Source organism: Cupriavidus sp. GW821-FHT02F09, assembly GCF_059421605.1.
In genome coordinates this window covers 1-57,671 of record NZ_JBWKVH010000005.1, presented here as the reverse complement: position 1 = coordinate 57,671, position 57,671 = coordinate 1, and the positions used below count along the sequence as shown (strand labels likewise).

Below are 57,671 nucleotides of genomic sequence, written 5' to 3'. Positions count from 1 at the left end.
CCGATGAAGTGCGCAAGCTGCTGCCCGCGGGCGTGCAGCTCACCGTGGTCAACGACGCCGCACGCGGCATCCGCAGCAGCGTCAAGGAAGTCCGCTCCACGCTGCTCGAAGGCGCCTTCCTGACCGTGGCCATCGTCTTCCTCTTCCTCGGCTCGTGGCGCAGCACGGTCATCACCGGGCTGACCCTGCCGATCGCGCTGATCGGCACGTTCGGCGTGATGTACATGTTTGGCTTCACGCTCAACGTGATCACGCTGATGGCGCTGTCGCTGTGCGTGGGCCTGTTGATCGACGATGCCATCGTGGTGCGCGAGAACATCGTGCGGCACAACCTGATGGGCAAGAACCATCGCACAGCAGCGCTCGACGGCACCAACGAGATCGGGCTGGCGGTGCTGGCCACCACCTTCTCCATCGTGGCGGTGTTCCTGCCGGTGGGCTTCATGGGCGGCATCATCGGCCGCTTCTTCCACCAGTTCGGCGTGACTGTCGTGGCGGCGGTGCTGATCTCCATGTTCGTCTCGTTCACGCTGGACCCGATGCTTTCCTCGGTCTGGCACGACCCCGACCTGCACGGCACCGGCAACAAGAAGAGCCTGTACGGCCGCACCGTGGGCCGCATGCTGGACTGGTTCTCGGCGCGCATGGATGCGCTCGGCCACGGCTATGGCTCGATGCTGGGCTGGGCGCTCAAGCACCGGCTGGCCACCGCCATCATCGCGGCGGTGACATTCTTGGGCAGCTTCGCGCTGGTGCCGCTGATCGGCACGGAATTCGTACCGGCCGCCGACCTGGGCGAAACCCAGGTAGGCTTCACCACGCCAGTGGGCACCTCCCTGGCCGTTACCGAAGCCAAGGTCAGGCAGGTGGAAGCCGCGCTTAAGGCCTTCCCCGAGGTGGCCTACACCTACGCCACCATCAACTCGGGCAATACCTCCGGGCGCAACAACGCGCTGGTGTCGGTGCGCCTGACCGAGCGCCGCGCGCGCAAACTCACCACCAAAGAGCTTAACCCGATGATCCGCGAGCGCATGGCCAGCATCGCCGGCATCACGCTGACCATGGTCGGCATGCCGGATGGCGCCGGCGGGCAAAAGGCGCTGCAGGTGTCGATCCAGGGCGATGACCTGGAAACGCTGCGGCGCCTGTCGCTGGAAGCCAGCCGGCGCATGGCCGCCGTGCGCGGCCTGACCGACCTCGACTCCAGCATGAAGGACGACCGCCCCACCGTGGAAGTGCGCATCCGCCGCGAGCTTGCGTCCGACCTGGGCGTGGGCATCGTGCAGATCGGCAACGCGCTGCGCCCGCTGCTGGCCGGCGACGCCATCAGCTCATGGCGCGCCCCCGACGACCAGAACTACGACGTGCGCGTGCGCCTGCCCAAGGACGCCCGCACCGGCATGGCGGATCTCAGCGCGCTGATGATCGCCGGCAACCAGACCAACACCGACGGCTCGCCGCGCATGGTGCCCCTGCGCCAGATCGCCGAACTGGTGCCGACCACCGGCGCCAACCAGATCAGCCGGCGCGACCTCTCACGCGAAGTGGAGCTGACCGCGAATACCGCCGGGCGCTCGCAAGGCGAGGTGGCACGCGAGGTCAAGGCGGCGCTGGATGGCATGAACTGGCCGGCGGGCTACAAGTACCGCTTCGGCGGCTCCACCAAGTCGATGAACGAGTCGTTCGGCTTCGCGGTGTCGGCGCTGGCGCTGGCGGTGATCTTCATCTACATGATCCTGGCCTCGCAGTTCGCCAGCTTCTTCCAGCCGATCGCCATCATGACTTCGCTGCCGCTCACGCTGGTGGGCGTGTTCGCGGCGCTGCTGCTGTTCCGCTCCACGCTCAACATGTTCTCCATCATCGGCTTCATCATGCTGATGGGGCTGGTGACCAAGAACGCGATCCTGCTGGTGGATTTTGCCAACCAGGCCCGGCGCGGCGCCGACGGCCAGCCACCGATGTCGCGCGAGGCCGCGCTGGTTGCCGCTGCCCGGGTGCGGCTACGGCCAATCCTGATGACCACGCTGGCCATGATCTTCGGCATGGTGCCGCTGGCCTTCAGCCTGGGTGAAGGCGCCGAGCAACGCGCACCAATGGGCCAGACGGTGATCGGCGGCATCATCACCTCGTCGATCCTGACCCTGGTGGTGGTCCCGGTGATCTATACGTACCTCGACGACTTCAGCGCGTGGCTGGGCCGCAAGTGGCGCGGCAAGCAAGCTCAGGCGGCTTCCGCCACCGCGCCGGCAGCCGACGACACGGCGGCGCACAAGCCAGCAAGCGCGGAATGAGGCAAGCCAGCCCGGAATGCCTCAGCCAAGGCCGGACTGCGGCATGGAGGCCACAACTTGGGCGACGCGCTTGGGCAAGTGTCTTGGCGCGGGGTTAAAATGTCAGGTTTGACGGATTTCCCCGGCCCCTCGCACCGCGCGGCCGGAACTCTGAACTGATTAGCGGTTGGCATTGGAAGGAATGGCAAGATGGACCTCGAGAAAGCCCGATTCAATATGATCGAACAGCAAATCCGCCCCTGGGATGTGCTGGATCAGGAAATCCTGGACCTGCTGGCGGTAGTCAAGCGGGAACAGTTCGTGCCGCAGGCTTATGCCGCGCTGGCCTTCGTCGACATGGAAATCCCGCTGCCGGGCGGCCAGAACATGCTGGCCCCGCGCGTGGAAGCCCGCATCCTGCAGGACCTGGCCGTGCGCAAGCATGAACAAGTGCTGGAAATCGGCGCCGGCTCTGGCTACATGGCTGCCCTGCTCGCCCACCGTGCGCGCCACGTGCTGACCGTGGACATCTTGCCGGAACTGGCCGAGCTGGCCCGCAAGAACCTGGCCGATGCCGGCGTGACCAATGTCGACGTGGCCCAAGGCAATGCCGCCACCGGCTGGGCCGCGAGCGCCCCCTACGACGTGATCTGCATTTCCGGCGCGTTGCCCTCGGTGCCCGCGTCCATCCTGTCGCAAGTCAAGGTCGGCGGGCGCATTGCCGCCTTCGTCGGCGCGCTGCCGGCCATGGAAGCGCAGATCATCACGCGCGTCAGCGAGAACGAGTACAAGACTGTCAACCTGTTCGAGACCGCCATCACGCCGCTGATGGGCGCCGAGCAGCCGTCGCGCTTCCATTTCTGAGCGGGAAACAAGACATGCAGGTAATCAACGCACCCGAACTGGTGCAATGGCTGGCGGACGCCAGCCGGCCGCAGCCGGTGCTGCTCGACGTACGCGAAGGCTGGGAGGTGCAGACCTGCGCCATGCCCGGCATCACGCATATCCCGATGGGCCAGATCCCGGCACGTGCCGGCGAGCTTGACGAAGACGCAGACATCGTCTGCATCTGCCATCACGGCGCGCGCAGCATGCAGGTGGCAAGCTTCCTCGAGCGGCAAGGCTTTGCCAAGGTCTACAACCTGACCGGCGGCGTGCACGCCTGGGCCGAGCAGGTCGACCCGGCCATGCCGAAGTACTGAGCACAGCAAGAGCACGGCAAGCATCACCCCCAGGGCGCCGGCCTCCCGCGGCGCCAACTCCCTTGAACGCTGATCGTTAGAAACGTTAGCCGCGCGCCCGATGCCCGGCAGACTGGAGATGTCATGAGGTTTGCGCTTTTCCCTGCGCGGGGCGTGCCCAAGACGCGCCTGGCACTGACGGGTTCCCTGCTTGCGCTGCTGCATCTGCCGGCCGCGCATGGCGCCGACTTGCTCCAGGTCTACCGCGATGCACAGGCCAACGACGCGCAGTTCGCCAGCGCGCGCGCGCAGCTGATGGCCAGCCAGGAAAAGCTGCCCCAGGGACGCTCCGGCTTGCTGCCGCAGGTCAGCGGCACGCTAAACGCCACGCGCACCAATGTGGATCAGACCGTGCCCTTGGTGTCGGACCGCTTTATCAACAACAATAACTGGTCGCTGCAACTGATCCAGCCGCTGTTTCGCTGGGATCGCTGGGAAACCTACAAGCAGGGCGAACTGGCCGCGCTGGCTGGCGAGGTGACCTTCAGCCAGGCGCAGCTCGACCTGATCACCCGCACCTCGCAGGCCTACTTCGACGTGCTGGCCGCGCAGGACAACCTCTACCTGGCCGGCGCGCAGAAGAAAGCCATCGGCGAGCAACTGGCGCAGGCCAAGCGCAACTTCGAGGTCGGCACCGCCACCATCACCGACGCCAATGACGCGCAGGCCCGCTACGACCTCGCCACCTCGACCGAGATCGCAGCGCAGAGCGACCTCGAAATCCGACGCGCCAACCTGCAGCAGATCACCAGCAAGCCGGTCGACGAACTGCTCGGATTGCGCACCGCCGCGACGCTGCCCGGTCCGCAGCCGCCCGATGTAAACACCTGGGCCAGCCAGGCCGAGAACACCAACCCCCAGGTGGGCCTGGCACGCTACAACCTCGACTCAGCCCAGCGCGAGTACAACAAGGCACGTTCCGGCCACTTGCCCTCGGTCGACCTGGTCGCGTCGTACGGCTTTGTCAACTCCACCGGCAACGCCGCGCAACAGGTCAATATCTCCAGCCGCTACAACAGCGCCCAGATCGGCGTGCAGCTGAGTGTGCCGATCTACACCGGTGGCCAGATCCAGTCGCGCGTGCGTGAAACCGCCGCGCTGGCCGACAAGGCCGCCAGTGACCTCGAGTTTGCCCGCCGCACCGCCGCCCAGAGCGCGCGCCAAACCTACTCGGGCGTGTCCAACGGACTCGCCCAGGTCAAGGCCCTGGAAGCCGCCGAGCATTCCGCGCAGAGCGCCGTGGAATCCAACCAGCTCGGCTACGAAGTCGGCGTGCGCATCAACATCGACGTGCTGAACGCCGAAGCGCAGTTGTTCTCCACCCGCCGCGACCTGGCCAAGGCGCGCTACGACACCATCATGAACGGGCTGCGCCTGAAGGCCGCCACCGGAGCGCTGACCGAGGACGACGTGGTGCAGATCAACACCCTGCTGACCTCAACCCCGGGCTCGATGTACAAGCTGCCGGAGAAGGTCAAGCTTGGCACGGCATTGCCGGCAGGCACGCCACCGGCAAAGCGCCCTGCCACGCGCAAGGAGGCGATTGCCGGAGCGCCCGCGCCACGCAGCTGAGTGTGAATGCCGCAAGCCTGGCAGCAATCGGCATCCGCTCAAAACAAAAACGCCGCGGCTGTGCACCGCGGCGTTTTGCTTGCTGGCGCAGCGTTGCTCAGTTCGCCCGGGTGCGAGACTCCACGTTCAACAACTGCCAGCGAATCGCGGACGCATCCATCGGCGGGTTCTCAACCCGCGTCTCGCGCACCCGCAAGGTGTACGCCACGCCCGGCTCGAAATCCAGCCCCTCGATCGGCCCATACCAAAGCGTCCAGGGCGCGCCCGGGTTCTCGCGCACGCGGTAGCAGGTCTGCCGGCCCACGCCTGAGCACTCCACCCGCTGCGAATCCACGTACACCGTCTTCTCCACGCCGCCGGTGGCCGCCTGTGCATCCATCTTTGCGCCGCGCCGGCCCACGCCCTCGCGCTCGACGAACTGCAGCAGGTCCCCGTCAACGGTCTTCCAGATGATCTGGCGCCCCGTTGACCCGGCCGACGGCTGCGTGCCCACGGTGGTGAACGGTGACTGCATTGCCTTGAGCAGCGCGCCCTCCAGCTCGCCGCGCGGCGGCACGCAAGCCATGCGGGTTCCCGCCAGCCGATCGAAGCGCATGCCCGTTGCCGTCTTGCCATAGCCCCCGGTGAAGCGATTGCAGCCGCTATACCCGCTCACCGTGCCCTGCGCGGAATCGATTCCGCCATTGAATTCAAAGATGATCGGCTCGCCGTTGTCGCCATGCGGAATGGACTTCAGCGTGCCATCGGCCAGCTGCCAGCGTACCAGCTCCCAGCGGCTAGGGCCGCCGGTCTGCGCCTGGTTCAGGCTGGTGCCGGCACCCGGCGAATCCGGTGCGGGCGACGTGGCACAGGCACCCAGGGCAGCAGCCAGCAGCACAACAGCGGCGGCACGCGCGGTGAACGCGGCGGGTGAAAGACGGAATATTCTCTGCATCTGGAAGCTCCTGGTGGGGGCGCGCGGCTTGATCGGCCCGCACCGCTCGGCGGCAGCTCGCAGGCCCGGGTGGGGCCGCGAGTCTGGCCCTCGTGCGGAATAGTTTAACAACCGTCAGGAGACGAGGGACATCGGGCGGCGGCCTACAATTTCCGCATGCGGCATGCGGAAAGTGGCGGCACTGCCATACAGAACCGCCTAGTTCGCGTGGCCGAGCACCTGCCCCAACGCAGCCATCGTGCGCGCCGTGGCACCCCGGTGAAGCACCGCGAACTCGCGCGCATTACCGCGCATGGCTTCGAGCCCCGGCGCATCGCCCAATATCGTTGCCGCCGCGCGCATCAGCGCATCGGCATCCGCCACGCGCTGGCAGGCGCCGGCAGCGATGGCATCTTCCGTGGCCTGCGCGAAGTTGAAGGTATGCGGCCCGATCAGGACGGGCGTGCCAGCGGCGCAGGACTCGATCAGGTTCTGCCCGCCCAGCGGCAGCAGGCTGCCGCCGATAAAGGCGATATCCGAGGCAGCGAAGTACATCGCCATCTCGCCCATGGAGTCCCCCAGCAGCACGTCCGCGGTGACCGGCTCTGGCAGCCCCGCCTGCTCCCACGCAGCGGAGTCGCCAAGCGTGCCGCGGCGCTGCAGCGTGAAGCCGGCACGCGTGACCAGCGCCGCGACTTCATCGAAGCGCTGCGGATGGCGCGGCACCAGCAGCAAAGCCGGGCGCGGCACATCGGCGCCAAGCGCCTGCCAACGCGCGAACGCTTCCAGCAGCAACGCTTCCTCGCCGTCACGCGTGCTGGTGGCGGCGAACACGGCGCGCGAGCCAAACCCCTGGCGCAGCAAGCGGCCGCGCCGCAGGCCTGCCTCGGGCAGTTGCATATCGAATTTGAGGTTGCCGGTCACCTGCACCGACGGCAGCCCGAGCGCGCGGAAGCGCTCAGCGTCGCCCTGGGTCTGCGCCAGCACCGCGGTGAAGTCGCGATACATCGCGGTGGCGGCGCTGCCAAAGCGCGCGGTGCGGCGGAAGCTGCGCGGCGACAGCCGGGCATTGACCAGCAGCAACGGCACGCCGGCCACGCGGGCACCGCGCACAAGGTTGGGCCATACCTCGGTTTCCATCAGCATCCCGGCATCCGGACGGAAGTGGCGCAGGAAGCGTCGCACCAGCCACGACAGGTCGTACGGCAGATAGCACTGCAGCACGCGCGGCTCGGCACCGTACAACTGGGCGCCGGTTTGCCGCCCGGTGGGCGTCATATGTGTGAGCAGGAGGCGATGGGTTGGATATTGCGCCAGCAGCGCGTCAATCAGCGGCTGGGCTGCCCGGGTTTCGCCCACCGACACCGCATGGACCCACAACCAGGGGCCCGCCGACGGCAGGCCGCCATAAGCGCCAAGGCGCTCACCCACGTGCTGCACGTAGCCGGGTTCCTTACGGGCACGCCACACCAGGCGCAGCAGCGCGACCGGCAGCGCCAGCAGCCATAGCAGGTTATACAGAACGCGCAGCATCAGTTCCCCTGCCCACGCACGCGCCGGGCGGCCGCGTAGACTTCATCGACGGACGGCACGATGCCATCGTCGCCCACATTGGCGATGCGGTCCGACCAGTAGCCTTCCGTCTTCCAGCGCCACGTCGCGGTGTAGATCTCGACCGTGGGCCGGCACAGCGCCGCGGCGATATGGACCAACCCCGTATCGACGCCGATCACCACCTCGGCGCGATTGATCAGGCCAAACCCCTGCATGACCGTAAAGCGCGGCAGCACCTGCGCCTGCGGCACGCCGGCAGCGATCTCTTGCGCCGCGCGCCGTTCCGCGTCGTTGCCCCAGGGCAGCAACATGGCCAGGCCCTCGTCCACCAGCCGGCGGCCGAGGTCGTGCCAGCTCGCCAGTGGCCATTTCTTCTTCGCGCCCGCAGTAGCGTGAAAGCACACTGCGTAGCGCGTTGGCAGGCCGGCCCATAGCGCATCGTCGACATGCAGCGTGCGCGCGGCGGGGCCGAAGAATTGAGGCGGTTCCGGCGGTGTGCCACCAGCCAGCGCCGCGCCCAGCAGGCGCGAACGCCGCACCGAATGCGTCTGGCGGGGTACGGTCACTGGTTCGGTATAGAACAGCCGCGCGGCCGGCTCGTAACCGGAGCCTTGCGTGGCATTGGCCAGCCCTATCACGGGCGCGCCCTCGCGCCTGTTGGCCACGCGTGCCACGACGGCAGTCTTGAGCAGGCCCTGCGTCTCGATCACGGCGTCGTAGGCGTCCTCTCGCAAGGCGCGCTTGAACGCACCGATCTCCTGCCAGGTTGCAGCCTGGTAGAAACGCTTGCGCCAGCGCCGCAGCGCGAACGGAATCACCCGCCGCACTTCGGGCAGCAAGCGCACGAGATCGACGTAGCCCTCCTCGACCACCCAGTCGATCTCGCAATCCGGCCAGCGCGCGCGCAGGTCGTGCACCAGCGGCATGTTATGCACCACGTCGCCTAGCGACGAGACCTTGACCACCAGGATGCGCGGCCGCGCGGGCAGCGCATGCGGGGTCAAGGATTTGCCCGTTGTTCCCGTCAGGGGCTCAGTCAACGGCATCCGCTCAGAACGGGAGTTGCGCGTCCGGCTTTTCCGCCAGGATCACACGTTTGAATTCGGCCTGGATACGCGCCAGCGCGGCATCGTTGTCGGCCTCGAAACGCATCACCACCACGGGCGTGGTGTTGGACGGACGCGCCAGGCCAAAGCCGTCGGGGTACTCCACGCGCACGCCATCGATGGTGATGACTTCACGCGCGCCGTCGAACTTCGCATTGGCGCGGATCTTGTCGAGCAGCGTGAAGGCTTCGCCTTCCGCGCATTTGAGCTGCAGTTCGGGCGTGCAGTTGGAGTTAGGCAAGGCATTGAGCACCGCGCTCGGGTCGGCATGCTTGGACAGGATCTCCAGCAGGCGCGCGCCGGTGTACAGGCCGTCGTCGAAGCCGTACCAGCGATCCTTGAAGAACACGTGGCCGCTCATCTCGCCGGCCAGGGGCGCGCCAGTCTCCTTGAGCTTGGCCTTGACCAGCGAATGGCCCGTCTTCCACATCAGCGGCTCGCCGCCGTGCTCGCGGATCCAGGGGGCCAGCTTGCCGGTGCACTTCACGTCATAGATGATCTGCTGCCCGGGATTGCGCGACAGGATCTCCTCGGCGAACAGCATCAGCTGGCGATCGGGGAAGATCACCTGGCCGTCCTTGGTCACCACGCCCAGGCGATCGCCGTCGCCGTCAAAGGCCAAGCCGAGCTCGCAATCCGTGTCGCGCAGGCACTGCATCAGGTCCTGCAGGTTCTCCACATGAGCCGGATCGGGATGGTGGTTGGGGAAATTGCCATCCACCTCGCAAAACAGCTCCGTCACCTCGCAGCCCAGCGCGCGGAACAGGTCGCCCACGAAGGCACCCGCCACGCCATTGCCAGCATCCAGCGCGATCTTCATCGGGCGCGCCAGCTTGATGTCGCCAACGATGCGGTCCAGGTACTGCTGGCGGATGTCGACCTGCTGGTAGCCACCCGCGCCGCTGGCGAACTTGCCGGCGTCGATGCGCTGGCGCAGCGACTGGATCTGCTCGCCGTAGATCGCCTTGCCGGCCAGCACCATCTTGAAGCCGTTGTAGTCGGGCGGATTGTGGCTGCCGGTCACCATGATGCCGGAAGTGGCGCGGCGCCCCGCCAGCTCGACATTGGTGCCGAAGTACACCATGGGCGTGGCCACCATGCCGAGGTCGATCACGTCCATGCCCGCGGCGCGCAGGCCCTCGACCAGTCCGCCCAGCAGGTCCGGGCCCGACAGGCGCCCGTCTCGCCCGACCACCACGGCGCGCTCGCCTTGCTCTGCGGCGGCCGTACCGAAGGACAGGCCAATCGCACGCGCCACGTCACGCGTCAGGGTCTTGTCGACGATGCCACGGATATCGTAGGCCTTGAAAATGGAAGGATCTGCTTGCATGGGTCATCCTGTGTGTAGGCGGTAGAACCAGTCGACGTTGCCAGCCACGTATTCCGGCCAGGGCCGTGTCGGCGGGCAAATGCGTCAAAGACCGTATTTTGCCGGATTGCGAGTGGCGCGCCAGTTATAATCGAGCGGCTTTGCTGGAAAATGGCGCCGCAAGCCAGCCTGGAAGTGGATCGATCCCCACCTGAGCGGGGTGCCACAGCTGCCCGCCCAGTATCGGGGGACAGGCCTGCCGGACAGCCTTGCCGCCGTCCCGGCCCCTGGCTCATCGGCCATACTGAAATGCCCTGGTAGCCTGTTCCTGTTGCCCCGCCGTCGCGCTTTTTGCCCAGTGCCTTCGCCCCTGCCCTCCCACCGCCCGCGTATCGCCTTCCTGATCACGAACTCCGAGATCGGCGGGGCGCAGACGCACGTCGCCGATCTGCTGCACGCCCTGCGCGACAGGATCGAGCCCGTACTGCTGGCCGGGGGCGACGGGCCCCTGCTGGACGCCGCCCGGGCCGCCGGCGCCCGCACCATACGCCTGGCCCTGCTCGACAATGCCCTCTCGCCGCTGCGCGCGCTGGCCGCGCTCAGGGAGCTGCTCAAGGCCCTCCGGGAGACCGCGCCTGACCTGATCCATGCGCATAGCGCAAAGGCCGGCGCGCTAGGGCGGGTGGCCGGCTGGCTGCTCGGCATCCCTGTGGTCTATACGGTGCATGGCTTTGCCTTCAAGGCCGCCGCCCCGGCTCGCCAGCGCCTCATCTCGCGCTGCATGGAATGGCTGCTGGCACCGCTGGCTGCCCGCCTGATCTGCGTGGCGCAGGGCGAACGCGCGCTGGCCGCGTCGCTGCCGATCCCCGCCGCGCGGGTCAGCGTGATCCGCAATGGCATCGCCGACAGCAGCGCGCGGGCGACGCCCGGCGCGCCGCTGCGGCGCATTGTCATGGTGGCGCGCCTGGCCGCGCCGAAGCGCGCCGACCTGCTGATTCGCGCCTTCGCCCGCGCCGCACTGCCCGATTGCGAGCTGGTACTGGCAGGCGTTGGCCCCCAGATGGCCACCCTGCAGTCCTTGGCCGATAGCGTGGCACCGGGCCGGGTAAGGTTTGCTGGCCCGGTCACCGACGTCCCCGCCTTGCTGGCTTCGGCCCAGGCCTTCGCGCTGGCATCCGACCATGAAGGCTTCCCGCTTTCGGTACTGGAGGCCATGCGCGCCGGCCTGCCCGTCGTCGCCAGCGACCTCCCGGGCATCCGCGAGCAACTGGACAGCGGCACCAGCGGCCTGCTGGTCGCCGGCGATGACGAACACGCCTGGGCGGCCGCGCTGGCACGGCTGGCCGACGACCCCACGCTGCGTGAGACACTGGGACGCAATGCCCGGACGCGCTGGGCAAGGGAATTTGGCCTGGCACCGATGGCCGACGCCACCTGGACAATCTACCAGCAAGCGCTGGCGGGCAAGCCAAGCGCCGCCCGCGCGGCGGCCAGCACCGGAGCAGGCGGACAATGAACAAGACCCACAGTGTCGGCCGCCCTGCCCAGCTGACCCGCCCGCAGGGCTCGGAAACCGTCCGCCGCGCCAGCCGCATGCTGGCCTGGGCGCTGCTCGGCCTGCTGCTGTTCGGCCTCAATATCGCGCTCGCCGAGTTCGCCCATCACGCCGCCCTGGTGACTTACGTTTTCACCCGCACCCTGCTGTGGTCGGTGCTGCCCTACCTGTTCGCCTTCGTGCTGCTGCACCGCTCCCTGCACCTGCCCGCCATGGAAGGCAACAGCCTGGTCGGGTTGGCCACCACCCTGCCCTTTGCCGCGCTGCTCTTCATCTTCGCCGCCTTCCACCTTGAGTATTCGCGCGGCGCACTGCTGCTCAGCTATGTCACCACGCTAGGCTGGATCTGGTTCGGCTACCGGCGCTTCGTGCGCAACTACGTGCCCGTGTTCGGCTATACCGACGCCGCCACGCTGGCGCAACTGGAACAGATCCTCGCCATGCCCGGCGCGGCGCCGGCCAGCCCCACCCGCTTCCAGGCCATCAGCTCGCTCGACGAAGCCGTGCATTGCGACGGCCTGATGCTGGACCGCAATGCCACCGCCGACCCCGAGCGCACCCGGGTGCTCGCCCAGTTCAAGCTCAGCCACGTACGCATGTATTCTGTCGAGCGGATCGGCGAGATGCTGACCGGGCGCGTGGGGCTGGCGCACATCGACGAAAACTTCCTCGACGACTACGCCGCGCACTACTTCTACAGCTTCGCCAAACGCCTGATAGACCTCGCCGCCGTACTCTGCATGGCGCCGCTCGCGCTGCCGCTGGGCGTCGTTGTAGCAGTCGCAATCCGCCTCGAATCCACCGGCCCCGCTTTGTTCCGCCAGGGGCGGGTAGGACTGTTCGGCAAACCCTTCACCATGTTCAAGTTCCGCAGCATGGCGTTCGACGCCGGCGCACCGGCGCAATTCGCCGCCCGCCGCGATCCACGCGTCACCCGCGTGGGCCGCGTCATCCGCAAATACCGGCTCGATGAAATCCCCCAGTTGTGGAACGTGCTGGTAGGCGACATGAGCCTGATCGGCCCGCGTCCCGAGCAGGTGCCGATGGTCGACGAATTCGCCCATACGATTCCGTACTACCCGTACCGGCACCTGGTGCGGCCCGGCCTGTCCGGATGGGCCCAGGTCCAGCAGGGCTACGTGGGCACGCATGAAGAAACCGTGACCAAGCTCAGCTATGACCTGTACTACGTCAAGCATTGTTCGTTTGCGCTGGACCTGCTGATCGGGGTGAAGACGTTGCGGACGTTGCTGACGGGGTATGGGGCGCGGTGATGAGCCGAACGCCGGAGGAAATGCTGCCGCAGCCGATGCGGATCATGCTGCTCAGCACCGGCCTGCGCGTTGGCGGCGCCGAGCAACAGGTAGCCGCACTTGCCCGGCATTTCATCGCGCTCGGGCATGCCGTAGCCGTCGTCAGCCTGACGCCGGATTGCGAAGTCGAACTGCCTGCCAAGGCAACCGTGCTGCGCCTGAACATGCGCAAGACGCCGTGGTCGATGGCGAGCACCCTATGGCAAGTGCGCGATTTCCTGCGCGCCTGGCGGCCCGACGTCCTCCATGCACACATGGTCCACGCTAATCTCTTCGCCCGCGCACTGACCCGGATAACGCGCACGCCACCGTTGATTTGCACCGCCCACAGCTACCGGGAAGGTGGCAGGCTGCGCATGCTCGCGTACCGGCTGACCGACCGCTGGGCAAGTCTCACCACCCATGTCAGCGCGGACGGCCGCCAAGGCATGATCGATGCCGGTGCAGCGCCGCCTGATCGCATCGTCGTGATGCCAAACGGCATCGAGATCGATCGCTTCCGCCCCTCGCCCGAACTCCGGCTGGCTACCAGGCAAAGCCTCGGTGCCACCGAGGCATCCATCCTCATCCTCAATGTCGGCAGGCTTGTGCCCGAAAAAGCGCAGAACCTGCTGCTTGACGCATTCAGCCGCCTGCAATCCGAAGAAGGGCTCGAAGCCCGGTTACTGATTGCCGGCGAAGGCTCCGAGCGCGAAGCGCTCACCGCCACGATCGACCGGCTCGGGCTGGCCGGGAGCGCAACGCTGCTGGGCATGCGGCGCGATGTTGCCGCCTTGCTCAATGCCGCCGATTTGTTTGTCCTCTCTTCAGAAATTGAAGGGATGCCGCTGGTTATCGCGGAAGCCCTGGCTTGCGGATGCCCGGTCGTCTCCACCGATGCCCCTGGCGTCGCCAGCTTGCTGGGCGACGCGGGACAGATCGTGCCAAGACACAATGCGGCCGCGCTGGCCGCCGCGATGCGCGCGGCGCTGCGCGCCGGGCCCGGCTCCCCTTCGGAGCAGACCGCGCGCCGGGATCGCATCGCCTCGCGATTCAGCATTGAGGCCGTGGCCGGGCAATGGCTAGCCTGCTATGCGCGGCTGGCCAGGCGAGCCACCGCCGCGCCCGTGGAGCTCGCCTGATGCGGCGTCGAGTTGCCGGAAATCTCCTGTGGATGCTAGCCGAGCGCGGCATACAGGTAGCGGCTGGGATTGGCATCGTCGCCATGCTGGCGCGCGCACTGGGGCCCGAAGGATTTGCCCACTTCCAGTACGCCCAGGCCGTGGTCCTGATTGCCGCGTCGGTAGCGTTGATCTGTGGTGGCGAGGTGGTTGTGCCGCGGCTGGTGGCGACGCCATCGCCGCTTGAGCAACACAGGCTGCTCGCGCATGTGTTTTCTTTGCGTGTCGGCGGTGCCATCCTCGGCTATTTGCTGATGTGCGGCTTCCTGCTGATGCGCCAGCCCGCGCCGGACACCTGGGCAGCAGCCTTGTTGCTTGGCATCGCGATCCTGCTCAGGGAACCCTTTGGCGTTGTGGTTGCCTGGCTGCAGGCGCACACCAACAATCGCCCCAATACGCTTTTCAGCCTGATATCGCTCTGCGCCAAGGGCGGCCTCGTGGCCATCCTCTTTGCAGCAGGCGTGCATAGTGTTCCATTCTTCGCCAGCGCATTTGCCGTCGAGGCGATCATCCTTGCCGGCCTGCTGGCCGCTTACTACTTCGGCAGGGTAGAGCGCTGCCACGTGCAATACGATATCCGGTTCACGCGTGAACTGATGACGAACGGCGTGCTGTTCTGGGTGAGCTTCATGCTGATGATGGGCGCGCGCCGGGTCGACCAGTTGGTACTGCAGCCCTCGGTGCCGCTTGCCGAGTTTGGCGCTTATGCCGCTTGCATGCAGATACTCGACAACTACACGGTTGTGGCTACCATCCTGGCCGCAGGGATTGCGCCTATCTATGTCTATGGCAAGCCCATTTTTGCGACAGCGCACACAAACATCGCGCGAATTGCAATCGGCATGACCGCAATCGGCCTATGCGGGGCAGCCTTGATCGCCGTTGGCGCGCCATGGATCGTGCAGTTGCTGTATGGCCACGCCTTTGCATCGACCGCGGCCCTGCTGCAAACCGCGGCACTGTCTTCGACATTGATCTTTGCCGACGTCGGCCTGACCTTGCTTCCAGTCTACCTGCGCCGCCCCGACTGGATCGCCATCAAGTGGGGAGCTGTCCTGGCGGTCACGCTCGCGTTCGACCTAGCGGTGGTGCCCAAATACGGTGCATGGGGGGCTGTCGGAGGCTATACATTGGGCAATGCCGTTGCCGTAGCGTTTGGCGTCTGCCTGTGGTGGCGCAACAAGACAGCACTCTCCCGGGCGACCGCATGAAGCCGCTACCCACGATCTGCTTCCTGACAGGCACACTGAACGCCTTCGCTGGCGCCGAGCGGATGACGGCTGTCATCGCCAATGCACTCGCGGAGCGCGGCTATCCGGTGCTGATCCTCAGCCTGTGGGATGAGCGCAGTTGCTTTACGCTCCATCCCGACGTCGTGCATGAGGCGCTGTTTGCGCAACGGCCGTCGTTCAAGCGAGCCTATCTCGCCACGATCGGTGGGATCAGGCGCTTTGTGAAGCAGCAACATGTCGATGTGCTGATTGAAGTCGACACCATGCTCACCTTGTTCACGCTCCCGGCGACGATTGGCCTCACGGTGCGCAGGATCGCGTGGGAGCATTGTCATTTCGACCAGGATCTTGGCAAACCGGCACGGCGCTTTGCACGCAGGCTCGCGGCGAGATACAACGACGCGGTGGTAGTGCTGACGAAGCGTGACCGGCAGCGCTGGGAGGAGGCACTGGCGCCTCGCTGCCGCGTTGAAGTCATTGCCAATCCACTGCCGTTTCCTTTTCCTGAGGTGGCTGCTGAGCGCAATTCGAAAACCGTTCTGGCTGTAGGCCGGCTCGTGCCCGCCAAAGGGTTCGATGTTCTGTTGCGGGCGTGGTCGCAGGTAGTCCCGACTTACCCCGACTGGCGGCTCCTCATTGTCGGCGAGGGGGATGAACGCCATACTCTTGAATCTTTGCGAGCGGAGCTTAGTCTCACCGGCTCGGTTGACATGCCGGGAATTCAGTCGAAGATGGAAACCGTCTATGAAAAAGCAGCAATATTCTGCTTGAGCTCACACTACGAAGGCTTCTCGCTGGTGCTCATTGAAGCTATGGCTTTTGGCCTGCCGATTTTGTCGACGAATTGTGAGACTGGCCCCAAGGAATTGATTGTTGACGGCAGGAGCGGCGTAATGGTCCCGACCGATAATCCAGTTGCGCTGGCAAATTCCCTGACCCAACTCATTGCAGATGAATACCTCTGCACACGCTTGGCAAACGAAGCCAGAAAATCAGTTCGACCAATGACAATCGAGCCAGTCTCGGAAAGATGGCAAGCGATACTACTTGAGACAGGTACACGGACAAACTAAAGGCAGAAACGCTGTTCCGGCGGATAATAGCGCTCCTCGAAAGCGCATTCCACCTTCGCAGCAAGACACCACCTCCCACGCACACCGAAAGCAACGTGGTAGCGTAGCAGTGTCACTGTGCAGTGCTTCAGCCGGGAAAATTAGGCGTGCACTACGGGGCTTGCATTTTGGTCACGCAAGCCCGGGGGCGCAAAGATATCACTGATCCCCTCATCTGGCCGACGGCTTGCCTCCGAGCTTCCAGCGATCCAGAAGCAGCCCCATACTCAGTCCTGCGACCAATCCAATCAATGCACCTAAGCCGGCGAAGACAGACTTCCTGGGAAATACCGGCCGGTCGCTGGTCTCCAAGGCATTCATCAGCGGCCGAGTATTGAAGGTGCGCGAGGGACTAAGATCTTCCTGCAGTACCTGGATTCGCGTCTGGAGCTTGCGAATCTCGTCATCATTGGTTTGCAGCAGGTTGCCTAGCAAAACGTTCTCGGAAAATCTTGCCTCCATATTACCGGGCCGCTTGGCGGCCACCGACTCCAGCTCAGTCCGCCGCTGCCGCAACAAGCCAAGCGCGGTCTTCGCCTGGCCGAGTTCACCTGCCGCCCGATCCAAAAACGGCTGTAGCAGTACCTTATGCTCTTCCATCAACTGAGCCTGATACGCCTCAACAAAACGGCGAGCCTCATCTTCCGAATATCCTCTCGCGCTCACAGTGATCAAATCCGCACTCCGAACTAGACTGATGCTCACGTAGTCCCGAAACAGCGCTGTGCTGCGGCTCAGGGACCGATCTAGTGGCAGACCGAGCCTGTGCAAGACGCTATCTTCAAACTGCCGAAGCTTTAGACGTTCAAGGGTGCGCGCTGGCGTTTCAATCGACAGAGGCACTCCGGAGTCGACAAAAGCGGCCATACTTGAACGCGCTGCTTGACCGACCTGCAGAACTGTCGTTGCCTGCCATTCCTCGGCCACCATCATTGCTGCACCCACGCCTGCCGCAACACCGATTGCGGCTGAGCCAAGGACCAGCACCATGTGCCGTCTGGCAAACAACACAATCTGACTGAAACTCAAACCGCTTTGAAAATCCTCGGCGGGTCTTGGATAGGGGTGATGCTCCATTAAGAAATGTTCCTCGCAAATTTCTATCTAAATTCAGTCGCGGAGTATAGCCCACCCTCTCCGCACACTGCAGCGATACGTCATAACACTCTGAGGCCCAGCCTACACGTTGACTCATGCGCCGCCAGAACAACAATCTCTTACACCTCAACCACTCGCGTTGATGCAGACGTAGCGCTTACCTCCTCGCTTGCTTGCGCAACATATTCGGGCACCAGCCGCTTGATACTGACCATGACGCTTTCCTTGTCGAACGCCCTGCACGAGCGGCAAAGCCCTTCGAGCTCAGGTATCAGTTCCTGCCAGGGCATCATCCGCTCGTGAGCGCGCATGATCTTCGGATGCTCGCTCGGTCTCACATCGGCACCGATCAACAATTCTTCATATAACTTCTCGCCTGGGCGCAGCCCCACTATCTTGATGGCAATGTCGCCATCGGGAAAATCATCCGTCTTCTCGGAAAAGCCCGAGAGGTGGATCATTTTCCGCGCGAGATCAAGAATCCTGACAGGCGCGCCCATGTCCAGGACGAACACATCGCCTCCGTGGGCCATCGCACCCGCTTGAATCACCAACTGAGCAGCCTCGGGAATCAACATGAAGTAACGATTGATATCCGCATGCGTCAGGGTAATCGGCCCCCCCTCGTTAATTTGCCGCTTGAACAGGGGCACCACGGAACCGGAGGAGCCGAGTACATTGCCGAAGCGAACCATGGAGAAGCAAGTGCCCTTGAACTCATCCGCGGCCGCCTGGAACGCGAGTTCGGCGATCCGCTTGGTGCAGCCCATGATATTGGTGGGACGCACAGCCTTGTCGGTGGAGATAAGCACGCACGAACTGACGCCGGCCCTGCCCGCTGCACGAGCAATCCCCAACGAGCCAATCACGTTGTTGAGAACCCCCTGGAACGCATTGCTCTCAACGAGGGGAACATGCTTGTACGCCGCGGCATGGTACACGGTGTCAATCTCGTATGCCGCCAGCGTTACGTCGAGTAACGCTTCGTCGCAGACGCTGCCCAGAACTGGCACGAGTGGTACTGTCGGCGCCTTGCCAAGCAACTCCGCTTCAATCGCGTACAGGTTGAATTCAGAGTGGTCCAACAAAACCAGGCACTTGGGATGCTGACTCACAATCTGCCGGCAGAGTTCACTGCCGATTGACCCCCCCGCCCCGGTTACCAATACAGCCTTGCCTTTGATGCAGCGAGCGAACAAATCCGGGCGCGGCGGCACGGGATCGCGGCCGAGCAAATCGCCAAGCTCCAGCTCCCTGATTGATGAGACGGTGATCTTTCCGTCTACCAGGTCGACGATACCTGGCAGTACCCGCACGGGGATGTCAAAGGCTGCCAGCGAACTGATAACTTCACTGCGCCTGGACGGCGACAGTGATGGCGTGGCAAGAACGATCATCGAGATCGAATACCTATCCAGCAGCCCGCGCAACTCGTCCGGTCCATAGACACGAACCCCCGCCACGGTCTTGTGCCGCAGGGCCCTGTCTTCATCGATAAAGCAGACGGTTTCGTACGCGCGGCTCTGCCTCATGGCCTGCGCAAGCTGGGCACCCGCAGCGCCAGCACCGTAGATCAGTGCTTTCTGTCGCAAGCGGCGAGTTGGGCCGGAGAGCCGCTGCAGGAACGAACGCGCGCCAAATCGCGACAGCGTGACATAGACGTACGCGACCAGCCAGAAGATAGCCAGCGAGGTGCGAGGGATACCGGCCTGGCCAAATAGCAGCATGACCAGGTAAGCGGCAAGGACCACAACGCCCAAGCCCATGCCGATCGTCAGTACCACGTGTAGTTCAATGAAGCGAATGACAGCGCCGTAGAGACCACTGCGCACGAAGAAGACAAAGGCGACACAGGCCATCACGGCGGCCAGCAATATCGACGACTGATTAACGACGTCCCATGTGCCCAAGCGCAGCGCCAATGCAATAAAGTAGCAAATTGGCAGACAGATCGCATCCGTCAACACCATGAAAATTATCTTGACGGGGCGATTCAATTTGAGAAGTCGTTCAATCATGAATAAAGGTTGACCAGAAATTGACACCCAAATACGGCATAGATCAGTGAGCTACACCATCGCGTCTTACGACTTTCAACGCCGTCATCCAGATAATTCGAAGATCGAACCGGAACGATTGACGCCGCAAATACTCGGCATCGAAACCAACTTTGGTCGGAATAGGAAGCTCATCGCGCCCATTGACCTGCGCCCAGCCTGTTAGCCCGGGCCGTAGCGAGTCCGCCCCCGCAGCCGTTCGCATTTCAATCAGATCATATTGATTGAAAAGTGCCGGACGAGGCCCAACGATGCTCATATCACCCGTCAGAATGCACCAGAGCTGAGGCAGTTCGTCAACACTCGACGCACGCAGGAAACTCCCGATCGGCGTGAGGTGCGCCTTCGGGTTGTTGAGAAGGTGTGTAGCCACCGCTGGCGTTCCAACCCGCATCGAGCGGAACTTCGGCATGCGGAAGATGCGATTGTGACGGCCAACTCGGTCAGACCAGTACAACACCGGCCCCGGCGACGTCAGCTTGACCGCGGCCGCGACAACAAGCAACAGCGGCAAAAGGAAAAGCCCTGCGCACAGCGCAACGGCGAAGTCGAAGAATCGCTTCATTTATTGCTTTGCATCAAAAATCGAAGGAACTGCCTTGCTCGTTCGTCCCGCCTGCAAGCCGGCCGGCGCAAGGCAGAGACAGACCGAGAACTTAGTCTCGGCAACCCTCCCATTTTGGGCGTCCTTATTGTGGAGTATGAAGCCAAAATGAGCTGTCGCCCCCCCTTCGACCGGAAGCGGACTTCCCATCAAGGAGATAAAAAATCACTTCAACGCCTGTCTATTCTCTTGCCGGAATCTACCATTAGGGTTAGGGACGATGCACGTTTGGCACCGCCATCGCCTGTGGCCTCCAACAAACCTGAGCGGCGCGAAGAGGCGCTTGCGGCTAGTCCCGACTCCGATTCACAGGAAACCCTTGATTGTACAGGACCCGACAGAGAACAACAGCATAGTTGCGGATCGAGCAACACCCGCCCAGCCAACGCCCTCAGTTCCTTGGCCTTGCGCTTCACGCAAGCCAGATATCCCCGATGCTGAGATGGACCGCGCAGCTTCTCATTGAGAGATGAACAGCCAAACCACATTTTTCTCGATTACGCAAGAATAGATACGATATTTCTCGTCTTCCCCCTATTGGGGCACGGTTGGCTGGTCAGGCACCCTGTATAATCACGCCCCTGAAAGGGGGATAGCCGCTACAGCCAGCCAGCCGTGGAAGAAGACGGATGCGCCTCACTCGCAATCTGCGCACATCTCATGTGCGCTTCGCGGCTCCCACCGTGTGCCCCACAAAGAACAATTCTCGGAATCGCCAAATCGAAAGTATGGAAAGAGATCTCAAGCAGCTCATCGCTGCGCACTCAGCGCGTATTGGCATTGTCGGCCTCGGCTACGTCGGGCTGCCGCTCGCATTGCGATTTGTGGAAGTTGGGTTCCCGGTCCTTGGGCTGGATATTGACGCGAGCAAGGTAAACAAGCTCAATCGTGGCGAAAGCTACATTGAGCACATTAGTGCCGATGCGGTGCAAGTTGCAAAGACGAAGGGCATGACGTCGACGACGGACTTCGCCCAGGCAAGCAGCTGCGACGTGCTGATCGTCTGCGTCCCCACGCCACTCAATGAGTATCGCGAACCAGACCTCTCGTACGTGATCGGAACGGTTGAGTCGCTGACCCCCTACCTTCGCCCCGGTCAATTGGTTTCCCTGGAAAGTACGACCTACCCCGGGACAACTGATGAGGAACTGCTGCCTCGCATCGAAAAGACAGGCCTTAAGGTGGGCGTCGACGCCTTCCTGGTGTTTTCCCCGGAACGTGAGGATCCGGGCAACCCCGACTTCACAACGCGGACCATTCCGAAGGTGGTCGGTGGATACACCCCGGCCTGTCTTGAGCTCGGCGTTGCCGTCTACGGCCAGATCATCGATAAGGTCGTGCCGGTTTCCAGCACGCGCGTGGCTGAAATGACCAAGCTGCTGGAGAATATCCACCGTGCGGTCAATATTGGCCTCGTCAATGAAATGAAGATCATCTGCGACCGGATGGACCTCGACGTGTTCGAGGTCATCCGCGCCGCTGCCACCAAGCCATTTGGTTTCGTCCCCTACTGGCCAGGCCCGGGTCTCGGTGGCCACTGCATCCCCATCGACCCGTTCTACCTGACCTGGAAGGCCCGGGAATACGGGATGCACACCAGATTCATCGAGCTCGCTGGAGAAATCAACAGCGATATGCCGCAGTGGATCGTATCGAAGGTGACGGATGCCCTGAACAGCCGTGAACGCGCCGTCAAGAACAGCCGCGTTCTGGTTCTGGGCATTGCCTACAAGAAAAACGTGGATGACATGCGCGAGTCGCCGTCCGTGGAACTGATGGAACTGTTGCAAGCAAAGGGCGCGGAAATTGCATACTCGGATCCGCATGTCCCCCAGTTCCCGCAAATGCGCGAGCATCACTTCGATCTCTCAAGCGTACCCTTGACCGCGGAGTCGATTGCATCCTATGACCTGGTGCTGCTTGCGACCAACCATGATGCCTTCGATTACGACCTCATCCAGAAGCATGCACGCCTGATCGTGGATACGCGTGGCGTCTACCAGCAACCACTCCACAACGTCGTCAAGGCTTGACCATGCGCCACTTCCCCCCCGCCATCAACGGGCGAAAGGTCCGGTTTGCCGTCGTCGGCTGCGGCCGGATCGCCAAGAATCATATTGGCGCCATCGAACGCCATGCCGACCGCGCCGAACTCGTCGGTGTCTGCGACACCGACGCGGCTGCGCTGGCCCAGGCTGCTCAAGCGACTGGCGCGCGGCCTTACAGCAGCCTCGCGCAGATGCTGGAGCAGTGCGATGCGGACGCGTTCATTCTCACCACGCCATCCGGGCTGCATGCGGAGCAAGCGATTCAGATCGCCGAAGCGGGCCGGCACGTGATCACCGAGAAGCCGATGGCCACCCGGTGGGAAGATGGCAAACGCATGGTGACGGCATGCGACGCGGCAGGGGTACGCCTCTTCGTGGTCAAGCAGAATCGGCGCAACGCGACCCTGCAACTGCTGAAGCAGGCGGTGCAAAAGAAACGCTTTGGCCGCATCTACATGGTCAACCTGAATGTCTTCTGGACACGCCCGCAGGAGTATTACGATAGCGCGGCGTGGCGAGGCACGTGGGAGTTCGACGGCGGCGCCTTCATGAACCAGGCGAGTCACTACGTCGACCTGATCGACTGGATCATTGGCCCGGTAGAGAGCCTACATGCGTACACGGCGACGCTGGAGCGCGACATCGAGGTCGAAGATACGGGCGTCATCAGCCTGCGCTGGCGCAGCGGAGCCCTGGGCTCGATGAATGTGACGATGCTGACTTACCCGAAGAACCTCGAAGGGAGCATCACGATCCTTGGCGAGAAGGGTACCGTTCGCATTGGCGGGGTAGCAGTGAACGAGGTCCAAAAATGGGAGTTCGCCGAACCGGATGAGGACGATGCCAAGGTCGCAGAGGCTAGCTACGAAACCACGTCCGTTTATGGTTTCGGGCACCCGCTCTACTACGACAACGTCATCCGCGTGCTGCTTGGCGAGGCCGAACCCGAGACCGATGGCCGCGAAGGGCTACGGTCACTGGAAATACTGATCGCCGCGTACCGCTCGGCCCGCGACGGCAAACGCGTTGCATTGCCACTGGACTACTGAGATGGCCACGACCATTCACTCAAGCGCCATCGTCGACGATGGCGCCCAGATCGGCGACGGCTCGCGGGTCTGGCACTTTGTCCATATCTGCGCGGGCGCCAGAATCGGCGAGCGTTGTTCGTTCGGCCAGAATGTCTTTGTCGGCAACGACGTCCTAATTGGCAACAACGTCAAGGTCCAGAATAATGTGTCGATCTACGACGCGGTCACGCTCGAAGACGATGTATTCTGCGGCCCGAGCATGGTATTCACCAACGTGTACAATCCGCGCTCCGCGGTGACGCGTAAGGACGAATACCGACGGACGGTCGTGCGCCGCGGCGCAACCATTGGCGCCAATGCGACCATCGTTTGTGGCGTAACGGTGGGAGCCTTTGCATTCGTGGCTGCCGGCGCAGTGGTCAACCGCGACGTCCCGGAGTACGCGCTGATGGCCGGTGTGCCTGCTCGGCAGATTGGCTGGATGAGCCGCTTTGGCGAGCGACTGGACCTGCCCCTGACTGGATCAGGACAAGCGGTATGCGTGCACACCGGCGAACAATATATCTTGCAGGATGGCGTTTGCCGCGCCGTGCCTGGCCAATGAGAACCCAATATGGAATTCATCGATCTTAAGGCCCAGTATCGCGCCCAGCAGGAGGATATCGACGGTCGCATGCGCGCAGTGCTGGAGCATGGCCGCTTTATCATGGGGCCAGAAGTGGCCGAACTGGAAAGTGCATTGTGCGCCTACACCCAGGCTCAGCACTGCATTACGGTCGCTTCGGGAACTGAAGCACTGCTGATTGCCTTGATGGCTGCGGGCGTCGGGCCGGGCGACGAAGTCATCACCACGCCATTCTCGTTCGTGGCGACCGCGGAGGTCATTGTCCTTGCCGGAGCAAAGCCTGTTTTCGTTGATATCGAGGCCGACACGTGCAACATCGACGTCAGCCTGATCAAAGCCAAGATCACGCCGCGCACTCGCGCCATCATTCCGGTGTCGCTCTACGGCCAAACGTCCGACATGGACGAGATCAACGAGATTGCGGCCCGGCACAATCTCGTGGTGATCGAGGATGCGGCGCAGAGCTTCGGCGCCACCTATCGTGGCAAGCGCAGTTGCAATACCTCCACAATCGGCTGCACGAGCTTTTTCCCAAGCAAACCGCTCGGCTGCTACGGAGACGGCGGCGCAATCTTCACCTCCGACGCTGCGCTGGCGCAGGCCATGCGTGAGATCCGCGTGCATGGCCAGAGCAAGCGCTACTTCCATACGCGTGTTGGCGTAGGTGGCCGTATGGACACCCTGCAATGCGCCGTCGTGCTGGGCAAGCTAAGTCGCTTCGACTGGGAAATCGAGCGCCGAATCGCCCTTGGCGCGCGTTACCAGCAAGCACTGGCCACCGTGGCCGACCTCGAGCCAATGGTGGTGCGGGATGACCGCACCAGCGTGCACGGCCAGTTCACGGTACGTGCAGCGGCTGGCAAGCGCGACATGTTCCTGCAGCGCCTGTCGTCGGCTGAGATTCCGTACGCGATTCACTACCCCACGCCCATCGACCATCAGCCAGCCTATAGTCAATACGCATCGGAGGAAGGCTGCGCGCAATCGGTGGCGGCGGCTGGTGCCGTATTCAGCCTTCCAATGAGCGCAGATCTCACCGAGGCAGATCAGGACAGGATCATTCGTGTATTGAAGGGCGGCTAATTGGCGCTGCTTAGGCAAATCGCAACGGTTGCTGGAGGCTCCGCGGCTGGCCAGCTAATTGTCTTCGCGACCACGCCGTGGCTCGCCCGAATGTACAGTCCGGCTGCGTTCGGCGAGTACGCTGCATTCCTGGCTATTTGTAATGTTTTTCTTGCCACGGCATGCTTCCGCTACGAGACGGCGCTGAATGCCGCTAGCGACGAAAATGTAGCTCCGCTATTCGGAGTGGCATGTTTCGCCGCAATGTTTACCGCCGCCGTTTGCTTGCTAACCACATTCTCCCCATGGGAAAGTGGTTTGCTGGATCATGTCGTCGGTGGACAGGCAAATTTTTGGCGGATTGCCGCGGCAGCAGCAATTTGCGGCATATTTCAGGCCACTTCGGCTATGGCAATACGCGATGGGCGTTTTGCTTGGTCGAGCTTGCTACGCCTCGCGCAACCCGTTATGTTTTCGGCGGCTGCACTGTTGCTCCCCGTCGGCCTGATTGACAGTTGCCTCATTGGTTTCATGGTTGCATTGCCGCTTGCAATTCGATACTGGGTGCAGCTTTCGGCGGTGGAATATACACAAATCTACGCCATGGCCCGGCGATTCCGTGAATTCCCCATCGTGTCTCTGCCAACATCGATACTTGATGCCATGTCGCTAGCGATGCCCATCTGGTTCATCTCGTCCCGGTACTCGACGATGGATGCAGGTAATTATGCCCAAGTGCAGCGTTTGCTGGCGGCGCCGCTCACTTTGTTCGCCCTGGCGCTCGGGCAGGTATATCTAAAGCGCGCCGGCGACATAGTCCGTGCCAGGCAGTCGCCGCGCGCTCTTCAGCGTCGAATAGTCGTTTACCTCGCACTCGGAGCCGGCCTGCTTCTGCTCACGATTGGCTTGCTCGGGTCACCGGTCTTGCATCTGTTTCTCGGTAATGCATGGCGAACCGACACGACGTTCCTGCTGTTGGTTTTTATGCCCGTCGCGGCCCGCTGTTGCGTATCGCCAATTACAGGCATATTCATTGTCAAGAGTCGTTTGCGGATCTGCGCGTTATGGCAGGCATTATATTTTTGCGTAACTAGCGGCCTGTTCTTTTTCTTCTCCGGCCGCCTCCCGATGGAACAATTGCTGGTTGCTTACGCGATTAGCGAAACAGTGTGCTACGGGTTATATCTCTATATCGCTGATCAAGTGGCAGGATAACCAATGTGTGGAATCGTAGGAATCGTTCAGTCGCACCCGGTAGACGTGCAGCAGGTTGCCCGCATGGGCGACCTTATCCGGCACCGCGGCCCCGACGATGAGGGCATCGTGGTCTTTCCTGCCCAGGGAGCCGTTTGCCTGTCTGGCGACGACACACCGTCCTTCGACGGGGTTGAATCGTTGCCATACCGGCCGATCGCGCACCGAAGAGAGTGGTTGGGTGAGCACCCCCCAACCTTTCTTGCAATGGGTCACCGCAGGCTGTCAATTGTCGACCTTTCTCCGCTCGGCCACCAGCCTATGTCCTACTTGGACAGGTATTGGACCGTATACAACGGCGAGGTATTCAACTACCTCGAGTTGCGCGAAGAACTCGAACAATACGGGTATCGCTTCCGATCGCACTCCGACACCGAGGTAATCTTGGCCGGCTATGACAAGTGGGGGCCGGGGCTTCTCGACCGCTGCAACGGCATGTGGTCGATGGCGATCTACGATCGCGAGAAGAAGACCCTGTTTCTCGCCCGCGACCGCTTCGGCGTCAAGCCGCTTTACTACCACGTAACGGCCGATGGCTCCGCGCTGGCTTTCGCCTCAGAGATCAAGTCCTTCTCTGCCCTTTCCGACTGGCGCCCTCAACTCGCGCCCCAGCCCGCCTTCGATTTTCTCGCATGGGGCATCCAGGATCACGGCGACGAGACGATGTTCAAGGGCGTGTACCACCTGCCGCCTGGCCATTTCGCAATGATCCAACTCGACAGCCAGGATCGCCTGGCCCGCAAGTTGGACGCAAAGCTGCCGACCACCCGCTGGTACGACCTGAGCCAGAAGCAGTGTGCTGTGCCAGCCAAGTTCGAGGATGCCGCTAAGGAGTTCCGCGAGTTGTTCCTCGATGCCGTACGGCTGCGCATGCGTGCCGACGTGCCACTCGGATCCTGTCTGTCCGGTGGACTAGACTCATCCTCCATCGTCTGCTCCGTGCGTGCCGAACTCGAGTCCATCGGTGCAACGCTGCCGCAGAAGACCTTCTCGTCTTGCTCGGAGTATCGCTCCGTCGACGAGCGCGAGTACATCGAAGAGGTTACGCGTAATAACAACGTCGAAAGCACGTTGATCTTCCCCACCGGCACCGAACTGTTCGAGCGACTTGATGAACTGGTCTGGCTGCAGGATGAACCCTTCGGCTCTGCGAGCGTCTTTGCGCAGTGGTGCGTCTTCCGCGCGGCCCGCGAAAACGGCGTTGTGGTGATGCTCGACGGACAAGGCGCCGACGAGCAGTTGGCCGGCTATCACGGCTTCCTCGGTGCACGACTTGCCGGCCTGATGCGGCGCGGTCAATTGGGCGAATTCGCGCAGGAACTTGGTGCAGTCCACAATCTGCATGCGTACGGCCCCACTAAATTCGCGGAATACCTGGTTGCCAACCTGCTGCCGAGTTCAATTCGACCGCTCGGCGCCATTCGCGGAATGACGCAGATGCGACGCGACTGGATAAATACTTCCATACTCGGCGCTGATGACCGTGATCCTCTCGTACCGCTTGGCGCCCGAGCAACATCCGTGCGTGACCTGTCATTGGCACAGATGGGGGGCTCCAATCTCCAAATGCTGCTGCATTGGGAAGATCGCAGCTCGATGGCGCATTCAATAGAGGCGCGTGTTCCCTTCCTCGACTACAGATTGGTTGAGTACACACTTAATCTGCCGGATGTGTTCAAGCTCAAGCACGGTATCACCAAGCGAGTACTACGTCGCGGCATGGACGGGCTAGTGCCAAACAAAATTCTGGAGCGTATCGATAAGAAGGGATTCCAGACGGCCGAAGAATTCTGGATGAAGGGCGAGAACGCCAAGCAATTTACCGAAGGAATTGAATCTACCATCAGGTTGGCAGGCAATATTATCGATGACCGCATGAGGGATGTGCTAGCGCGCGTAATTGCTGGCAAGGCACCCTTTAGTTATCACGTTTGGCGTGTTATATGCTTCGGCGCCTGGCTCAGGAGGTTCGGGATTCAGCCGTAGAGATCAGCAATGGAAGAAGTGTATTCAATTGTTAGCGTGGCTCTGAATCTCCTCAACTCACTCGATAGTGCGCCGCATTTCGCGCAATGCACCAGCGCCAATCTTGTTACGTCGCTACCGGTGCCGACGGCGTACGAGATGTAGCATATTTATGCGCATATCCAGCTTTACGCTGCGCCATGAGACTGAATGAACGGAATTGATCGATAGTGGGTGGAATTTACCAAGTAATGCGAACGCCCGACGCATCGCCAAGGCGAACGTTGACAACCGCCCTAGGCATGAGGCCTGCGTTACATGGCAACATGTGTTGCTTCCCAAAAATCGTGTCGCACATGCTAGTTCCCCCGCGTTGGCAGTGTGAAGCCTAGACAATTTGCAGCCAAACATGAAAATAGTTTTCTTCGTCCACTATTTCCCCCCGCTAAACTCCACCGGCACCCGCCGGGTGGAGTCCCTCGCGAAATTTCTGGCACGCAATGGGCATGAGATCGTAGTCGTGTCGACTAGCAAGTCTACGCGTGACGGCCCATTGACTGAGCCTATTCCCGAGCACGTACGGCTCTATGAGATCGACTGGAAAGGCCGCCTGCTGCAATCGGGCAAACCAGCGACGCCACCATCCGCGACCGCAGGGGCAATCAAGCGCATTCATTGGACCCGCCGCCTCAAGCAGAAACTAATGCGGCTGTTTGGTCAGGTGCTTGATCATCGGATCACGTTCGCATTCGCGCTGCGCTCCAGTCGTCTTGCCCCCAAAGTTGTCGAGGAACTGTCGACGGCTGACATCTTCGTCAGCTCCTTTCCCCCGTGGCCGGCTCACTTGGCGGGACTGTTCGCGCAGCGCCGCTTTGGCAAACCATGGATTGCCGACTATCGTGACCAGTTCAGCGGCAATCACGTGATGAATGGTGGTTGGCTGTCCGACAAGATCGAGCTATGGATCGACCGCTTCTTCCTTAACCGGGCGTCCGCAGTAACTGTGATTTCGGGCCCGATGCAGACGTACTACGAAGCCATGCACTCTTACGTTGAGTGCGTGGAGAATGGCTACGATGGCGAAATTTTTGAGAAGGTCAGAGCGACGCTGCCAGCCGTTTCACCGCGAAGCCCGGGGACGTCCGCAGTGGTTCGCTATATGGGTACCATCATGCGCAATGGGATTCCCAGCAATCTCTTGGTTGCGCTGGAAAAATTGGCTGCCGAAAGGCCGCCAGGTGCCCCCATGCCAAAGTTCGAGTTCTATGGAGATACCCGCATCCTGCAAGACTATGTGGACACTCGGCACCCGCATTTAAAACAGTGGATTACGTTCTTGCCACCGATTCCATACGTCAAGTCGCTTGAGGCCATGATGACCGCGGATGCCCTGCTCTTCATCGTCACCTCTGACATGTCCAGCCTCAGTGCGCGTGGGGTCCTGAGCACCAAACTGTTTGAATATCTGGCATCAGGACGACAGATCATCGCTGAGCTTGACGACGCCACTCTGGCCGCGAGCTATATCCGACGGGGATCGCAGGACCACGTGGTGAGCCGCGATGTCGATACGCTCGTGGATGCGTTACGCCGACTCGGACAGAATCAGCCGATCGAAGGTAACAGTGCGTTTGTGTCGAGCCTGACCCGCAAGGAGAAAGCGCGGGAGTTCGAGCAGATCGTGTATCAGGTCGCAAAGCTTCCGTCAGAGCATAGCTGACATGGAAAGACTACTCAGAACGCTGGTGGACCCTATTTCAGGAGCGGTTGTGCTCGCCCTGGGAATCGTCGTGTTCTATGGCGTCGGTACTTGGTTCGTCGATGTGCCCATGCGATCGGAAACTCGCACTGACATGGCCCTTTTGCCATGGGTTAGCGCCTTCTGTATCATCCTTGGTTCGCTCTTTTTTCAGCGTCGCGCCCCTGTTGAGTTTCGGGAAAAGCGCGGTCAAATCCTCGTCTATGGGTTGACACTGCTGTTTCTGGCGTTTTGCGCGATCACAATCGTGACAGCATCCTCGATCCCGCTGATCCAGGCGCTCAATGGTGCTTCACCAGCCGAAATTGCGGTTGCGCGCGAAAATTTTCTCAAGGCTCGAACGGGCTGGGCTTCGATATTGCCCTATGCAAACGGCTTGCTGACTGCCACGATCCTTCCATATTGCATGTGCATCGCTTTGCTGCATAGATACCGGTACCGTTGGCTTATCGTAGCGTTCTTCTTCCTCTATTCAATGGTTTTTGTGGAGAAAGCTTTCTTTCTCCGAATCTTCCTCCCGTTGATGGCAGTAGTGGTGGTTTCACGTTCACGCCGCATACGCCTGTCCTGGCTGCTCGGCGGCGCGGTAGGCTTATTGGCGCTCAATATCCTCATCTCCGGATTCGCCCAATCGGCTGGCACCAGCGTAGGCGACTTTCTCCTCTTTCGTGCCTTTACCGTGCCGGTGAGCACGGTGACTGACTCCCTAGACTACTGGCGGCAAACGTACCATGGCATGCCGTTCCTGGGTGCTACCAACCTTGTCCTTTCGACGCTCTTTGGTTTACGGCGCGTGCCGTTCGAGCGGGAGGTCTTCGAGTACGAATGGGGCGCATCGGAGACAGGCACGGGGTCATCCAATGCCGCCTATTTTGTAGAAGCCTATGTAAACTTCGGTTGGCCCAGTGTCATCGTCATTAGTCTCGTACTAGGCATGCTTATCAGCTACATAGGACGGTCCAGGGATTTAGCGTTGAAATGTACACTACCCCTTGTCCTTTACAATGTTTTCGTCGGGGGCTTTCTGGGGCTGCTGTTCAGTAACGGCATGCTAATCTGTTTGTTGATGTCGAGCTTTCTCAACCGACGGCCTTCCGAATGACAACTTCTCCAGCGCAAGGGCTGACGCAACAGGCCTCACACTCACCCAGCGGGCAGCGCTCGCCGGTACGCCTCCTCGTAGTCAGCCAATACTTCCATCCGGAGTCCTTTCGCATCAATACACTTTGCGAGGACCTTGCGGCACATGGCCACAGCGTGACAGTGTTAACCGGGCAACCGAACTATCCCAGCGGAAAGATCGCGCCAGGATATCGCGCCTGGTCATTCCGACGCGAAACGCTGGGCAATGTCGAGGTTGTCCGAATTCCGCTGTACCCCCGCAAGCAAGGCTCCGCGATACACCTGATTCTGAACTATCTGAGCTTTGTCGTATCCGGCATTCTTTTTGCCCCGTTCATGTTGCGAGGCAAGCGCTTCGACACGGTTTTCGTCTATGCCGTCTCTCCGCTTCTACAAGCCCTGCCTGCCATCCTGCTGAAATGGATCAAGCGAGCAAGACTAGTAGTGTGGGTCCAAGACTTGTGGCCTGAATCACTCGAAGCTACCGGCTTTGTGAAAAACCGGGGTGCCTTAGCCGCGGTCAGCGCCGTGGTCAGATTTATTTACAGCCGCTCCGACTCCGTCCTGGTGCAGTCCGATGGATTTGTCGAGCCGGTTGCGCGCCTGTGCGCGCGGGATAAGATTGCCGTATTCCCCAACAGCGCTGAGACCGTGTTTCAACGCGACGGCCTGGCGGACCCCTCTCCCATTCCCGGGCTGGGCGACGGCTTCAGCGCGGTCTTTGCCGGCAACCTTGGCACGGTTCAAGCGCTCCCGACGATTCTGGATGCGGCTGACCTGCTCCGCCAGTACCCGGATATCCGTATCTTCTTGGTAGGCACGGGGGCATTGGCTGAGACCTTGCGCAAGGACATTGCCAGCCGCGGCTTGCACAACGTTGTCATGAGCGGGCACTTTCCGATTGAGCAGATGCCCGCGATCCTCTCGCGAGCCTCGGTCTTGCTGGTGACACTTAAAAACGTGGCACTTGGGAGCCTGACGGTGCCCAGCAAGATCCAGGCATACCTGGCCGCCGGCCGGCCCATTGTGGCAGCGCTGAATGGCGAAGGCGCTCGCGTGGTTGAATCGGCACGCGCCGGCCTTAGCTGCCCGAGCGAAGACTCGGCCATGCTGGCCGACCGAATCCTCGCGCTTTATCGCATGGGAGTCGAAGAACGCGAGGCGCTTGGCAGCAACGGCAAGGCATTCTTCAAAGCACACTATGACCAGAGCGTTCTGAACGACTGGCTGGTTGACCACTTCGGCGGCTTGGCACGCCGCTGAGCACGCGGCCCGGCATCGTTGCACCAATCATCATTAAGATAAGCGAGTCTCCTATGAAAGTTCTTGTTCTCGGCGCTTCAGGCATGCTAGGGAATGCCGTGTTCCGTTACTTCGCCGGTGATGCGGGCTACGAAACCTTCGGCACCATCCGTCAGCCACGAGCGGCACTGAATTTCGAGGAAGCGTTGCGCCCCCGCTTGATCGCCAATGTGGACGTTCTCAGCCAGGACGACCTGGTCAGGGCATTCAGCGCCACAAAGCCGGATGTGGTGATCAATTGCATCGGGCTGATCAAGCAACTCGATACGGCAAACGATCCGCTCGAAGCGCTGCCCATCAATGCGCTCCTCCCTCACCGCATCGCGCGGCTCTGCGAGCTCGCTGGCGCCAGAATGGTCCACATCAGCACCGACTGCGTTTTCTCGGGTAAGCAGGGCGGCTACCGCGAAGCCGACTTTCCCGACGCGAACGATCTGTACGGGCGCAGCAAGCTGCTGGGTGAAGTTGACTACCCGCATGCCATCACACTGCGCACCTCAATCATTGGCCACGAGTTCGGGCGCGCCAGTGCATTGATTGACTGGTTTCTCGGCCAGACAGGCAGCGTCAAGGGTTTCCGGAAGGCGGTTTTCTCCGGGGTGCCGACAGTCGAACTGGCACGTATCATCAAGGAATTCGTGTTGCCCCGGCCTGAATTGCGCGGTCTCTACCATGTAGCGGCGCAGCCGATCGCCAAGTTCGACCTGTTGACACTAGTGGCACGGATCTACGGCAAAGAGATCGAGATTGTGCCGAGCGACGATCTTGCCATCGACCGCTCGCTGAACGCCAGCCGATTCAGCGATGCGACCGGGTACGTAGCGCCCGACTGGTCCGCCCTGATTGAAAGAATGCATCAGTTCAAGTAATTGTTTGAGGGAATAAGAAATGTTCGACGATAAGGTATTGATGATCACCGGGGGTACTGGCTCGTTCGGGAACGCCGTACTCAAACGCTTCCTGAACACCAATGTGCGCGAGATCCGGATCTTCAGCCGCGACGAGAAGAAGCAAGAGGACATGCGCATTGCGCTGGCCAACCCCAAGCTCAAGTTCTACATCGGGGATGTTCGCGACGAGGCTAGCGTGCGCGATGCCATGAAGGGCGTCAACCATGTCTTCCATGCCGCCGCACTCAAGCAGGTTCCGTCCTGTGAGTTCTACCCGATGGAAGCAGTACGCACCAATGTTCTCGGCGCGGAGAACGTACTGCACGCAGCGACGGCCGCCGATGTCGAACGCGTGGTCGTGTTGAGTACCGACAAGGCGGTCTACCCGATCAATGCGATGGGCATCTCCAAGGCCATGATGGAAAAGCTGATGGTGGCCAAGTCCCGCATTCAGGGTCCGGGCGATACGGTCATGTCGGCTACCCGCTATGGCAACGTGATGGCGTCGCGCGGCTCAGTGATTCCCCTGTTCATCGGCCAGATCAAGGAAGGCAAGGACTTGACAGTCACGGACCCCACCATGACGCGTTTCCTGATGTCGTTGGAGGATTCGGTTGACCTGGTGTTGCACGCGTTCGAGCACGGCACGCAAGGGGACATTTTCATCCAGAAGGCACCTGCCTCGACGGTCGGGGACCTTGCCCAGGCCTTGATCGAGTTATTCAACAGCAAGAGCAAGGTTCGCGTCATCGGGACTCGCCATGGCGAGAAGCTCTATGAATCGCTGGTTTCGCGCGAGGAAATGGCCAGGGCCGAAGACATGGGCCGGTATTTCCGGATTCCCGCGGACGATCGCGACCTGAACTACAACAAGTACTTCGTCCAGGGCGAAACGAGTATCTCCCAGGCCGAAGACTATACTTCTCACAACACTGAACGACTTAGCGTCGAGCAGGTGAAGCAATTGCTGCAGAAGCTGGACTACGTGCAGGAGGAGCTCCGTGCTTAAGGTTATGACGATCGTCGGCACGCGGCCCGAACTGATCAAGATGAGCCGTGTGATCGCCGAACTCGAGCGTCACACCCAGCATGTCCTGGTGCACACGGGACAGAACTTCGACTACGAGTTGAACCAGGTCTTCTTCGACGATCTCGAGATTCGTCGCCCGGACCATTTTCTTGAAGTGGCCGGCGAGACGCCCGCGGAGACCATCGCCCGAATCATCGAGCGCGCCGACAAGGTGATCGAACAGGAACAGCCGGATGCCCTCCTGCTGTACGGCGACACCAACTCATGCCTGGCGGTCATACCTGCAAAGCGGCGCAAAGTACCGGTGTTCCATATGGAAGCGGGCAATCGCTGCTTCGACCAGCGCGTTCCCGAAGAACTCAATCGCAAAGTCCTGGACCACCTCTCCGACATCAATCTTGTCCTGACGGAAAACGCCCGCCGGTACCTGCTCGATGAAGGTGTCCGCCCGGAAACGATCTTCCGGACCGGGTCGCACATGCGGGAAGTCCTCGATTACTACGCGCCAAAGATCGAGCGATCCGACGTGCTTGTGCGTCTAGGGATGAAGCCCAGGGAGTACTTCATCGTTAGCGCTCACCGTGAGGAGAACGTCGATTCGCCGGAAGCATTGCACGACTTGCTCGACTCGCTGGAGGCGCTGGTCGAGCAGTTCGGTCACCGGGTCTTGGTATCCACACATCCGCGCACACGCGCACGGCTCGCCAAGCTTGACCGCAAGTTGCCGGAGCACGGGATCGAGTTTGCGAAGCCATTTGGCTTTGTCGACTATATCAAGCTGCAGAAAGAGGCATTCTGCGTGCTATCCGACAGCGGCACGATCACCGAGGAAACCTCTTTGCTGAACCTGCCCGCGGTGACCATCCGGAATGCGCACGAGCGCCCCGAGGGCATGGATGTGGGCACGTTGGTCATGTCGGGCCTGAAGAAGGATCGCGTGCTGGACGCGGTTCGTATGGTGACAAGCCAGTACGATCCTGCGCGCGCTCCGGTACTCCCCGTTGCAGACTATGAGAATCCGCACGTGTCCGTCCAGGTCGCGCGCATTGTGCTTAGCTACACCGACTATGTGAACCGGACGGTTTGGCATAAGTCGGTTTGAACCAACGTTCCGGAGTGGAGTTACTCCGCTCCATTTGAAGGGGTGATCGACGACGTGGGTAACGGCATCACGCAAACGGGCCGAAGGATCGACGTCGTCGAATTTGCGGATTGCGCGCAGCGCTCCTCCGACAGACTCACGCCATGCTGCTCATTACGCAGTGGGTCTGTCTACCCAGTTGGTCTCCCCTTCAAACCGCGACACCAGCCTTAGAAGCATTCGGCTTAGGTCTTTGTAGCCACAACGAGCAGCGATCCGCCAAGCGGGAAACGCACCCCGCCCCTAATAAGCTGGCGCTCAATCGTCATGACGAATAACATCATCGCATTGACTACCGGATTGAGCCGCAAGTCTGCGGCAGGATCGTAATCAGAGCTATCCACTCTACTGGGACGGCGCGCAGCGTACATCAGAGGCAGAAGCAAGCTAACGAATGAAGTTGTCAAATTCACGGAGAACCCCGCCTTTCTCAGCTTCTGAATCATCTCCGCACGCGTATATCGCCTCACATGGCAGGCTCTCTCATCCTGGTGGCTCCACATAAACGGATGCTGTGGAACAGTGATCACCAGCTTGCCGCCAGGCTTGAGCGCCTTGTAGATCTGCCCTAGCACCTCTTCATCTTCGTGGATGTGTTCCAGCACATCGAAGGTTCCGATCACATCGAATTCAGAGCGAAACGGAATATCTCGTGCGTCCATCTGATAAAAACTTGCACCGGGCACGCGAGCGCGCGCATACGGCAGCGCATTGCCGAACAGTTCCGTCGCGGAGAACTTCACCGATGGCATTTCGCTTGCGAGAGCCGCAATCACAAATCCCGTGCCGCAGCCAATTTCACAGAAACTGGATCCGGCACGCAGTAACGGCCTGCTAGCCCACAGGATGATCTGATTTCTCGCCCTGAACCAGAAGCTATCACTCTCCAGTTTCGCAAGCGTCTCGAAGTCTTCCGGACGAAAGCCCTCGCCCTGACCAGGTTGCTGACCCTGATTGATGGTCATACTCTCTATGCGGCCGACCTGGCCGCGCTCCTCTTCGTTGCAATCTGATTCCGAACTACGTGCCATTGCAAGTGGCTCCACAAAATTTTACCTGCCAAGACAAGGTATTACCTCATCGCTCCCGACCTTGAGATCACGGTATAAGAGAAGCAAATGCACGCTCAAGCGCCGAAATCTCCCCGGAACAGCCTAGACGGCATGGCTCAGGGCATCCACAACCGTCGCTATCACCTGCTCCTGCTCTTCGGGTGAAAGCCCGACCCATAGCGGCAGCCGTAGCAGCCGCTCCGCGGCTGAGCAGGTCACGGGCAGATCGCCTTCGGCGCGGCAATAGCGTTGGCCGGCCGGCGAGCTATGCAGCGGCACATAGTGGAATACCGTCCATACTCCGCGCCGCTTCAGTTCCGAGATGACCCGCTGGCGATCGATCGACGGCCCAAGCAACACGTAGTACATATGGGCATTGTGACCACAGTCCGCCGGAACAATTGGGCGACGCAACACTCCATCAGCCTCCAGCGAGGCAAATGCCTCGTGGTAGCGGTCCCAGATCGCGAGCCGCTCCCGCGTAATCCGGCTAGCCTCTTCCAATTGGGCCCAGAGGAACCCCGCGACCAACTCTCCCGGCAGAAACGATGAACCTACCTCCTGCCAAGTATATTTATCCACTTCGCCCCGAAAGAAACGGCTGCGGTCGGTCCCCTTCTCACGAATAGTCTCTGCCCTCAGGCTAAGGTCGGCACGGTTCACTAGCAGCGCACCTCCTTCGCCAGAAATCACGTTCTTCGTTTCATGGAAGCTATAGGCCCCCAGCTGGCCAATGCTGCCAAGCGCCCGTCCCTTGTACGTCGACATCACGCCCTGCGCCGCATCTTCCACCACGACTAGGCCATGTCGCGCCGCGATTTGCATGATGGAGTCCATCTCGCAGGCGACGCCCGCGTAGTGAACCGGAACAATGGCACGCGTGCGTGGGGTCACTGCGGCTTCTATCAGCGTCTCGTCAATATTCAGCGTATCGTGCCGGATGTCGACAAAGACCGGCTTTGCCCCCCGCAACACAAATGCATTTGCCGTGGATACGAAGGTGTACGAAGGCATGATGATTTCGTCGCCGGGACTCAGGTGCAGCAAGAGCGCAGCCATCTCGAGTGCAGCAGTACATGAATGCGTCAGTAGGACCTTGGGGCTGCCAGTCTGCTTCTCCAGCCAAGCATGGCATAGTTTTGTGAACGGTCCGTCGCCCGCAAGTTGGCCATTGAAGTGCGCCTGTGCAATGTAGTGCAACTCCTTCCCGGTCATGTGCGGTCGATTGAATGGTGTCGTCGTATCTTTCATATCCTGGCCCAATGCATGGTGTGTACGGTAGCGCGGTCGAGCTGTTCTGGACTCAGCCTTGGCTGGCCAATATGGTGCCGAACACGATGAAGACCACACCAAGAATTTTCAACGTGGACAAAGGTTCTCCCAGCAACCAAGTGCTCAGAATTAGGACTGCCACAAAACAAAGGCTGACAAATGGATAGGCATAGCTCAACTCAAACTTCGTCATGGCCGCTATCCATGAGAGTGATGCAAGGAATGCCGCACAAATGCCGGAAAATACACCCGGGTCGAACAACACGCGGAACAAAAACAGCACTTTATCCGTGAGTTCGGGCGGCAATGCCCCAAAACGTTGTACGCGCCACTTCAGAATCACCTGGCCATAGACGGTGAAGAAAATCGTCAAGAGAATCCAGAGGTAATCCAACGGTCTTGATTTCATTGATATTGAGTCATAAATAGGCGAACCGACGCGTTGCCTGCGCGCCGTTGAAGCAACCGAAGCCCGGTCAGGAAACTGGGCGATGCGACAGTTGCCCGCCAATGCGGGCACCATCGTATAGATTCTCGTAGAAGTACGGGCCGAAACCAGCAGCCTGCATCGCCCTCGCGGTACGATCCACGTCATATTCGACCCGATGCAGAGCAAACTTATCGCGATCCCACGTCGCAAAGGCGGCACGTGGGTCGCCGTCTCGTGGTTGCCCCACCGCTCCAGGGTTGCAGTAGACTGCCCTGGCTCCATGCCAGACGTATTGGACATGAAGATGGCCCGAAACGAAGAAGCGCCCGTCGAGCTCGGCAAAATAGGCATTCGAGGGCTCCAGATACTCGTCGAGCGGATCCCGCCAGCCACCGTGGATCATTCGCAAATCTCCATCTTCGAGCTTTAGCGGCAATCCCTTGAGCCATTCCAGATGCCTGGCTTCGATTACGCTGCGCTGATACGTCAGGCAATCGTTCGCGCTTCGCGAGCGTGGGCAAGGCTCACCGCTTGCGAGATACCAGTCATGGTTCCCCATTAGCGTCGGTATCGCTCGCTCGCGCAGTGTGGCGCAACATGCGTTGATCTCGCTGTAGTAGCCGCCTACGTCACCAAGGCAGTAAATCGCCTGAACCTGCATCGAATCCAGCGCGCCTAATACCGCCTCCAGCGCTGCGTGGTTGCCGTGGATATCAGAAATGAGACCGATCATGGACTACGTAATCCTCAATATAGCGTGCAGCAAAACCCCGAGAAATGGCAGGCTGGCTCGGCAATCTGCCCTCAACAAAATAGTCAACGCACATCTGGCTCTCGTTGTAACCGAAAGCTGCACGAAGCGAGGTAGACGACGAAATTCGTGGATTGATCTCCAGCAGGTACCATCCGCCTTCATGAGCACGAAACTGCAGGTTCGTCGGCCCACATGGACGAAAGCGCGAAACCAGTCTCCCGACCTCCACATCCAGCGTAGCATCCTGCGCTACCCACGCTTTCGCTGTCGAACCATCCTGTGCCAGCTTGCGCCTGAGGGTAATCGACGCAGCTACTCCGCCCGCGCCATCGCCAAAGATGCCAACCGTGTATTCGCCCTCGTCCGAACCGACAATTGGCTGAGCGATCAGTTTCTGACCCATTTCTGCCGCATGTAACGCAAAAACTTCCGCCGACGTCACGCGCACAATGCCTTTCGAGGCATAGCTTCTGCGAGGCTTGAGCAAGAATGGAAGGCCCAGCAGATCGGCAAGCTCTTCAAAACTACCTGACGCGAACGTGGGAATGCGCGCCCGATCACCAATCTCCTCTAGTGCCAGGAAAGTGTGCCACTTATCCTTGGACAGATCGACCAACGCCCTGTCATTCAGCGCGCAGCGAATTCCCAGATCTGGCAGCGACTCCCGTGCATCCGAGAGCCGGTGCAGGTCCTGTTCGATCCCCGGCACAACTAGGTCGACCCGATGACGCTTCACAACCGCCGCGAGCCAGTCGAGGTATTCGATCGAATTTGTTAAAGGCGCGCGCTCGAAGCTGTCGCACCAAGCCTGTCCGACGGCATCCGGATAAATGTCGGCACCAATCAATCGATGCGTACTCCCGGCCGCCCTCAGGGAACGAAGCACGCCATACCCGATGATCGCACCGACACCTGTAACCAGAATCGTGCTCATTGCGCCTGCCCCGAGGTACGGGCCGGTTTCGCCGTCATGTACATCCATAGTGGCGAGCCTGGCAGTTGGAAGAGACTAACTATCACAGCTTGGCCCATCAATCGCGCGGCTCAACTTCGGCAAGGAGAGCACAACTCAGTTCCGGATAACCGACAGCGAGTTCGCAAAGGGCGTCAGTAATGCCCGGGCTCAGTTTCAACTGTTGCAGCTGCGCAGTCGTGAAAGGTTTCAGGAATATGCCCTCGAGAGATCGAACGTGGTAACCGGCCGCGTCTAACTGCTCGAGCAAACTCTCCTTGGAGTACTGCCGCAAATGGCCAAGCTCGAGGTCCCCTTTCCCAAGGGCCATCATGTCATCGAGAAGCCCTGCCGCGTGCCCGAGGCGGCGATGCATGGATTCGCCATTCGGCACCGCGATGAAACAACAGCCACCTGGGGCAAGAAATTGCTTGAAATGCCGCAGGACTAGATCCGGATCGATCACGTGCTCGAGCACGAATCCCATGACGATTACGTCGAAACGCTCCTCTGTGTTGAAAGACTCAAAATAGCTTTCAACTATTTGTGCTGTGCATTCGGGATGCTCGATACAAAACTTTTCGATGACTGCCGCGGACCCATCAACCACAAGCGTGCGTGCAAAGTGCCTTGCAAATCGCAAGGTGGTATACCCATGGCCCACGCCCAACTCGAGCACGTGTGCAGATGCCGGCACCTTCTCGATAATGCGTTTCGGATACCAGTTCAGCATCAGGTCGTTATCGAAAGAGTAGGCGAACCCCTCCCCGTATGCCTGGACATATGAATCGAGCAAATTAGTCACGTTCGGGATTCCGGACGACGTTGCGAACAATATATAGCGGGCGGCGTTTCACTTCCTGGAATATCTTGGCGACGTAAAGCCCTAGCACTCCCAGCACGAGGATCATCGTGCCACTGAGAAACCAGATCGACAGCATGACCGAGGCGAACCCTGACAGGACTGTCTCCGGAGCGAGTAGCTTGCGCACCACCAGGGCCACGCCGAAACCGATCGAGCCGAGCCAGATAATCAGGCCCAGCAAAAAGATCGCGGTTAGCGGAGCTACGCTGAACGAGGAGAACGAATCCGCAACCTGGACAAGCTTTCGAGTCAAGCTATAGCTCGAAGCCTGCGCAGTTGGCCGCTCATTCTTGACAAGCGGAAGCGTCACCTGCTTGAAGCCTGCCCACGCAAACACGCCAGCAAGGTAGAGCACGCGGTCCCGCACCGACAATAGCGCATCGACGTAGTCTCGCGTCATGAGCCTGCACGTCATTGGATTTTGGCCGATGCGCACGGAGGAGAATGCGTTTAAGGCACGCCAGAAGATTTCACCGAATGCATTTGCCCAAAAGGTGGAAGTGCGTTCACGCTGAACGCCGTACACTACATCCGCCTCGGTCTCTTCCATGCGCCGGGCGAACTCCACCAGCCATTCGGGTTGCTCCTCAAGATCGGAGTCGATCAAGAATATACACTCACCGTTTGCGTGACTTAGGGCAGCTATGATGGCGGCATGGTGGCCAAAGTTCCGCGATAGGTTGACGACTACGATATGTGGGTCCGACTCGCTCAACCCGACCGCAAGATCCAAGCTGTTATCGGGAGAGCCATCATTCACCAGGATGATCTCGTAGTCGTCACCCGCAAATTGTCTGGCAACGGCGCTCGTCCGCCGATAGAACTCGCTAATGTACGGAGCAGATTGATAGAGTGTCGTGACAATAGAAAGCTTCATGGACGCACATACCTCATGTGATGGTGCGCCTGATTGCCGCAGTTGAACAACAGATCGAGAATCGTGACCCCGTGGGTGAAGTCGCCCCAAAGCTGTGGATACTCCGAGTATCCGGAATAGTCAAACCAGGTTAGCTTGATACCCATTTCGCTGAATACACTTTCTTCAATGTAGTCCCTGGCCGAAGGGCCAGAAATATACTCCGTACCCCCAGCCTGAGCACAAAGAGCGGCCAAGCGCTCCGTTTTTCCGTCACAGAGTACATAGTCCCAGGAATTTGCAATAACTGTCCTGATTCCCAAGTATTTGCATATTTCCTCGATCAAACGACGATTCAATTGCGAGAGATGAGTGTAGGACTCAGCAAGGTAGAGCGGTTCAAGCCATACCTTGATATCGTCAAAGTATGGCGCACGGCGGTAATTCTGCTCCAGTGCCTTCCAGTGGGTCAGGGTCCAATTGTTGCCGTCGATCTCGGTATCCCTGATTTTCTGCTCGTACTTCCCCTTGACTTGAACAGGGACTGTTAGCCACTGCACACCTTGCGGTGTTTTGATCTGATTACGGTTTCGCCAGTCGCGTCGCGTGTATTGCATATCGTCGTAGAGGATGAACTCATCCACAGCGGCGATCATGTCGAAATACCCCTTCCACGGTATGTAGTTGGACTGAAGGATTGCGAGTTTTTTCATCATAAAGTGCATAAAACAGCACGCGAATGGCGATGCAGCAGGTAGTTCAATTGTAAACGAAGGCCACTGGCTATCGATGATGTTCAAAACAACGTCAGCAGGGTCGTGCTGACAGTGTGAGCGTGACAAGATGGTTTTGATGAGCGCTTCGGCCAGAATAGGCACCAGCTTCTGCATCGTCACCGGCGTTGTCGCCTGCGTTTCGCGCCGTTGAGGGCGTACTCATCCCTCGGCACCCGGTTGCAGTCGATGGCGCATCATCCACAGATTGCTCAAGGCAGGCAGCGTCTGCGGTTGCTGCGTGCTCTTCATCAAGCAACGGTAGCGCACCTTCTTGTGGCCGAACTGCTGTTTGATGATGCGAAACCGGTGCACCATCTTGGCGCGGATGGGGGCTTTGATGCGTTCAAGCTAGTCGCGCAGCTTGCCCCCCTCGATGGTGCCCTTGTCCAAAGCGCGGCGCTCGCCTGAGCACGTTGCGACGTGCCGGTTGACCGCGATGTCTTGGGTCTCACCACACATTTCAATACCTTGGTAACCAACGTCACCGAACACGTCGCGCTCCTCACCATGCGGCAAGACATGAGCTTGCTTGACATCGTTGACATTGGCCGCCGTGCCCACCACGGTGTGCACCAATCTCGATTCGGGATCGACACGAATGTGCGCCTTCATGCCGAAATGCCATTGATTCCCTTACTTGGCCTGGTGCATTTCAGAGTCACGCCCGCCGCCCCTGTTCTTGGTGGAGTTCGGCATGGCAATCAACGTGGCATCGACCACTGTGCCCTCGTTGAGCAAGAAGCCTTCGGCATTGAGCTGCTCGTTGACTATCTTGAGAAACTGCTCGGCAAGCTGGTGTGGCTCGAGCAGAAGTCGAAAGCGCAGGAAGCTGACGCGGTCGGGCAGGCGACTCATGCCGCCCAGGCCAGCGCATTCGCGGTACAGCGGCCTGTCGTACAACATCTCTTCCATCGCCGCGTCGCTCAGACCATAGTTGCATCAGGTGAACACGCAGCATCGCTGCGAGAGGAAACGGCCGGTGGCTCGTTGCCTTGGTTGGGGCGTGCAGCCCAGTACGCGCCGGAAATTCATCCCAAGGTACTGTGCGCGTTCCATCTCATCGAGAAACACACGCTTGCGCGTTCTGCGGTTGCTCAGGTCCAGACCGAGGTCAGTTTGTTTCATGCACTTATTGTCGCTGAAAAAAACGTTATGAGTTTCCGGTCTGCGGCGAGTGTTGAACACCATCCTTAGATGGCGAAATTTGAACTGATCGCGGCCGCTCCAGTCGCATCGCGCGACACCACATCTCGCCTTAGGCGATAAACTCGTCCGTGGTGGAATTCATGCCAAATTATCCCTGTCACCCGCCAAAGTCCGATCAGCGGATGATCGTCGTCATTAAGAATCGACTCCCCTTGCTGCCTCGCAGGCAGCAGATGCCGCATCCACATCGCGAATGGGCTTATAAAAATATTGGATTTGCCCCTCGGGGGACATAAGTGTACCAACGATCCGGAAGTCCCCCGACAATTCTGCACCAAAGCTAGAGAGAATACCCGACGAAATCGCTTGCGGCCCTTGGGGCTCAGTTAAGAACCACGCAACCGCAAGTTGCCGGCACGGCACGTGCTTCAAGCCTTCCACCGTGAACCGGTTACTTCCTGGATAACCGCCCAAAGCCCAAGCCATTCCGACGGCATTTGCCCCGAGCGCGTAGACCATCCCCGGCGAATGTCCGCTAAGGTCAATCATCGGAGACCCCGGTTCGAAGCCGGACTGCGCTACTATATCCTTGGCAGTTGCAAGATATCGAGCCGACTTCTTCGCCAGTACCAACGTCGCGCCGGGCTTCCCCACGTCAATTGCGGAATCGTTCTGGCGCAGCGGTGCCAGCTGCCGATACGGAGACAGCAGCCCCTGATTAATCAGCGCCCCCGATATCATTTGAATCGAGAGGCTTAGAGAAAAAAGGATGCCGGGCAATTTTACGTATGAGGCGATCGGACCGAGGAGATAAATCCCGGCAAAGACAATGAAAATACCGGCACTTGAAATTGGAATCCAATAATTATTCTCCGTGCCGAATGCATACGCATAGGGCAAAGCGAGAAATGAAAGAAATGAAATCCAGTGCGACCAGCGGATTTTCAGAAGTCCTTTGAGACGAAATACCGAAAAACCTGCCGCAGCCGCCCCGAAAGGAGCCGCATACAGTAGTAGCCCTCGATATTTTCCGGGCACAACCTCTAGCGGGAAGAATCGAAATGCCACTAGTAAACCAAAAAATACGCATCCTGCCGACACCAACCCCTTACCACGCGGATATCCGGCGAAATCGATTTTCCCTAGCCAGGTTGCGCAAAAAATAATGCCAGCAACAAGAAATAGAAATATCTTGGTATTTTCGTCTAGCAATAGCTCATCGAGCCTGAAAATCCGATCAACCGTATAGCTGCTATCCAATAACTTGGGAGCGCCTGCCCCTTCTCTCAAACGCTGAGCAAATTCGATGAGTGATCCATCCATCGCAAATGCCGAAGCAAGAATCAGTCCTACTGCAACACCCACAGCAATTGCCAGCAGCCTGAAGCGAACTTTTCCCGTAAGCAGCAAATAGAATGCAGCAATCAGAGCGAGCGCCCCGGCAGATGTTGGCTTTCCCATGAAAACCATCCATCCTCCAACACCAATTAGAACCCAGCCGGCAATGCTTGCCCGGACGACTGTCTTTTCAGCCAAGAGCAACCCTATAACGACAACCAATATCCCTTGGAAAGTCAAAGAGTTATAGCTTGGTGTCGGCAGCCACATGCCTGCGAATACAAGGGGCATTAGACTGGAGGTCGCGATACCCAACGAAATCGCGAGCTTCAGCGTGAATTCAATCGTCCGCGCACCAAAAAGACGACTGAGAAGTAACCAGCCCGAGGCCCACCCTAAGAAGAAAGAAAAAACGACGTTGATCTGCCGCAGCGAAGCAATATCGCCGCCAACAAGTTTGTACAATGGATGGTACAAAAAACCGAACTGAGTACTTGATGCAGAATAATTAAACGGACGCGACATCCAGTTCAAATAAAAGCTCTCATCCGTAAAGTCAAAACCATACTGACAGTACCAAAGCAGCCAGCCAAGCATGCAGACGGTACTCATTACCGAAACTATGGCGAGCAGCGGTACAGAGGCTGAATCCTGCTTTACACTCTCGTCTTGAACGACTAATTTTTGCATGTGGCACTTCAAATATTTGAATAGCGAGGGCTATTACTCGGTCAAAGACCTGTCAACTAGCCTCGCCTGACGAGTTATCGCCTACATTTTGCAAATTTGACGGAACTTGGCGGCACGTTTCATTCCAGCGCCAACCATCGCAAATTCAAAATACCTCGGCCATCGACAACGGCACCCCGACCTTTGACGGAGTCATGATCAACGGCACACCCAGGTCTGGCCATGCCACGCCAATCGCTGCATCATCCCAGCGGATACAGCGCTCGGACTCAGGGTGATAGAAATCAGTAGCCTTATACAGCACGTCCGCGCTCTCGGACATGACCAGGAAACCGTGGGCGAACCCTTCCGGCACCCACATCTGACGCATATTATCCGCGGACAGGATCACCCCGACCCACCTGCCGAATGTGGCTGAACCACGCCGTATGTCGACAGCTACATCGAATATTTCGCCTGCCGCCACACGTACCAGCTTGCCCTGGGGTTGCTTGATTTGATAGTGCAACCCACGGAGTACGCCGTACGCGGAGCGGGAGTGATTGTCCTGCACAAAAGTGCGCTCCAGGCCGGTCGCCTGCTCGAACTCAAGCGCATTGAAGCTTTCGAAAAGAAATCCGCGATGATCGTGGAATACCTTCGGTTCAATGACGAGAACCTCTGGCAGTTCCGTTAGAGTGACGGTCAACTTCATGACTTCGACATCCCCTCAATTTCCGCGATGATACGCAGCAGGTACTGCCCATATCCGATCTTGCGCAATGGTTGAGCCAGTTCGATGACCTGGTCAGCGGTAATCCACTTGTTGCGATAAGCGATCTCTTCCGGACACGCCACCATCAGGCCCTGACGGTTCTGCAGTGTGGCAATGAAACTTGCTGCGGTGAGCAGAGAGTCGTGCGTGCCAGTGTCAAGCCATGCATAGCCGCGACCGAACATGCTGACTTCCAGTTGCCCAAGCTCAAGGTAGCGCCGGTTGACATCAGTGATCTCAAGCTCGCCCCGAGTTGACGGCTTGATATCTGCGGCGATGTCGCAAACCTGCTTATCGTAGAAATACAGTCCCGTGACCGCGTAGCTGGAGCGTGGCCGCGCCGGCTTCTCCTCCAGCGAAACCGCGCGATTGCCTTCATCGAACTCCACCACTCCATAGCGCTCGGGGTCTTGCACGTGATAGGCAAATACAGTAGCCCCCGATGTGCGGCTCGAAGCCCTTTGCAACTGGCCCACGAGATCGTGGCCGTAAAAGATGTTGTCACCAAGGATCAGCGTGCATGGTTCGCCCCCGATGAAATCCCGGCCAATGATAAACGCCTGCGCCAGGCCATCCGGTGAGGGCTGTACCGCGTACTGCAAGTTGATTCCCCACTTGGAGCCATCTCCAAGCAGTTCGGCGAATCGCGGGGTATCCTCTGGCGTGGCGATCAGGAGGATGTCACGAATGCTGGCCAGCATCAGCGTCGACAGCGGATAGTAGATCATCGGCTTGTCGTAGACCGGTAGCAGCTGCTTCGATATAGATCTAGTGACCGGATAGAGCCGGGTGCCGGAGCCGCCGGCGAGGATGATGCCCTTACGCATTGCAGTTCTACTCACGAAAATATCTGGTCCAGCAACAGATGGACACCTTGCTTCCAATCGGGCAAGTGGATGCCAAAGGCCTCTTGCAGCCTGCTCGTATCGAGGACGGAATTAGCGGGGCGCCGTACCAACTGCGCAGCATCGCGCGTGTCAATTGGCTGAACGCCCTGCGGGCCTGTCTTCAGCGCCACGCCCTGCGCCTGCGCGTAGCGCAGCACTTCACAAGCATAGCCATGCCAGGAGGTCCGCCCGGCTGCGGTAAGGTGAAATATCCCCCGCAAGAAATCGCCTCGATCTCCATTCAACCAGTTACGCGAAACAATCTGAGCAGTCGCGTCCGCAACGAGTGCAGCAGTGGTCGGCGCGCCGAACTGATCCGCGACAACCTGCAACTGGTCACGCTTGCGGGCCAAGGCCAATATGGTCTTGGCAAAATTCCGGCCGTGCGCCCCAGCGACCCACGACGTACGCAGGATTAGTGAGGCGCAACCGACCTGCGTTATGGCTTGCTCGCCAGCAAGCTTACTCTGGCCGTACACCGATAGCGGGTTGGCCACATCAGTTTCTACATAGGGCAGTGCCTTGCGGCCATCAAACACGTAGTCCGTCGAATAATGGACAAGCAGGCTGCCCAGTACCTTTGCTTCTTCTGCGAGGATGCCTGGCGCCACGCCATTGACAGCGCGGGCTGTTTCCGCCTCCTCTTCGGCGCGATCCACCGCGGTAAAGGCGGCAGCATTTAGAATCACATCGGGGCGATACTGCTTCAACAGGCGACGCAGTTCATCAAGCCTGGATAGATCGCCACTAGTGTGGTCAAGTGCAACCACCCTTCCTAGTGGTGCAAAACTGCGTTGTAATTCGAAACCAATCTGACCGTTGCTTCCCAGGACCAGAATGGTTGGAATGAAGCGAGCCTCAAGCTCCATATTGCCGCGAAACCCAGTTACGATAGTCGCCAGACATCACGGCTTCAACCCAGGCGGGATTATCGAGATACCACTGCACGGTCTTGCGCAAACCCGTCTCGAAGGTCTCCACGGGCCGCCAGCCCAGTTCCCGCTCAAGCTTGCTCGCATCGACGGCGTAGCGCCGGTCATGCCCCGGCCGGTCTTTGATGAAGGTAACCAGGTCTCTGTACGAACCCATGGAGGACGGCCGCATCTCGTCCAGCAAGTCGCAGAGCGTATGCACGACATCCAGGTTGGTCTTCTCGTTCCAACCGCCGATGTTATAAGTTTGCCCTGGTGTGCCGCGTGCCAGCACCACCTGGAGCGCCTGGCAGTGGTCTCCAACGTAAAGCCAGTCCCGCACGTTTTGTCCGTCGCCATATACCGGCAGTGGTTTCCGGGTTAGCGCGTTGGCAATCATCAGCGGAATCAGTTTTTCCGGAAACTGATAGGGCCCGTAATTGTTGGAACAATGGGTCGTCAAGACCGGCAGGCCATAAGTGTGATGGTAAGCGCGCACCAGATGGTCCGATGCAGCCTTCGATGCGGAATACGGGCTGTTCGGGGCGTATGGCGTGTTTTCCGAAAACGGCGTACCTGTCGGCTCAAGTGAGCCAAACACCTCATCGGTTGAAATGTGGAGAAAGCGGAATCGATCGCGCTCTGCCACCGGCATTGTGGTCCAATAGGTACGCGTTGCTTCCAGCAGGCTGAACGTCCCCCCGATATTGGTCTGGATGAAATCATCCGGCGCGTGTATGGAGCGGTCAACATGGCTTTCGGCAGCAAAGTGAACCACTGCGCGAGGGCGGAACTCCGCAAACAACTGATCCAGCCGTGCCTGATCACATATGTCCGAGCGCGAGAAGACGTGGCGTGCGTCATCGCAAAGTGACGCCAAGTTCATCGGATTGCCCGCGTAGGTCAACTTGTCCAGGTTAACGACGGCATCAGCCTTGTCGGCGCGCAGCCAATCCAGGACAAAGTTAGCACCAATAAAGCCAGCCCCACCCGTAACAAAAATATGCGACAACCCGTGCCCCGCTTAAGATCTGATCCGTATTTCGACGGCACATGCCTTGAACCGTCGAGAGAATGGCAGAGTCTATAGTCTGCCCCGAGTGGCCGTATTCTATCCGAACCGATACCGCAACTCGCCGGCAACAGGAAAGCTGGCCGCGCTCGTTGCGGGATTGCATGAACACAAAATCACCAACACTGTATTTGCTCGCCCTCGATAGCCGATAAGATCCGAAATGACCAGACAGAAATTCGCCATTGGAGACCTGCAAGGCTGCTCAGCATCGTTCCTCGAGTTGCTCGAACGACTTCCTCCTGCAGCGGAACTGCGCTTTGTTGGAGACCTCGTCAACCGCGGACCAGCTTCTGCGGAGACCCTCCGGCGCGTGAGGCATCTTGGCGAACGCGCCGAAGCCGTGCTCGGCAACCACGACATCCACCTGCTGGCTGTGGCCGCCGGCGTGCGTAAAAGCGGCCGTAGCGACACCTTGGCTGATATCCTCGAAGCACCAGATTGCGATGAATTACTCACTTGGCTAAGGCATCGCCCCCTGGCCATCCACGAAGACGGCTTCCTGCTCGTGCACGCGGGCGTGCTTCCGCAATGGACCACAGAGCAGACAATGGCGCTGGCAGCAGAAGTCGAGCGCGAACTGCGCGGCCCGGGCTGGAAGGCGTTCCTGGCCGACATCTTCGGCAATGCGGCGGACCGGTGGGACCCGGCCTTGCGGGGCATCGAGCGTCACCGTGTCGTGATCAACGCCCTGACCCGCCTGCGCTTTTGCAACGCCGACGGCGTGATGGACCTCAAGAGCAAGGAAGGCCCCGGCAGCACGCCGGCCGGCTTCATGCCCTGGTTCGATGTGCCCGGACGGCGCACCGAAGACACCACGGTGGTGTGCGGGCATTGGTCCACGCTCGGATTGGTGATGCGCCCCAACCTGATGGCGCTGGATACTGGATGTGTCTGGGGTGGCAAGCTCACCGCCGCGCGCTTGGCGGCGGATCTGGCTGATCGCACACTGATTCAGGTGGAGTGCCCGCAGTACTGCGATCCGCTGGCCTGAGCCGATCAGGCAGCCGGCGCGGGAGAATCCGCGCTCACATCGCCTTCGTTGAAGGATTGCTCGCTCTCGCGCCCTTCGTTCACGCGCACCGCGAGTTCCACTGCGTGCTGTTGCGCGCCCTGGCTCAGATGGCTCACTACCGCGCGAGCCGCCTCGGCCAGGTCGCGCCGGCTGGCGCTGGTGGCGGTGAGGGCTGGCGCAAAGCATAGCCTGGCGGTGATCGGCGGCGCCCGCAAAATAGCATCGAGGCATTGCAGCAGCGTCAAATCCCCAATATAAGCCGGTGCCTGCGTAGGCTCCCCGGTATGGGCATCCAGGTAAGCCAGCCCGACCGGCTGCACCGGCAGCCCGCCCGATATCGGCGCTTGCATCAGGTTGGCGTGGAACGGCAGCACGCTGCTGCCATCCGTGGTTGTGCCTTCCGGGAACACGCAGACCAGATCGCCCTGCAGCATCACGTCGGTAATGGCATGCAGCACGCGATGCGCGTCGCGCTTGCGCGCGCGTTCGATGAAGATGGTGCCGGTCTGCCCGCACAGCCAGCCGATTACCGGCCAGTCGCGGATTTCGGATTTGGCGACGAAGCGCACGGGCTGCCAGCTATTGATGACGTAAATATCCAGCCATGAAATATGGTTGGACACCACCATCGCGCCATGCGGCATGGCCTGCCCCGGCTGCAGTCCCTGCACCTCGAGCGTCACCCCACAGATCCGCAGCAGCCGGCGCGACCAACGCCGGATATGCGACTGCCGCGACTCTACGCCGAGCCAGGGGAACAGCACCGCGCAGGTCAGGAGGCCGCGCAGCAGGTGAAGGATCAGGGCGAACTTGCGCAGCCAGATCATGCCGGCCCCACTGGCGAACTCGCTTGTACCATCTTGTCCGACTTCCCTCGGGCCGGCATGGTGCTCAGTGCAGTTCGTAGACGACGTGGCCGCCGACCAGCGTGGTGCGCACGCGCCCACGCATCTCGTAGCCGAGCCACGGCGAATTCTTGCCCTGGCTCTTGAGCGCGCGCCGCTCGACCTTCCATTCCTGCTCGGGATGGAAGATGCAGATATCGGCGGCGCTGCCTGCGGCCAGCGTGCCGGCAGCCAGGCCGAGCACGCGGGCCGGCTCGGCCGTGATGCGGGCTAGCGCCTTGCCCAGCGGCACCTTGTGCTCCTCGGCCCAGCGCAGCGTCAGCGGCAGCAGCAGTTCCAGCCCGGTGGCGCCTGGCGAGGCTTCGGCGAAGGGCAGCAGCTTTTCGTCGTCGTCCACGGGGGTGTGGTCCGAGCACAGTGCGTCGATGGTGCCGTCGGCCAGCCCGGCCACGATGGCGTCGCGGTCGCGCGCGCTGCGCAGCGGCGGCGAGAAGCGCATCTGCGAGTTGAAGTAGCCGATGTCCATGTCGGTCAGCGACACATGATGGATGTTGACATCACAGGTCACCTTGAGGCCTTCGCGCTTGGCCTGGCGCACCAGCTCGATGCCCGCGGCCGACGACAGGCGGCACAGGTGCACGCGTGCGCCGCTGGCGCGCATCAGCTCGAAGATGGTGTGCAGGCGCACGGTCTCGGCAATCACCGACATACCGGACAGGCCCAGGCGCGACGCCACGGCGCCGCTGGCGGCCACGCCGCCACCGAGGTACGGGTCTTCCGGGCGCAGCCAGACCGTGAAGCCAAAGGTCTGCGCGTACTGCAGGGCGCGCAGCAGCACCTGGGTGTTGCGGATCGGCGCTTCGGCCTGCGAGAAGCCGATGCAGCCGGCCTCGGTGAGCTGCGACATCTCGGTCAGCGTCTCGCCCTTGAGGCCCAGCGTGAGCGCACCTAGCGGATACACATGGGTCTGGTTGAGCGTGCGGGCGCGGTACTTGAGCATCTCGACCAGGCCGGGCTCGTCTAGCACGGGGTCGGTGTCGGGCGGGCAAACCAGGCTGGTCACGCCGCCGGCGGTGGCTGCCGCCACTTCGGATTCGAGCGTGGCCTTGTATTCATAGCCCGGCTCGCGCAGCCGCGCGGACAGGTCGACCAGGCCGGGGCAGACGATCAGCCCGCTGGCGTCGATCGTCTTGTTGGCGTGGAAGTCCGCCGGCGCGCTGCCCACGCCGACGATCTTGCCAGCGGCAATGTAGAGGTCTTGCTGCGCATCGACGTTCGCGGCCGGGTCGATCAGGCGGCCGCCCTTGATGTGGATCTTCATATCGTGTCGCTTGGCTTGTATTCGGTTGTTCTGGCTTGCCTGGACCTTGTCGGTCGGGCGCTATCCATCATGAGATCAGTCGTGGTTTCCGGCCACGATGCCCATCACGGCCATGCGTACCGCAATGCCGAAAGTCACCTGGTTGAGGATCACGGACTGCGGCCCGTCGGCCACGGCGGAATCGATCTCCACGCCACGGTTCATGGGGCCCGGGTGCATCACGATGGCATCGGGCTTGGCCAGCGCCAGGCGATCGGGCGTGAGGCCATAGGCCTTGAAGTACTCCTGCGCCGAGGGCAGCAGCGCGCCGCTCATGCGTTCGTTCTGCAGGCGCAGCATGATCACCACGTCCACGCCCTTCATCCCCTCTTCCATATTGTGGAAGACACGCACGCCCATCTGCTCCAGCCCCGAAGGCAGCAACGTGCGCGGGCCGATGGCGCGCACTTCGGGCACGCCCAGTGTCGTCAGCGCGTGGATGTCGGAGCGCGCCACGCGGGAGTGCAGGATGTCACCCACGATGGCGACCGTGAGATTGGTGAAATCCTTCTTGTAGTGGCGGATCGTGTACATGTCGAGCAGCCCCTGCGTGGGGTGCGCATGGCGGCCGTCACCGGCGTTGATGACATGCACATGGGGCGCAACATGCTCGGCGATCAGGTAGGGCGCGCCGGAACTGGCGTGGCGCACCACGAACATGTCGGCCGACATCGCCGACAGGTTGTTGATGGTGTCGAGCAGCGACTCGCCCTTGCTGGTGGACGAGGCGTTGATGTTCAGGTTGAGCACGTCCGCGGAGAGCCGCTTGGCGGCAATCTCGAAGGTGGTGCGGGTGCGCGTGGAGTTCTCGAAGAACAGGTTGAACACGCTTTTGCCGCGCAGCAGCGGCACCTTCTTCACTTCGCGGTCCGAGTCGGACAGCGAGACGAACTGGCTGGCGGTGTCGAGGATGTGCGCGACCATCTCGCGCGACAAGCCCTCGATCGAAAGCAGGTGCTTGAGCTCGCCGTTCTTGGTCAGTTGCGGGTTGCGGAACGTCTTGATCATGGCAGGTAGAAAGGGCCGGGCGGTGGCGTTGACTGGTCTGGGCAGGTCTGGGTCTGGCTTGCCGGCGTGCCGTTGCGGGCGCGCCGGCCGGTGGGCTGGGCAGGCTTAGTTGCCGGTGGCCTCGTTGGCGAAGGCAAAGCGCATGTCGGAGCCGGTGCCCTCATGCGACAGCACCAGCGTGGTCCCGGGCGGCAACGCCACGTGCGTGGCGGCAAAGTCGGCAGCCGCCGGCAGTTCGCGGCCGCCGCGATCGACCAGCACGGCCAGCGCCACGCGGGCCGGGCGGCCATAGTCGAACAGCTCGTTGACGGCGGCGCGGATGGTGCGCCCGGTAGCCAGCACGTCGTCGATCAGCAGGATCTTGCGGTCTTGCACGTCAAAGGGCAGCGTGGTCGGCTGGGCCTGGCTATGCAGGCCCTTCTTTGCATAGTCGTCGCGGTGGAAGGCAACGTTGATGACCCCGTGGGCCGCCAGCTGCAGGTCGGCGGCGAGCCGCTCGGCAATCCAGGCACCGCCGGAATAGATGCCGGCGACCGACCATTGCGCGCGTTCGGCCTCGGGCAGCGCGGCCTGCACCTGGTCACGCAGCTTACGGTAGAGCGCCTCGGCGTCGAGAGAGGAAGTCTGGGTCATAGCGGATGCTGGTCGAAGTACTGTTGCAGGATGATGCTGGCGGCCTCGGCATCGAGCGCGCCCTTGCGGGCGCCGGCCATCTCGGCGGCGATCGACGTGTAGCTTTCGTCCACCCAGGCCACCGGCAGGCCGAAGCGGCCGTTCAACTGGTTGCCGAAGCGGCGTGCGAGCCGCATCGAAGGCTGCTGGCTGCCATCCGGATTGGTGGGCATGCCCACCACCAGTTGCACTGGCGCCCACTCGTCGATCAGCGCGGTTACCGCCTCGAAGCGGCCTTCCACTGTGATATTGGGGATGATGACGAGCGCACGGGCCTCGCGCGTGACAAAGTTGCCAAGCGCAACGCCGATCTTCTTTTCGCCATAATCGAAGGCCAGGACGGTGCCGTCGGAGGGCAACTGGCGCGGCGCTGGCGTCGCTCCGTCCTCAGGCATGCCCAGCCTCGCCCGAGAGCATGGTGAAATCGATGCCCAACAGGCGTATGGCGGCGGCGAAGCGTTCCTCGGGGGGCACGCTGAAGATGATTTCGGGATCGGCCTGGACAGTCAGCCAGCCATTGCGGCTGAGTTCTTCCTCCAGCTGCCCCGCGCCCCAACCGGCATAGCCGAGCGTGAGCAGGAAGCGTTGCGGGCCGCTGCCGTTGGCCACGGCCTCCAGCACGTCCTTGGAGGTGGTCATCTCAAGTCCGCCGGGTACGGCCAGCGACGAGACATAGATGCCAACCGGATCATGCAGCACGAAGCCGCGCTCGGTCTGCACCGGCCCACCGAAATAGACCGGTTGCTGCGCCACCGGCTGGATCTCCAGCTTGAGGTCGATCTTGTCGAACAGGGTGGCCATATCGATATCGATAGGCCGATTGATCACCAGGCCCAGCGCGCCGCGGTCGTTGTGCTCGCACAAGTAGACGACGGAACCCGAAAAAGTCGGGTCTGCCATGCCGGGCATGGCAATCAGGAACTGATTGGTGAGATTGATTGGGGCTTCCAGCGTCGCCATTCCTGCATTTTATCAAATCGTTGCCATCCGTCCGGAAAAGATTCGCGGAATGCCGCAACGCAACATTCCGACGCTTGCCCGGTGCGCTTGCTTGCTGGCCTCTGTGCCAGCGTCGATGCTCGCTTGCCGCCGCCTGCTTATTCCTTGCGCGTCAGGGCGGCCAGATCTTCCGGCGTCAGCCAGCGCCAGTCTCCCAGTGCCAGGGTCGGCTCCAACACCAGCCCCCCGATGGCGCTGCGGTGCAGGGCTTCCACATGGTTGCCAGCCGCGGCCACCATGCGCTTGACCTGGTGGTACTTGCCCTCGGTCAGGCTAAGGCGCAGGCTGCGCTCGCCGGTAGCTTCGCAGGCGGCCGCCGCGATCGGGGCCGGCTCGTCCTCCAGCTGCACGCCCGCCACCAGCGCATCGACCTGCTCTTGGGTGACCGGCTCGGCGGTCGTCACTTCATAGACCTTGGGCACCTTCTTCTTGGGCGAGGTCTGGGCGTGGATGAACTGGCCATCGTCCGAGAGCAGCAGCAGGCCGGTGGTGTCCTGGTCCAGCCGCCCGACCGCCTGTACCTCGCGCTGGCGCAGCGGCACCGGCAGCAGGTTGTACACGCTGGGATGGTGGCGCGGGCGCTGCGAGCATTCGTAGCCCACCGGCTTGTTCAGCAGGATGTAGGCCTTGGTGTGGCCGATCCATTCCTCGCCGTCCACGGTCAGGCGCAGGCCATCGACCTCGAACTTGGCGCCCGGATCCTCGCACAGGGTACCGTCGACCTCCACCAGGCCGGCCCCGATCAGGTCGCCACAATAGCGGCGAGTGCCGAAGCCTTGGGATTGGAGGATGCGGTCGAGTGTCATGGCCATGGCTTGCTTCTTGATATCTGGATTACTGGATTACTGGATTACTGGATTACTGAAATACGGGCCGGCTGTTCGGCGCTGCGGACAACGCTGGCCGGCATGCCGGGCCAGCCCAAGCGCGCGGCGCATGCCTGACGCTATGGTAGGGTAACAGGCTTCGCCAGCCCAACTTCCGGAGCGCCCGATCTTGCCCCCATCCCCCGCCGACGCCCGCCAACCCTATCGGATCGACCGGCTGTTCGAGCGCGGCCTGGTCTGGTTCCGGCGCGACCTGCGCGCCGACGATCACGCGGCGCTGCATTATGCCCTCAAGCACTGCCGCCAGGTATGGTGCGTCTTCGTCTTCGACCGCGAGATCCTGGATCCGCTGCTGGCGCGCGGCCTGGCGGCCGACCGCCGGGTGGCATTCATCCTGGCCTCGCTGGCCCCGCTGGACGAAGCACTGCGCGCGGCCGGCGGCGGCCTGATCGTGCTGCACCGCCACGCGCGCGCAGCCATTCCCGAGCTGGCCGCCGAGCTCGGCGTCACCGCCGTGTTCGCCAACCACGACTATGAGCCCGCCTCGCTGGCCCGCGATGCCGAAGTCAGGCAGGCGCTGGCGGGCCAGTCCTGCGCCTGCTTCAGCTTCAAGGACCAGGTGATCTTTGAGCGGGATGAGATCCTGACCGGCCAGGGCAAGCCCTTCTCGGTCTTCACGCCCTACAAGAACGCCTGGCTCAAGGCCTTGCTGCCGTTCGACCTCAAGCCCTACCCGGTCGAGCCTTATCTGAAGTCACTGGCCGCTCCGCCGAAGGCTTACGTGCGGCCGCTGCCCACGCTGGATGCACTGGGCTTCGCCCCCTCCAACCTGGCCGAGATCGCTATGCCCACCGCCAGCGCCGGCGCCCACGCGCTGTTCGACGAGTTCTGCGAGCGCATGGGCGACTATGCGCGCCGGCGCGACTTCCCCGCCCTGCGCGGCCCGAGCTACCTGTCGGTGCACCTGCGCTTTGGCACCCTGTCGATCCGCACGCTCGCCCGCACTGCCCACGCCGCCACGCTGCGCGGCGGCGCCGAAAGCGCCGGCGCCGCCACCTGGCTGTCGGAGCTGATCTGGCGCGATTTCTACTTCATGATCCTGCACCACCACCCCCGGGTCGCCGCGGGGCATGCCTTCCACCCCGCCTACGATGCCATCCGCTGGCTCAATGGCGACACCGGCGAGCGCTACTTCCAGGCCTGGTGCGACGCCAGGACCGGCTACCCGCTGGTGGACGCCGCCATGCTGCAGATCCGGCAAAGCGGCTACATGCACAACCGGCTGCGCATGGTGGTAGCGAGCTTCCTGGTGAAGGACCTCGGCGTGGACTGGCGGCGCGGCGAACAGTACTTCGCCGACCAGCTCAACGACTTCGACTTCTCCGCCAACAACGGCGGCTGGCAGTGGGCCGCCTCCACCGGCTGCGATGCCCAGCCCTACTTCCGCATCTTCAACCCGACCACGCAGTCCGAGAAATTCGACCCGCAGGGACGATTTATCAGGAAGTACTTGCCGCAACTCGCGCGCCTGCCGGACAAGTACATACATGCTCCCTGGACAGCCTCCGAGGACGTGTTGCTAGCAGCCGGGGTCAAGCTAGGCGAAAACTATCCGCGGCCGATCGTGCAACACGACGTGGCCCGCAAGGAGACGCTGGCGCGGTATTCAGTAGTGAAGGAAAAACAAGGAACCGACTCTGCACAGTCCTAGCGCGACTGAGAACCGAGGCGCCGTAAGCGACGATTCGTTGCGGCCGTGATTCCCGCCCGGAGGGCGGGAATCACCCAAGCGCGATGCGAAGCGAGCCGTCAAGGTGTGCCAAGGCCGTATGGGGCGCCTCGGGATTCGGCGAAAAGAGCGGAAA

Annotated in this window: 50 protein-coding genes and 1 pseudogene (1 of these 51 running past the window's edge); 23 read left to right on the top strand and 28 right to left on the bottom strand. The window is 60.9% G+C overall.

Translation table 11 applies throughout. The features are described from left to right. The 4 genes from AC07XB_RS07675 to AC07XB_RS07660 form a co-directional block, all read left to right on the top strand. On the top strand, nt 1–2,291 hold the 3' portion of the coding sequence (locus AC07XB_RS07675) for an efflux RND transporter permease subunit (protein ID WP_492373290.1). The gene continues 916 nt to the left of window position 1, outside the view; 2,291 of the gene's 3,207 nt are visible here — the last part of the coding sequence; the start codon falls outside the window, past its left edge; it ends in the stop codon at nt 2,289–2,291. Nucleotides 2,292–2,480: 189 nt separating this feature from the next. Continuing rightward, nucleotides 2,481–3,134 (top strand): protein-L-isoaspartate O-methyltransferase family protein, encoded by a 654-nt coding sequence (locus AC07XB_RS07670; RefSeq protein WP_492827746.1) that lies wholly within the window; start codon nt 2,481–2,483, stop codon nt 3,132–3,134. Nucleotides 3,135–3,148: 14 nt separating this feature from the next. Continuing rightward, entirely contained in the window at nt 3,149–3,472 is a 324-nt protein-coding gene (locus AC07XB_RS07665; protein ID WP_043348625.1) for a rhodanese-like domain-containing protein, read from the top strand. A gap of 123 nt (nt 3,473–3,595) precedes the next feature. Continuing rightward, nucleotides 3,596–5,083: a TolC family outer membrane protein gene (locus AC07XB_RS07660; protein ID WP_492373288.1), complete on the top strand. Its 1,488-nt coding sequence runs from the start codon at nt 3,596–3,598 to the stop codon at nt 5,081–5,083. A gap of 97 nt (nt 5,084–5,180) precedes the next feature. On the opposite strand, the gene AC07XB_RS07655 is transcribed toward AC07XB_RS07660, so the two are convergent. The 4 genes from AC07XB_RS07655 to AC07XB_RS07640 all read right to left on the bottom strand — a co-directional run bounded on the left by AC07XB_RS07655 (nt 5,181) and on the right by AC07XB_RS07640 (nt 9,986). Then, nucleotides 5,181–6,017 (bottom strand): DUF4377 domain-containing protein, encoded by an 837-nt coding sequence (locus AC07XB_RS07655; protein ID WP_492827748.1) that lies wholly within the window; start codon nt 6,015–6,017, stop codon nt 5,181–5,183. A 198-nt stretch (nt 6,018–6,215) separates the two neighbouring features. Further along, nucleotides 6,216–7,529, bottom strand: a complete 1,314-nt coding sequence (gene waaA / locus AC07XB_RS07650; RefSeq protein ID WP_492827750.1) for a lipid IV(A) 3-deoxy-D-manno-octulosonic acid transferase — start codon at nt 7,527–7,529, stop codon at nt 6,216–6,218. Next, nucleotides 7,529–8,596: a lipopolysaccharide heptosyltransferase I gene (gene waaC, locus AC07XB_RS07645; protein WP_492827752.1), complete on the bottom strand. Its 1,068-nt coding sequence runs from the start codon at nt 8,594–8,596 to the stop codon at nt 7,529–7,531. Before waaC ends, waaA begins: the two co-directional genes overlap by 1 nt. Before the next feature lie 4 nt (nt 8,597–8,600). Continuing rightward, nucleotides 8,601–9,986 carry a phosphomannomutase/phosphoglucomutase gene (locus tag AC07XB_RS07640; protein WP_492373284.1) on the bottom strand — a complete coding sequence of 462 codons (1,386 nt, stop codon included), beginning with the start codon at nt 9,984–9,986 and terminating at the stop codon, nt 8,601–8,603. Nucleotides 9,987–10,323: 337 nt separating this feature from the next. Between AC07XB_RS07640 and AC07XB_RS07635 the strand changes: the two genes are divergently transcribed. The 5 genes from AC07XB_RS07635 to AC07XB_RS07615 are packed head-to-tail and all read left to right on the top strand — an operon-like array spanning nt 10,324 to nt 16,298. Beyond that, on the top strand, nt 10,324–11,481 hold the full coding sequence (locus AC07XB_RS07635; RefSeq protein WP_492827754.1) for a glycosyltransferase family 4 protein: 1,158 nt from the start codon (nt 10,324–10,326) through the stop codon (nt 11,479–11,481). After that, nucleotides 11,478–12,794 carry a sugar transferase gene (locus AC07XB_RS07630; protein WP_492827756.1) on the top strand — a complete coding sequence of 439 codons (1,317 nt, stop codon included), beginning with the start codon at nt 11,478–11,480 and terminating at the stop codon, nt 12,792–12,794. The genes AC07XB_RS07635 and AC07XB_RS07630 overlap by 4 nt, the downstream gene beginning before the upstream one ends. Continuing rightward, nucleotides 12,794–13,954 (top strand): glycosyltransferase, encoded by a 1,161-nt coding sequence (locus AC07XB_RS07625; RefSeq protein ID WP_492827758.1) that lies wholly within the window; start codon nt 12,794–12,796, stop codon nt 13,952–13,954. Before AC07XB_RS07630 ends, AC07XB_RS07625 begins: the two co-directional genes overlap by 1 nt. Further along, nucleotides 13,954–15,204, top strand: coding sequence for a lipopolysaccharide biosynthesis protein (locus AC07XB_RS07620; protein ID WP_492827760.1), 1,251 nt, complete (start codon nt 13,954–13,956; stop codon nt 15,202–15,204). Before AC07XB_RS07625 ends, AC07XB_RS07620 begins: the two co-directional genes overlap by 1 nt. Next, on the top strand, nt 15,201–16,298 hold the full coding sequence (locus AC07XB_RS07615; protein WP_492827762.1) for a glycosyltransferase family 4 protein: 1,098 nt from the start codon (nt 15,201–15,203) through the stop codon (nt 16,296–16,298). The genes AC07XB_RS07620 and AC07XB_RS07615 overlap by 4 nt, the downstream gene beginning before the upstream one ends. A gap of 210 nt (nt 16,299–16,508) precedes the next feature. Here the strand turns inward: AC07XB_RS07615 and AC07XB_RS07610 are convergent, their stop codons facing one another. The 3 genes from AC07XB_RS07610 to AC07XB_RS07600 all read right to left on the bottom strand — a co-directional run bounded on the left by AC07XB_RS07610 (nt 16,509) and on the right by AC07XB_RS07600 (nt 20,057). Then, entirely contained in the window at nt 16,509–17,414 is a 906-nt protein-coding gene (locus AC07XB_RS07610) for a hypothetical protein (RefSeq protein WP_492827764.1), read from the bottom strand. A gap of 140 nt (nt 17,415–17,554) precedes the next feature. Continuing rightward, nucleotides 17,555–19,453: a polysaccharide biosynthesis protein gene (locus tag AC07XB_RS07605; RefSeq protein WP_492827766.1), complete on the bottom strand. Its 1,899-nt coding sequence runs from the start codon at nt 19,451–19,453 to the stop codon at nt 17,555–17,557. 43 nt (nt 19,454–19,496) lie between these two features. Continuing rightward, entirely contained in the window at nt 19,497–20,057 is a 561-nt protein-coding gene (locus AC07XB_RS07600; protein ID WP_492827768.1) for a sugar transferase, read from the bottom strand. Nucleotides 20,058–20,824: 767 nt separating this feature from the next. Between AC07XB_RS07600 and AC07XB_RS07595 the strand changes: the two genes are divergently transcribed. The 12 genes from AC07XB_RS07595 to wecB all read left to right on the top strand — a co-directional run bounded on the left by AC07XB_RS07595 (nt 20,825) and on the right by wecB (nt 35,286). Next, on the top strand, nt 20,825–22,129 hold the full coding sequence (locus AC07XB_RS07595; RefSeq protein WP_492827770.1) for a nucleotide sugar dehydrogenase: 1,305 nt from the start codon (nt 20,825–20,827) through the stop codon (nt 22,127–22,129). A gap of 2 nt (nt 22,130–22,131) precedes the next feature. Further along, complete coding sequence (locus AC07XB_RS07590) at nt 22,132–23,193, top strand: Gfo/Idh/MocA family protein (protein ID WP_492827828.1); 1,062 nt, start codon at nt 22,132–22,134, stop codon at nt 23,191–23,193. 1 nt (nt 23,194) lies between these two features. Next, the gene (locus AC07XB_RS07585) at nt 23,195–23,779 is read left to right on the top strand and encodes an acyltransferase (protein WP_492827772.1); all 585 of its coding nucleotides are present in this window, start codon (nt 23,195–23,197) and stop codon (nt 23,777–23,779) included. A gap of 9 nt (nt 23,780–23,788) precedes the next feature. Continuing rightward, the gene (locus AC07XB_RS07580; protein WP_492827774.1) at nt 23,789–24,883 is read left to right on the top strand and encodes a DegT/DnrJ/EryC1/StrS family aminotransferase; all 1,095 of its coding nucleotides are present in this window, start codon (nt 23,789–23,791) and stop codon (nt 24,881–24,883) included. Nucleotides 24,884–24,973: 90 nt separating this feature from the next. Further along, complete coding sequence (locus AC07XB_RS07575) at nt 24,974–26,077, top strand: polysaccharide biosynthesis protein (protein ID WP_492827776.1); 1,104 nt, start codon at nt 24,974–24,976, stop codon at nt 26,075–26,077. Nucleotides 26,078–26,080: 3 nt separating this feature from the next. Further along, a complete protein-coding gene (gene asnB, locus AC07XB_RS07570; RefSeq protein WP_492827778.1) occupies nt 26,081–28,102 on the top strand; it encodes an asparagine synthase (glutamine-hydrolyzing) in 2,022 nt (673 codons plus the stop codon). A 388-nt stretch (nt 28,103–28,490) separates the two neighbouring features. After that, nucleotides 28,491–29,801, top strand: a complete 1,311-nt coding sequence (locus tag AC07XB_RS07565) for a glycosyltransferase (RefSeq protein ID WP_492827780.1) — start codon at nt 28,491–28,493, stop codon at nt 29,799–29,801. A gap of 1 nt (nt 29,802) precedes the next feature. Beyond that, nucleotides 29,803–30,942, top strand: a complete 1,140-nt coding sequence (locus AC07XB_RS07560) for an O-antigen polymerase (RefSeq protein WP_492827782.1) — start codon at nt 29,803–29,805, stop codon at nt 30,940–30,942. Next, on the top strand, nt 30,939–32,225 hold the full coding sequence (locus AC07XB_RS07555; protein WP_492827784.1) for a glycosyltransferase family 4 protein: 1,287 nt from the start codon (nt 30,939–30,941) through the stop codon (nt 32,223–32,225). Before AC07XB_RS07560 ends, AC07XB_RS07555 begins: the two co-directional genes overlap by 4 nt. A 53-nt stretch (nt 32,226–32,278) precedes the next feature. After that, nucleotides 32,279–33,133, top strand: coding sequence for a dTDP-4-dehydrorhamnose reductase family protein (locus AC07XB_RS07550; RefSeq protein WP_492827786.1), 855 nt, complete (start codon nt 32,279–32,281; stop codon nt 33,131–33,133). A 19-nt stretch (nt 33,134–33,152) separates the two neighbouring features. Then, a complete protein-coding gene (locus AC07XB_RS07545; protein ID WP_492827788.1) occupies nt 33,153–34,163 on the top strand; it encodes a polysaccharide biosynthesis protein in 1,011 nt (336 codons plus the stop codon). 4 nt (nt 34,164–34,167) lie between these two features. After that, complete coding sequence (gene wecB, locus AC07XB_RS07540) at nt 34,168–35,286, top strand: non-hydrolyzing UDP-N-acetylglucosamine 2-epimerase (protein ID WP_492827790.1); 1,119 nt, start codon at nt 34,168–34,170, stop codon at nt 35,284–35,286. Nucleotides 35,287–35,510: 224 nt separating this feature from the next. Here the strand turns inward: wecB and AC07XB_RS07535 are convergent, their stop codons facing one another. The 14 genes and pseudogenes from AC07XB_RS07535 to rfbB all read right to left on the bottom strand — a co-directional run bounded on the left by AC07XB_RS07535 (nt 35,511) and on the right by rfbB (nt 49,020). Next, nucleotides 35,511–36,290 carry a class I SAM-dependent methyltransferase gene (locus AC07XB_RS07535; RefSeq protein WP_493688069.1) on the bottom strand — a complete coding sequence of 260 codons (780 nt, stop codon included), beginning with the start codon at nt 36,288–36,290 and terminating at the stop codon, nt 35,511–35,513. A 189-nt stretch (nt 36,291–36,479) separates the two neighbouring features. Continuing rightward, entirely contained in the window at nt 36,480–37,628 is a 1,149-nt protein-coding gene (gene rffA, locus AC07XB_RS07530) for a dTDP-4-amino-4,6-dideoxygalactose transaminase (protein ID WP_492827794.1), read from the bottom strand. Between the two features lie 52 nt (nt 37,629–37,680). Next, on the bottom strand, nt 37,681–38,172 hold the full coding sequence (locus AC07XB_RS07525; RefSeq protein WP_492827796.1) for an EamA family transporter: 492 nt from the start codon (nt 38,170–38,172) through the stop codon (nt 37,681–37,683). Beyond that, entirely contained in the window at nt 38,126–38,812 is a 687-nt protein-coding gene (locus tag AC07XB_RS07520) for a metallophosphoesterase family protein (protein WP_492827798.1), read from the bottom strand. The genes AC07XB_RS07525 and AC07XB_RS07520 overlap by 47 nt, the downstream gene beginning before the upstream one ends. Next, the gene (locus tag AC07XB_RS07515) at nt 38,793–39,815 is read right to left on the bottom strand and encodes an ATP-grasp domain-containing protein (RefSeq protein ID WP_493688068.1); all 1,023 of its coding nucleotides are present in this window, start codon (nt 39,813–39,815) and stop codon (nt 38,793–38,795) included. Before AC07XB_RS07515 ends, AC07XB_RS07520 begins: the two co-directional genes overlap by 20 nt. Nucleotides 39,816–39,864: 49 nt before the next feature. After that, nucleotides 39,865–40,590 (bottom strand): class I SAM-dependent methyltransferase, encoded by a 726-nt coding sequence (locus AC07XB_RS07510; RefSeq protein ID WP_492827802.1) that lies wholly within the window; start codon nt 40,588–40,590, stop codon nt 39,865–39,867. Continuing rightward, the gene (locus tag AC07XB_RS07505; protein ID WP_492827804.1) at nt 40,583–41,527 is read right to left on the bottom strand and encodes a glycosyltransferase family 2 protein; all 945 of its coding nucleotides are present in this window, start codon (nt 41,525–41,527) and stop codon (nt 40,583–40,585) included. Before AC07XB_RS07505 ends, AC07XB_RS07510 begins: the two co-directional genes overlap by 8 nt. Further along, entirely contained in the window at nt 41,524–42,396 is an 873-nt protein-coding gene (locus tag AC07XB_RS07500; RefSeq protein ID WP_492827830.1) for a WbqC family protein, read from the bottom strand. The genes AC07XB_RS07505 and AC07XB_RS07500 overlap by 4 nt, the downstream gene beginning before the upstream one ends. A gap of 45 nt (nt 42,397–42,441) precedes the next feature. Beyond that, nucleotides 42,442–43,407, bottom strand: a pseudogene (locus tag AC07XB_RS07495) (IS5 family transposase). A gap of 216 nt (nt 43,408–43,623) precedes the next feature. After that, nucleotides 43,624–45,456, bottom strand: coding sequence for a hypothetical protein (locus tag AC07XB_RS07490; protein WP_492827806.1), 1,833 nt, complete (start codon nt 45,454–45,456; stop codon nt 43,624–43,626). Nucleotides 45,457–45,601: 145 nt separating this feature from the next. Beyond that, the gene (rfbC, locus tag AC07XB_RS07485) at nt 45,602–46,150 is read right to left on the bottom strand and encodes a dTDP-4-dehydrorhamnose 3,5-epimerase (protein WP_492827808.1); all 549 of its coding nucleotides are present in this window, start codon (nt 46,148–46,150) and stop codon (nt 45,602–45,604) included. Continuing rightward, nucleotides 46,147–47,037, bottom strand: a complete 891-nt coding sequence (gene rfbA / locus AC07XB_RS07480) for a glucose-1-phosphate thymidylyltransferase RfbA (protein ID WP_492827810.1) — start codon at nt 47,035–47,037, stop codon at nt 46,147–46,149. Before rfbA ends, rfbC begins: the two co-directional genes overlap by 4 nt. Before the next feature lie 11 nt (nt 47,038–47,048). After that, on the bottom strand, nt 47,049–47,966 hold the full coding sequence (rfbD, locus tag AC07XB_RS07475) for a dTDP-4-dehydrorhamnose reductase (protein ID WP_492827812.1): 918 nt from the start codon (nt 47,964–47,966) through the stop codon (nt 47,049–47,051). Further along, nucleotides 47,956–49,020: a dTDP-glucose 4,6-dehydratase gene (gene rfbB, locus AC07XB_RS07470; RefSeq protein WP_492827814.1), complete on the bottom strand. Its 1,065-nt coding sequence runs from the start codon at nt 49,018–49,020 to the stop codon at nt 47,956–47,958. Before rfbB ends, rfbD begins: the two co-directional genes overlap by 11 nt. A 223-nt stretch (nt 49,021–49,243) precedes the next feature. Here rfbB and AC07XB_RS07465 point away from each other — a divergent pair, with 223 nt between their 5' ends. Then, complete coding sequence (locus AC07XB_RS07465; protein WP_492827816.1) at nt 49,244–50,074, top strand: symmetrical bis(5'-nucleosyl)-tetraphosphatase; 831 nt, start codon at nt 49,244–49,246, stop codon at nt 50,072–50,074. Between the two features lie 5 nt (nt 50,075–50,079). Here AC07XB_RS07465 and AC07XB_RS07460 read toward each other — a convergent pair whose 3' ends face one another. From AC07XB_RS07460 to AC07XB_RS07430, 7 genes are all read right to left on the bottom strand, one after another. Continuing rightward, on the bottom strand, nt 50,080–50,922 hold the full coding sequence (locus AC07XB_RS07460) for a lysophospholipid acyltransferase family protein (RefSeq protein WP_492827818.1): 843 nt from the start codon (nt 50,920–50,922) through the stop codon (nt 50,080–50,082). 64 nt (nt 50,923–50,986) lie between these two features. Then, nucleotides 50,987–52,261 (bottom strand): dihydroorotase, encoded by a 1,275-nt coding sequence (locus AC07XB_RS07455; RefSeq protein WP_174422640.1) that lies wholly within the window; start codon nt 52,259–52,261, stop codon nt 50,987–50,989. Between the two features lie 75 nt (nt 52,262–52,336). Further along, nucleotides 52,337–53,308, bottom strand: coding sequence for an aspartate carbamoyltransferase catalytic subunit (locus AC07XB_RS07450; RefSeq protein ID WP_006160521.1), 972 nt, complete (start codon nt 53,306–53,308; stop codon nt 52,337–52,339). Between the two features lie 105 nt (nt 53,309–53,413). Then, nucleotides 53,414–53,941, bottom strand: a complete 528-nt coding sequence (gene pyrR, locus AC07XB_RS07445) for a bifunctional pyr operon transcriptional regulator/uracil phosphoribosyltransferase PyrR (RefSeq protein ID WP_492373262.1) — start codon at nt 53,939–53,941, stop codon at nt 53,414–53,416. Continuing rightward, nucleotides 53,938–54,375 (bottom strand): Holliday junction resolvase RuvX, encoded by a 438-nt coding sequence (gene ruvX, locus AC07XB_RS07440; RefSeq protein ID WP_416049437.1) that lies wholly within the window; start codon nt 54,373–54,375, stop codon nt 53,938–53,940. Before ruvX ends, pyrR begins: the two co-directional genes overlap by 4 nt. Beyond that, on the bottom strand, nt 54,368–54,940 hold the full coding sequence (locus AC07XB_RS07435; protein ID WP_043348720.1) for a YqgE/AlgH family protein: 573 nt from the start codon (nt 54,938–54,940) through the stop codon (nt 54,368–54,370). The genes ruvX and AC07XB_RS07435 overlap by 8 nt, the downstream gene beginning before the upstream one ends. A 137-nt stretch (nt 54,941–55,077) precedes the next feature. After that, the gene (locus AC07XB_RS07430; RefSeq protein ID WP_174422693.1) at nt 55,078–55,785 is read right to left on the bottom strand and encodes a pseudouridine synthase; all 708 of its coding nucleotides are present in this window, start codon (nt 55,783–55,785) and stop codon (nt 55,078–55,080) included. 190 nt (nt 55,786–55,975) lie between these two features. Between AC07XB_RS07430 and AC07XB_RS07425 the strand changes: the two genes are divergently transcribed. Beyond that, entirely contained in the window at nt 55,976–57,517 is a 1,542-nt protein-coding gene (locus AC07XB_RS07425; RefSeq protein WP_492827820.1) for a cryptochrome/photolyase family protein, read from the top strand. The last annotated feature ends 154 nt before the right edge of the window (nt 57,518–57,671 follow it).

Excerpts from the sequence above, each read along its gene's own strand:
- AC07XB_RS07670 (WP_492827746.1), top strand. The coding sequence starts at position 2,481 with ATGGACCTCGAGAAAGCCCGATTCAATATGATCGAACAGCAAATCCGC.
- AC07XB_RS07665 (WP_043348625.1), top strand. The coding sequence starts at position 3,149 with ATGCAGGTAATCAACGCACCCGAACTGGTGCAATGGCTGGCGGACGCC.
- AC07XB_RS07660 (WP_492373288.1), top strand. The coding sequence starts at position 3,596 with ATGAGGTTTGCGCTTTTCCCTGCGCGGGGCGTGCCCAAGACGCGCCTG.
- AC07XB_RS07655 (WP_492827748.1), bottom strand. The coding sequence starts at position 6,017 with ATGCAGAGAATATTCCGTCTTTCACCCGCCGCGTTCACCGCGCGTGCC.
- waaA (WP_492827750.1), bottom strand. The coding sequence starts at position 7,529 with ATGCTGCGCGTTCTGTATAACCTGCTATGGCTGCTGGCGCTGCCGGTC.
- waaC (WP_492827752.1), bottom strand. The coding sequence starts at position 8,596 with ATGCCGTTGACTGAGCCCCTGACGGGAACAACGGGCAAATCCTTGACC.
- AC07XB_RS07640 (WP_492373284.1), bottom strand. The coding sequence starts at position 9,986 with ATGCAAGCAGATCCTTCCATTTTCAAGGCCTACGATATCCGTGGCATC.
- AC07XB_RS07630 (WP_492827756.1), top strand. The coding sequence starts at position 11,478 with ATGAACAAGACCCACAGTGTCGGCCGCCCTGCCCAGCTGACCCGCCCG.
- AC07XB_RS07625 (WP_492827758.1), top strand. The coding sequence starts at position 12,794 with ATGAGCCGAACGCCGGAGGAAATGCTGCCGCAGCCGATGCGGATCATG.
- AC07XB_RS07620 (WP_492827760.1), top strand. The coding sequence starts at position 13,954 with ATGCGGCGTCGAGTTGCCGGAAATCTCCTGTGGATGCTAGCCGAGCGC.
- AC07XB_RS07615 (WP_492827762.1), top strand. The coding sequence starts at position 15,201 with ATGAAGCCGCTACCCACGATCTGCTTCCTGACAGGCACACTGAACGCC.
- AC07XB_RS07610 (WP_492827764.1), bottom strand. The coding sequence starts at position 17,414 with ATGGAGCATCACCCCTATCCAAGACCCGCCGAGGATTTTCAAAGCGGT.
- AC07XB_RS07605 (WP_492827766.1), bottom strand. The coding sequence starts at position 19,453 with ATGATTGAACGACTTCTCAAATTGAATCGCCCCGTCAAGATAATTTTC.
- AC07XB_RS07600 (WP_492827768.1), bottom strand. The coding sequence starts at position 20,057 with ATGAAGCGATTCTTCGACTTCGCCGTTGCGCTGTGCGCAGGGCTTTTC.
- AC07XB_RS07595 (WP_492827770.1), top strand. The coding sequence starts at position 20,825 with ATGGAAAGAGATCTCAAGCAGCTCATCGCTGCGCACTCAGCGCGTATT.
- AC07XB_RS07590 (WP_492827828.1), top strand. The coding sequence starts at position 22,132 with ATGCGCCACTTCCCCCCCGCCATCAACGGGCGAAAGGTCCGGTTTGCC.
- AC07XB_RS07585 (WP_492827772.1), top strand. The coding sequence starts at position 23,195 with ATGGCCACGACCATTCACTCAAGCGCCATCGTCGACGATGGCGCCCAG.
- AC07XB_RS07580 (WP_492827774.1), top strand. The coding sequence starts at position 23,789 with ATGGAATTCATCGATCTTAAGGCCCAGTATCGCGCCCAGCAGGAGGAT.
- AC07XB_RS07575 (WP_492827776.1), top strand. The coding sequence starts at position 24,974 with ATGTACAGTCCGGCTGCGTTCGGCGAGTACGCTGCATTCCTGGCTATT.
- asnB (WP_492827778.1), top strand. The coding sequence starts at position 26,081 with ATGTGTGGAATCGTAGGAATCGTTCAGTCGCACCCGGTAGACGTGCAG.
- AC07XB_RS07565 (WP_492827780.1), top strand. The coding sequence starts at position 28,491 with ATGAAAATAGTTTTCTTCGTCCACTATTTCCCCCCGCTAAACTCCACC.
- AC07XB_RS07560 (WP_492827782.1), top strand. The coding sequence starts at position 29,803 with ATGGAAAGACTACTCAGAACGCTGGTGGACCCTATTTCAGGAGCGGTT.
- AC07XB_RS07555 (WP_492827784.1), top strand. The coding sequence starts at position 30,939 with ATGACAACTTCTCCAGCGCAAGGGCTGACGCAACAGGCCTCACACTCA.
- AC07XB_RS07550 (WP_492827786.1), top strand. The coding sequence starts at position 32,279 with ATGAAAGTTCTTGTTCTCGGCGCTTCAGGCATGCTAGGGAATGCCGTG.
- AC07XB_RS07545 (WP_492827788.1), top strand. The coding sequence starts at position 33,153 with ATGTTCGACGATAAGGTATTGATGATCACCGGGGGTACTGGCTCGTTC.
- wecB (WP_492827790.1), top strand. The coding sequence starts at position 34,168 with ATGACGATCGTCGGCACGCGGCCCGAACTGATCAAGATGAGCCGTGTG.
- AC07XB_RS07535 (WP_493688069.1), bottom strand. The coding sequence starts at position 36,290 with ATGACCATCAATCAGGGTCAGCAACCTGGTCAGGGCGAGGGCTTTCGT.
- rffA (WP_492827794.1), bottom strand. The coding sequence starts at position 37,628 with ATGAAAGATACGACGACACCATTCAATCGACCGCACATGACCGGGAAG.
- AC07XB_RS07525 (WP_492827796.1), bottom strand. The coding sequence starts at position 38,172 with ATGGTGCCCGCATTGGCGGGCAACTGTCGCATCGCCCAGTTTCCTGAC.
- AC07XB_RS07520 (WP_492827798.1), bottom strand. The coding sequence starts at position 38,812 with ATGATCGGTCTCATTTCTGATATCCACGGCAACCACGCAGCGCTGGAG.
- AC07XB_RS07515 (WP_493688068.1), bottom strand. The coding sequence starts at position 39,815 with ATGGATGTACATGACGGCGAAACCGGCCCGTACCTCGGGGCAGGCGCA.
- AC07XB_RS07505 (WP_492827804.1), bottom strand. The coding sequence starts at position 41,527 with ATGAAGCTTTCTATTGTCACGACACTCTATCAATCTGCTCCGTACATT.
- AC07XB_RS07500 (WP_492827830.1), bottom strand. The coding sequence starts at position 42,396 with ATGCAGAAGCTGGTGCCTATTCTGGCCGAAGCGCTCATCAAAACCATC.
- AC07XB_RS07490 (WP_492827806.1), bottom strand. The coding sequence starts at position 45,456 with ATGCAAAAATTAGTCGTTCAAGACGAGAGTGTAAAGCAGGATTCAGCC.
- rfbC (WP_492827808.1), bottom strand. The coding sequence starts at position 46,150 with ATGAAGTTGACCGTCACTCTAACGGAACTGCCAGAGGTTCTCGTCATT.
- rfbA (WP_492827810.1), bottom strand. The coding sequence starts at position 47,037 with ATGCGTAAGGGCATCATCCTCGCCGGCGGCTCCGGCACCCGGCTCTAT.
- rfbD (WP_492827812.1), bottom strand. The coding sequence starts at position 47,966 with ATGGAGCTTGAGGCTCGCTTCATTCCAACCATTCTGGTCCTGGGAAGC.
- AC07XB_RS07465 (WP_492827816.1), top strand. The coding sequence starts at position 49,244 with ATGACCAGACAGAAATTCGCCATTGGAGACCTGCAAGGCTGCTCAGCA.
- AC07XB_RS07460 (WP_492827818.1), bottom strand. The coding sequence starts at position 50,922 with ATGATCTGGCTGCGCAAGTTCGCCCTGATCCTTCACCTGCTGCGCGGC.
- AC07XB_RS07455 (WP_174422640.1), bottom strand. The coding sequence starts at position 52,261 with ATGAAGATCCACATCAAGGGCGGCCGCCTGATCGACCCGGCCGCGAAC.
- AC07XB_RS07450 (WP_006160521.1), bottom strand. The coding sequence starts at position 53,308 with ATGATCAAGACGTTCCGCAACCCGCAACTGACCAAGAACGGCGAGCTC.
- pyrR (WP_492373262.1), bottom strand. The coding sequence starts at position 53,941 with ATGACCCAGACTTCCTCTCTCGACGCCGAGGCGCTCTACCGTAAGCTG.
- ruvX (WP_416049437.1), bottom strand. The coding sequence starts at position 54,375 with ATGCCTGAGGACGGAGCGACGCCAGCGCCGCGCCAGTTGCCCTCCGAC.
- AC07XB_RS07435 (WP_043348720.1), bottom strand. The coding sequence starts at position 54,940 with ATGGCGACGCTGGAAGCCCCAATCAATCTCACCAATCAGTTCCTGATT.
- AC07XB_RS07430 (WP_174422693.1), bottom strand. The coding sequence starts at position 55,785 with ATGACACTCGACCGCATCCTCCAATCCCAAGGCTTCGGCACTCGCCGC.